Origin of the sequence: Amycolatopsis circi (assembly GCF_003385235.1) — a bacterium.
Taxonomy (GTDB): Bacteria; Actinomycetota; Actinomycetes; order Mycobacteriales; family Pseudonocardiaceae; genus Amycolatopsis; species Amycolatopsis circi.
On the sequence record NZ_PQIA01000028.1, the window covers coordinates 1 to 55,676 of the forward strand.

A 55,676-nucleotide genomic window follows, 5' to 3' on the forward strand; every position below is an offset into this window, starting at 1 on the left:
TCCCCGCCTCGCCCAACCCCTGAGCCAAGGCGCGAAGCCGAGCTACCCGCCGTCCCTGAGCCCACCCGTCCACCTCACCCCGAAGGGAGTCCCGACACGAACCCACACCATCCGCGCCTCGCCTGACCCATGAGTCAAGATGCGAAGCATGGAGACCTTGACGCTGGTCGGCGTGCTCGCCGGGTCGCTCGGGCTGACCGCGGTCGCCCGGCGGTTCAATCTTTCCGCGCCGCTGCTCATCGTGGTGGTCGCGCTGGGAATCGCGCTGATTCCCGGCGTTCCGCGGGTCGAGTTGGAGCCCGAACTGATCCTGACCGTCGTGCTGCCGCCGTTGCTGTACTCGACGTCGCTGGAGAGTTCGATCTCCCACTTTCGTGCGAATCTGCGGCCGATCATCACGCTCGGCGTGCTGCTCGTCGTGGCCACCGCGTTCGTGATCGCCTTCGTCGTGCATCTGCTGCTGCCCGACCTGCCGTGGGCGTCGGCGCTGGTGCTCGGGGCGGTCGTGTCTCCGCCGGACGCCGTGACGGCCGTCGCGATCGGGCGGCGGCTCGGGCTGCCTCGGGGCGTGATGACTGTGCTCACCGGCGAGAGCCTGGTCAACGACGCGGCCGCGCTGACGCTGTACAAGGTCGCGCTCGCCGCAGTGGCCGGGACGGCGGGGTCGCTCGGGCACGGGTTCGCGGTCTTCGCCGTCGCGACGGTGGTCGGCATTCTCGTCGGGCTGGTCGCGGGCGGGGTCGTCGAGCTGATCCGCACGAGGCTGGACGATCCGCTGCTGGAATCGGCGTTCGGGATCGTGGTGCCGTTCGCGGCGTACGTCACCGCGGAGCATCTGCATCCGTTCGGGGCAGAGTTCAGCGGGTCCGGCGTGCTGGCGGTCGTCACGGCGGGGCTGTTCCTCGGGCACCGGTCGTTGCGGGCGTCACCGGCGACGCGGGTGCAGGACCGGTCTGTCTGGGCATCGATCGACGTCATGCTCGAAGCGCTGGTGTTCGCGTTGATGGCGCTGCAGCTGCCGTTCGTGCTCGACGGGGCGCAGCACGCCGCACGGGACAACGGGACGCTCGCGTTGTCCGCGGTCGTCGTGTTGCTCGCCACGATGTTCGTGCGGATCCCGGCCGTGTTCCTGTCCAGCTACCTGCCGCGGTCGCTGCAACTTCTCAGACGCACCAAGCACGATCCGCCGGCCTGGCGTTCGCTGGCGGTGATCTCCTGGACGGGCATGCGCGGCGTCGTCACCATCGCCGCCGCGTCCGGTGTTCCCGCGGATACTCCTGGCCGCGCCGAGATCCAGCTGTTCGCGTTCGCCGTCGCGGTCGGGACCGTGCTGATCCAAGGTCTCACCCTGCCGCCGTTGATCCGGTTGCTCAAGGTCCAAGACCCGGACGAGGATGCCCGCGACCAGGCCGAGGAGCTGGCCGCGCGCAAGGTCGCCCAAAAAGCCGCGCACGAACGGCTGCGTGAGCTTGCTCGAGATCAACTGTCCACATTGGACATCGAACCGGAGAAGATGAAGCGGCTCGAGCAACGGCTGGAACGCGTGGTGGACACCCGTTACCGGTTCGCGCAGGCCGCGATCACCCTGTCCGGCGAGGAGCGTCGCGACAGTCCGCAGGCACAGTTCGCCAAGGCGCGGCGGGAACTCCTCATCACCCAGCGTGCGGCGATGATCGAGGAGAACCGCGCCGGACGCCTTGACGACGACGTCCTGCAGAAGGTGCTGCGCGAACTCGACCTGGAAGAAATGTCAGTGACGACAACCCTTACGAACCGGATGAGTTGAGCGCGCCCGCCAACCGCCAGGTGCGCCGCCGGTCCTCGTCGGTGTGCAGGGCGGTCTGGGTGAGCAACACGTCGGTCGCGCCGGCGTCGAAGTAGCGCGGCACGCCGGCGGCGACCGTCTCCTCGTCGCCGATCAGCACCAGCTCAGCCGCGTTTTCGATGCCGCCTGCCTCCAGAACGCGCCGGTACGACGGGATCGAGCCGTAGAAACCGAGTTGCTGCGCCGCGATCTCGCGCACCGCGTCGACGTCGCTGGTCACCACGGCCGGAACGGCGGCGATCACTCGCTTGCCAGGACCGATCCCGGGCACGATGAGGTCCGAAAGAGCCCGCGGGCTGGCCAGGTACGGCAGCGTGCCGTCTGCCAGTTCCCCGGTGACGCGCAACGCCTGCGGACCCATCGCGGCGACGACCACCGAAATCGGTGCCGCCGGCGCGGGCTCCGACAGGTGCGCTTCCACCGTCGAGCCGGTGAAGTCGACCTGTTCCCCGGCGAACACCGAGCGCAACACAGTCAGGTACTCCCGTAGGTGCCGCACCGGCGGCGGATACGGCGTGCCGTAGACGGGTGCGAGAAAGTTCTTCGCCCCCAGACCGATGCCGAGAGTGAACCGCCCGCCGGACGCCTCGCTCGCCGTGCGCGCGGCGGAGGCCAGCACCAGCGGATGCCGCGGATAAATCGGCACCACGGACGTGCCGATCTCGACCCGGGAGGTCACCTGCCCGGCCAGCGCGGCCGCCGCCAGCGCGTCATGGCTCGAGGGCAGTTGGGCGAACCAGATCGATGCGGCGCCAGCCTCCTCGGCCTCGCGTGCCTGGTCCAGCAATTCGGTCACCGTGATGTTCGCCTGCGGAAGGGCGGGCAAGGTCAGTCCGACGCTCATACCTTCAAACTATTCAGCAACACCACCGGTTTCTCACCAGCCGGAACAAGCGCGCGGCTTTGTGCCAGCCGCGGTCTCAGCCGACGAGAGCCCCTGCCCGACCGTCCGGCGCACCCGCACCCTGGACGCCCGACGACCGCAGGAGGAACTGATGTCCCTGACCGACGTCATCGACGGCACCCGCCAAGCCGTGCAAACGGACCGGCACAACGCGGCGGTGTCGTTCAGCGTCGACCACGCACTGGCCGCGAACACGAAGACAGTGGTGGACGTCCGGGTGCGCGACCACGCGTTTACCGTCGACGAGCCGCCCGCCCTCGGCGGCACCGACCAGGCGGCGAATCCGGTCGAGTACGCGCTGGCCGCGCTCGGCTCCTGCCAGGTGATCACGTACCAGTTCTGGGCGGCCCGCCTCGGCATCCCGCTGGACGCGGTCCGGGTGAAGGTGGACGGAGACCTGGACCTGCACGGCTTCTTCGGCTTCGACGAATCGACCCGGCCCGGTTTCAGCGACGTGCGGGTGTCCGTGGAACTCGACGGCCCGGCCGCGCCCGAGGTCTACGAACAACTCCGCCGCGCGGTGGACGAGCACTGCCCCGTGCTCGACCTTTTCCGCAACGAAACCCCAGTCACCACAACGGTTCGCTGACGAAAACGGCCAGGCCGGTACGAAACCAGCCTGGCCGCTCAACCGAAAGAATCAGGCGAACTCGTGCCGCACGATCGTCTGCTCGCGCCCCGGACCGACGCCGATCGCCGAAACCCGGGCCCCCGACAGCTCCTCGATCCGCTCCACGTAAGCGCGCGCGTTGGCCGGCAGCTCGTCATACGTGCGGCAGGCCGAGATGTCCTCGAACCAGCCCGGCAGCTCTTCGTAGATCGGGACCGCATGGTGCACGTCGGTCTGGGTCATCGGCATGTCCGAGGTCCGGAAGCCGTCCACCTCGTAGCCGACGCACACCGGGACCTTCTCCAGGCCGGACAGCACGTCCAGCTTGGTCAGGAAGTAGTCGGTGATGCCGTTGACCCGCACCGCGTAGCGGGCGATCACCGCGTCGAACCAGCCGGTGCGCCGCGAGCGGCCGGTGGTGACGCCGAATTCGCCGCCCTGCTTGCGCAGGTACTCGCCGGACTCGTCGTCCAGTTCGGTCGGGAAGGGGCCGGAACCGACGCGGGTCGTGTAGGCCTTCAGGATGCCCAGCACGGTCGTGATGCGGCCCGGGCCGATGCCCGAACCCGCGCTCGCGCCGCCGGACGTCGGGTTCGACGACGTGACGAACGGGTACGTGCCGTGGTCCACGTCGAGCAGCGTGCCCTGCGAGCCTTCCAGCAGCACCGTCTCGCCGCGCTCCAGCGCCTGGTTCAGCTGCAGCCGGGTGTCGGCGATGCGGTGCGCGAACTTCTCGCCCGCCGCGAGCACCTCGTCGGCGACCTGGTCGGCGTCGAGCGCCTTGCGGTTGTAGACCTTGACCAGCACCTGGTTCTTGAACTCCAGTGCCGCCTCGACCTTCTGGCGGAAGATCTTCTCGTCGAGCAGGTCCTGCACGCGGACGCCGACGCGGGCGATCTTGTCCTGGTAGCACGGGCCAATGCCGCGGCCGGTGGTGCCGATCTTGCGGCTGCCCAGGTAGCGCTCGGTGACTTTGTCGATCGCCACGTGGTAGGGCATGATCAAGTGCGCGTCGGCCGAGATCAGCAGCTTGCTGGTGTCGACGTCGCGCTCCTCGAGACCCGCCAGCTCGTCCAGCAGCACGCCCGGGTCGATGACCACGCCGTTGCCGATGACGTTCGTCACGCCCGGCGTCAGGATCCCCGACGGGATGAGGTGCAGCGCGAAGTTCTCGCCGTTCGGCAGCACGACCGTGTGGCCCGCGTTGTTGCCGCCCTGGTAGCGGACGACCCACTGGACGCGGTCGCCGAGCAGGTCGGTGGCCTTGCCCTTGCCCTCGTCCCCCCACTGGGCACCGATCAGCACGATGGCCGGCATGTGACACTCCAGGTGTTCGGCAATAGGAATAGTGCTCCCGGACGGGGGCACGGGTGGCGCTGGTAAATGCCGGTGCATGACTTTAACGGAGGACGCCGGGGTGCGCGGAATAGTGGTGGCCTGCGGGGCCGCGGCGGATCTGCCCGCGCGGCTCGGCGACGTCCCGCTGGTGCACGCCAGCCCCCTTCCCGGCAAGGCGGAAATCGACCCCTTGCTGGGGGAACACGAGCGGCTCGTCGTGCTGGGCACCGACGCGGACCTCGCCGCCGTGGTGGTGCGTCTCATGCGCCGCGAACTCCTCCCGGGCGTGTCAGTCGGTTTCGTGGCCACTGAGACCGGCTCTCGCGTCGCGGCGCACTGGCGGTTGCCGTCGGACCCGGACGAGGCGTTCGCGCTCGCCTGGAAGGGCGAGGACGCCGAGATCTCCCTCGTGCGCGACGACACCGGCGGCGTGCTCCTCGGGCACGCGACCCTGCGCGATGTCAAGGGCCAGGCGTATTGCGACGAACAGGTGGCTTTCGACGGATTGGTTTCCGGCATCGAGGTCGCACCGGACGAGTCCGGAGTCACCGCCCGAATCACCCGCGGCAAGCTCCTCAAACGGTCCTCGACGTATCGCGGGCGCGCCTTCCAGCTCGGCTGCGTGCCGACGTCTTCGCTGGTCATCGACGGTGTCCCGCAGGAACGCGAGATCACCCGGCGGACCTGGTACCGGCACACAGCCGATCTTCGAGCGGTCTGCGGCTGACCCGATAGCGCCGGACGAGTTCAAGCCAACTTGGACTCTCGGTGACTTTCTGTTTACTGAAGGTCGGTTTCCTGTCACCTGACGGTGTTGCGCACGCCACTTTCGTGGTCAAAGGTGAATCAGTCCCGCATCTGACCAGGAAGGCAGCAATATGCCGACCACTCGTACAGTTCGCAACTCTTTGACCGTCCTGGCCGGCGTCGCACTGCTCGGCTCGGTCACGGTCGGCGTCGCCGACGCCACCCCGCCCGGCATCCCGTCGGCGGCGACCGCGAAGAGCCAGCTCGCCGGTCTCGCGGTGAAGCCGGACGGCTCGCAGACCGGCTACAGCCGCGACAAGTTCCCGCACTGGATCGACCAGGGCAACAGCTGCAACACGCGCGAGATGGTGCTCAAGCGCGACGGCGCCAACGTCAAGGTCGGCTCCGACTGCGCTCCGACCTCGGGCACCTGGACCTCGCCGTACGACGGGGCGACCTGGAGTTCTCCGTCCGATGTGGACATTGACCACGTGGTTCCGCTCGCCGACGCGTGGCGCACCGGCGCGTCGTCGTGGACCACCGCGCAGCGCCAGGCCTACGCCAACGACCTGACCGACCCGCAGCTGATCGCGGTGACCGACAACGTGAACCAGGAAAAGGGCGACAAGTCGCCGGACCAGTGGAAGCCACCGTCCACCGGATACTGGTGCACCTACGCCAAAATGTGGGTGACGGTCAAGGCCAAGTTCAAGCTCACCGTGAATTCGGCGGAGAAGTCTGCGCTGACGGACATGCTGGGGCGCTGCTGACCCGATCAGCCCTACCGCGGGCACCGCCGCCGTCCTATGGTCCGAACCCATGAGGAAGATCACGGCGGCGGTGCTGGCGGTGTTCCTGGTGCTCTGCGGAGCGGTCCCGGCGACGGCGGCGACCGGGCGCAGAGTCGTTGTCTACTACCAAACTACGCACCAAAACGGGTCGTACATCTCCCCGTTGGGGCTCACCGACCACGACGTCGGCGTCACCGACGTGATCGTCGGAGCCGTGCACCTCAACGACGGCGGAACCATGACGCTCAACGACGATCCGCCGTCGGACGGCAAATTCACGCAGATGTGGGCCGATCTCGCCACGATGCAAAGCAAAGGCGTGCACGCGCTCGCTTTCGTCGGCGGCGCGGCCAAGGGCAGCTTCCAGCGTCTGGAACAGGACTTCGACACTTACTATCCGTTGCTGCGCAACCTGATCCGCGACCATTCGCTGTCCGGCATCGATCTCGACGTCGAGGAGCAAATGTCGAACGACGCGCTGAACCGGGTGATCGACGCGCTGCGCAACGACTTCGGCCCGGACTTCCTGATCACGCTCGCGCCGGTCGCAACCGAACTGAGCGGCGGTGGCGGGCTTTCCGGTCTCGACTACGACCGGCTCTACCGCGAACGCGGCGACCAGATTTCCTGGTTCAACGCTCAGTTCTATTGCGGCTGGGGTTCACTGGCGGATACCTCGGGCTACGACCAGATCATCGGCCACGGCGTCGTTCCGGCGAGCAAGGTCGTCGCCGGAACGGTCACGAATCCCGCTAACTGCAACGGTTACGTCGATATGCCGACGCTGAAGAACACCGTCGGCAGTCTCGTGCAGAAGTATCCGGACTTCGGCGGCATCGACGGCTGGGAGTACTTCAACTCGCTGCCCGGCGACACCGCCGCGCCGTGGAAGTGGGCGCAGCAGATCGCGCCGACGGTCAAGGGTTAGCCAGCCGCAGGATTTCCCTTGCCAGCGCGTCATTCTGTCGGAAAGAGATCGCGTTCGTGCGCGGCCGCGTGAAGGCACCCGCCGAGCGGACGCTGGTGTGCGGACCCACCGCGAAGCGCCGCGAGTGCGTCGATCCGTCCACAGTGACCAGTCGGAAGTCGTTGAGCGTCGTGGCAATCCGGCCAGAAGGCAACGTCGCGCCGTCGACATCCGGCACGGTTTCCTCCGCCAGCGCACCGCTGTCCCGCAGGCTGCGCAAGAGCGGATCGGACACTCGCGGGACACTTGCGTCCGGCAGTCGTGCCTCGATCAACGTGCGTGCGGCGACCGTGTCCGGATGGCTGGCGCTCGACGCGACGAACGTTCCGGCAGTCTCGTCGGCGGCGATCGAGATGTCCGCGCCAAGGAACGACACGACGCCAGCGTCTTCGAGCGCGAGCAGTTCGTCGAGTCGACGTGGCGGCGGACCGCTTGCGTAGTAGGAGAAAAATCCGTGGAACCAGCCGTCCATATCGGACACTTGCGACGCGGCGGTCAGCCGTCCGGTCGCGAGCAACGCGGGCAGCTGGCCGATCACCGACAGCAGCGCCAGGAACGCGCCGAGATCCGCGCTGTGGTGTACATCCGCCCGGCGCGCAAGATCGGACTCGACGTATTTCCGCACCGCTTTCCCGAATTCCTCGCCGGAATCGAAGCGACGGCCCGCGAACGGACGATCCAACCGCTCAAGGTCAAGCCGATCTTCCAACGCAGGCACCGCAGCCGTAATCAGAGCGTCCATTTCGGACGTTCCCCACGGCAGATCGGCGAATTTGTCCGCGAAGACCGCGAAATCGGTACGGACGCGGTCCGGATGCCCAGTGAACAGCTCGGTGTAATACGCCCAGGCGAGTTCCTTCGCGATGAGCGGCCAGACGTCCGCACGAAAGTCGAGTGGACCGGTCAGGCCGTCAATGGCGCGTTTGTCGAAGAACCTCGGCAGCTGCAACGGTTTCCCGCGCAACCGATAGCCGGTCTTCGCGTGATACGGCACCCCACGCCGGGACCCGACGTGCAGCACCGGCTCAGCGCCGCTCGGGTGGTAGCGCAGGCCGCCACACGGCAACTCCTCGAACCGGCCGCCGCGCCCCTCCGTGAGCAACAACATCAGGTCCACGAAGGCCAGCCCGAAACCGCGCACTAGCACCGGTTCTCCGGCGGGCACAGCGGAATAGTCGACGTCCGCGGTGTAGCCAGCGGGGTAGTAGGCCAGCTCGTGGTGCTCAGCGAACGACTCCAGCTCGCATTCGCGAGAGTCGGGGACCGCGTCGAGGTGGCCGACCGTCAGCACCACAGCGTCGGCAGTCACGGTCGTGCCATCGGAAAGCCGCACGGTCTCGTCATCGTCGATGCTCTCGGCCGTGGCGAGGTGCTCGACCACCGTGATGCCGGGCGGCAATTCGGCCACCACCTTGCGGTAGAACCACTCCAGGTATCGACTTTGCAACCGCCGGGTCGGGAAGTCCGTGGAGGCAAGCGTCTCGAACTCGGCGCGGACGTCGTCCGGCACCGGATACGCGAGGGTGCCCGCGCGCACCTGCCGCACCCACTCGATCAGCGACGGACCCGGCCGCACCGGTCCGTCGATCCGGACGGTGTCGTCGGTGAACACGGTGACGTCCTCGGGCATCGAGTTCATCCGCAGCAGCGGCGACTGCTCGTACCGCCACACGCGGCCGGGGCCGGGCGGGAACGGGTCGATGAGGTGGACTTCGACGCGCCGGTCGCCGAGCAGGCCGGCTGCGTTCGCGGACAGCCGTTCGAGGACGCCGACCCCGCGAGGTCCGGCGCCCACGATGGCGAGCGTGAACGTCGGGAGAGCGGTCACCCGGGCGAAGCTACGCGGCTGAGTGGCCGGGCGGCGGCGGTTCCACTCTGCGGACGGCCCACCCGAACGGATGTGTCACAAACCACAAAGATCGAACCGTCCCCGGCGGGGAGTGCGGAGCGCTATCGTCTGGACACGTGGCGAACTGACCGTGACCTGTCGGATACCGGCGAAAGAACCTAGAGAATCACCAACAGTCACGAGACACTGAGCTTGGCAACTCACTTCGTGTGACCGGCCCGTGACCAGGAGGATCTAGGGTCACCCGTTGGTCACTAGTGCGGCACAGTCCGCACACAGCAGCGGGGAGAACACGCATGACGACAGCACCGCACCGGGTCACGTTCCGCGAGGTGTTCGGAGTCGCCGAGTTCCGCGCGATGTGGTTCGGCGAACTGCTGTCGATCGCCGGTGACCAGCTTGCCCGCGTCGCGTTGTCCGTTCTCGTCTACGCCAACACCGGTTCCGCGACGCTGACCGGCCTCACCTACGCGCTCACGTTCTTCCCGTCGCTGCTGGGCGGCATCTTCCTCACCGGCCTCGCCGACCGCTTCCCGCGCCGGGCGGTCATGGTCACCGTCGACGCCACGCGTGCGGCGCTGATTCTGTGCGTTGCCATTCCCGGGCTGCCGTTCTGGGCGCTCTGCGTGCTCGTCGGCTGTGTTTCACTGCTGAATCCGCCGTTCAAGGCGTCTCAGCTGGCTTTGCTGCCGCAGGTGCTCGAAGGCGACCGCTTCGTGGTCGGCATGGGCGTCCGGAGCATGACGGTCCAGTCCGCGCAACTGCTCGGTTTCGCCGGCGGTGGCGCGCTGCTGCTCACGATGGACGCCCGCCTCGCCCTGGTGCTCGACGCGGGCACGTTCGTGCTCTCCGCGCTCTTCCTCCGCTTCGGACTGAAGGCCCGCCCCGCGGCGGCCAGCGGGGAAAAGCGCAAGCCGTTCCTGTCCACGCTGAGCGCGGGCGGCAAGGTCGCCTTCGCGACCAGTGCGTTGCGGTCCTTGATGGTCTTCACGTGGCTCGCCGGCCTGATGCCGGTGTACGAGGGCATTGCCGCGCCGTACGTCGCTTCCTCGGGCGGCGGGTCCGAAATGATCGGCTTCCTGCTCGCCGCCGACCCGGTGGGCAGCGTGATCTTCACGTTCATCTATACGCGGTGGGTGCCCGCCGGGATCCGGCCGAAGCTGATCGGCCCGATGACCGCGCTCGCCGCGATCCCGCTGCTGCTCTGCTTCCTGCAGCCGGGCCCGATCGTCTCGGTGATCCTGTTCGTGATCTCCGGCGGCTTCGGCACGATCGCGCTGCTGCAGGCGACGGCGTCGCTGACGGTCGCGGTTCCGGACGAGAGCCGGGCGCAGACGATGGGACTGTCGAACACCGGATTGACCACGACGATGGGCGTGACGCCGTTGATCGGCGGGGTCATCGCGGACCACGTGAGCGCGCAGACGACGGTCGGGATCTTCGGATTGGCCGGGCTGCTCATCACGATTCCGATCGCGATCGCGTGGCAGCGGACCGTTTCCGGGCAGGCCAAAGAGGGGTCTGCGAAGGAAGCCACACGCGCCGAACATGCCTAGTTACCCCGGCATGCCCCGCGCGTGAGGCTCTGACCTGCGCGACCTTGCGGTGCTGCTACGCGGTCACTGTTCCTTGCTGCGCATCGCTGGTCACCCTTCATCCGGCGTGTTCGGGAAAAATGTACACACCTAAGGCCCTTGTGGACAGGCGGCAAACGGTCTGAAACTGTGAGTAAGGCGAGTGTCACTGGAGATCCGCGCAAGACCCGGGGGGAAGAATGGTCACATTGGGGGAATTTTCTGGTCTGGGGCTGCGCGATGCGGTTTCCCGGTGGTCGCTCTGGTCCCGGCCGCGGCAGTGGGTCGCGGTCACGCTGACGAGCATGGCCGTCACGGTGGTGCTCACCGTGGTGAGCGCGCTGGTGTTCCCGGTCAGCCTCCGGCAGCTCGGCATCCTCGGCATGCTCGCCGGACTGGCGATCGCGCAGACCGAGGTCACGCGGCAGATCGAGCGGCAGCGCCGGATGTTGAGCCAGGGCCCGCACATCACCGTGACCTCGGTGTGGCTGCTTCCGGCGGCGCTGCTGGTGCCGCCGCAGCTGGTGGCCGCGCTGGGCGTGATCATCTACGTCTACCTGGCGTTCCGCAGCTGGAACGGCACGCGCCCCGGTGAGGCGCACCGCGTCGCGGCCAACGCGACCACGATGATCCTGTCCGGCTTCGGTGCCGCGCTAGCCGGACATCTGGCGACCGGCCACAGCGTCACCGTCGTAGTGGCGGGCGCGCTCGGTTATTTCCTGGTCAACACCGCGCTGACCGGCCTTGGTCTGTACCTGACCGACCCGGCGAAGGCGACGGCCGAGTCGTGCCTCGGCACGATGGACGACAACCTGATCGAGCTGGCGACCCTGTGCGTCGGCGGCCTGCTCGTGATGGTGCTGAGCCAGGAACCGCTGCTGTCGGTGCTGGTGATCCTGCCGCTGTACGTGCTGCAGCGCTCGATGCTGATCAAGCGGCTCGAGGAACTCGCGACCACGGACCAGAAGACGCAGCTGCTCAACGCCACCACCTGGCAGGAGGGCGCGCAGCGCGAGATTTCCCGTGCCGAGCGCGAGAACGGCAGCTTCGGCGCGCTGATGATCGACCTCGACCACTTCAAGCGGATCAACGACACGTTCGGCCACCTCGCGGGCGATGACGTGCTCAAAGCCGTTGCCGCCGTGGTGAAACAGGAGACCCGGGCGCACGATCTGGTCGGCCGTTTCGGCGGCGAGGAGTTCGTCGCGCTGCTGCCGTCGACGTCGAAGGAAGACGCGATCGTGACGGCGGAACGGATCCGGCAGCGGATCAGCGAGCTGGTGATTCCGACGCAGACGAACGAAGGCCAGTCCGTCGCGATCGAAAACCGCACCGCGTCGATCGGGGTAGCGGCGTTCCCGCTGGACGGGACGAGCATCGAGGAAGTGATGGCGGCGGCCGACGCCGCGGTCTATGCGGCGAAGAACAGCGGCCGCAACCGGGTCGTCGGCTCGGTCAACCCAGCCCGGGAACTCGCGGCGGTCGCTTAAGGACCTCGGACCCGGCCGGCACCCTCCCCCGGCCGGCCGGGTCCATTCCTTCGCGACAGCCGGGAATTCGGAAGTGACCCCTGTGCCGCTCACCGGGATCCGCCTCGCTCGCGACGACGAATTCGCCGCCGTCGCCGCGTTGCGCTGGCGGTGGGTCGCTGACCAAGGCGGTCCGCTGCAACGCGATCGGGCCGAATTCGTGCGCGAGTTCGCCGACTGGGCTCGCGCGCACGCCGAGACGCATCGCTGTCTCGTGGCGGTGCGGGACGAGCAAGTGCTCGGGATGGCGTTTCTCGCGCTCACCCCCAGAGTGCCGACGCCGCACGACTTTTCGCGGGTCTGCGGCGATGTGCAATGCGTGTACGTCATTCCGGAAGCTCGGGACAGCGGCGTCGGCGGCCTCCTGATCGAGGAAACCCTGCGGCTGGCCGCGGAATTCGGGCTGGAGCGGGTGACCGTGCACTCCTCGGATCGCGCGATACCTGCCTACGCGCGGCACGGATTCGCGGTGTCGAAGAACCTGCTCCAAAGCGAACTGCGGATCGCGACCGACGTCCCGGCTAACCGAACGTATTCCTAGGCCCCTCCGCGGTTTTCCCCTTCGCCAGCTCCCGGAACTGCTGTGCGGTGTGCTGCACGAACGCCGCCGATTGGCGGGAGTCCAGGGAGAACTCGCGGATCCGGTCCGCGACCTCGCAGTAGGTGTCGTTCCCCTCGTCGAGGAGGAAGGCCCCGGAGTGCTGGTGCTCGAAGTAGACGATCGGATCGCCGACCTCCACGTAGTACACGCAAAACCGCCCGGCCAGTCCCGAATGCCCGCCGCTGCTGGCGGGCACGACGCGGACCGACAGCTTCGCCGACGTCGCCATCAGGTCGGCGAGGAACCGCAGCTGCCGGGCCATCGTCCCGGGTCCGCCGATCGGATTGCGCAACGCCGCCTCGCCCAGCAGCACCTCGCACGGGATCGCGCCGGGGCCGACCACCAGCGGGCGGCGCATCATCCGGATCTCCGCCTGGCGTTCCGCGTCCTTCACCGGCAGTCCGTCGGCGAGGAACAACGCCCGCGCGTAGTCCGGGATCTGCAGCAGCCCGGGCAGCAGGAGCGGCTGCCATTCGACGACCGACGTGGCGGCGCGTTCGCAGGCGAGCAGCCCGCCGAGGTGGTCCGGGTCGGACTGTTTGCCGCGGGCGACCCAGCCCGGTTCGGCGGTGCCGCGCGCCAGTTGCAGGATCCGCTGTTTCTCCGCGCCCACGACGCCGAGCGCGCCGAGGATGCCCGCGACGTCCTCCAGTGCGGGAACCCGTTGTCCCAGCTCCCAGTTCGACACCAGCGCGGGGTTGGTGCCGACTCGCCGGGCGAGTTCGCGCAGTCCGAAACGGGCGTCGACCCTGGCCTCGCGCAGTGCGGTGCCGAGGGTGCGGATCCTGGGGGTGAGCATGGCCGTGCCTCGCATGGCCGTCTTTGTAGGTGTCACCAAATGCGAACACCTCTAGCTGTCACCCGAAGGTGGGCAACGGGCCGGTCGCGCCCCGGTTTTTCGGGGCGCGACCGGCGGTGTGCGTCACTTCAGACCGGTCGCCTCGGCCGCGGCGGGGTCGGAGTCGGCGAGGAACGTCTTGCAGCGCTCGTACTCCTCGGCCTCGCCGATGCGCTCAGCGGCCAGGCCGAGCACGGCGAGCGCGCGCAGGAAACCCTGGTTCGGCCGGTGCTCCCACGGCACCGGGCCGAAGCCCTTCCAGCCGGCGCGGCGGAGCTGGTCGAGGCCGCGGTGGTAGCCGGTGCGGGCGTAGGCGTACGCGGCGACGGTCTCGCCGCCGGCGAGCGCGCGTTCGGCGAGCGCGGCCCAGGCCTCGCTGTAGTCGGGGTGTTCGGCGGCCACGGAGGTCGGGTCCGTACCGGAGTCGAGCGCGGCCTGCGCGTCGGTGTGCTCGGGCAGCAGCGTGGGCTCGGGGCCCAGCAGGTTGTGCGTCATGCCGCCATTGTGCCCACGATGCCCCCGGGTCAGAGGAACAGGCTGGTCAGCACGCCCCCGCCGGCCAGCACGAGGGCTGCGATCAGCACGGCGGCGACAGCTCGTTTCGGCATCATGGGCCGACACCCTGCCGTGCCGCGCCGGGCGCGGGCAAGTCCGCCACCCGTAGGGGTGAACCCCGGTTTTTGCCCCTTCTCCCGCCGCGTGCTCTTGCGGCAGGGAATGATGGCGCCTATGACGAAGGCGGTTGAAGACGTCGCCCGCCCCGCGGTCCCTCGCGGACCAGTGGGCAAGACCAGGCTTTTCTTCGCGACGCACTGGCACCGCGGCGCGCCGGGACAGCCGGCTCCGGCGTGGGTGCTGCGGTTCTGTTACGGCATGTGGCTGACCGCGTTCGCGTTCAAGCTGGTCGGGTCGTCGTGGGACATGTCGTGGCACTTCAAGTGGCTGCGCGACGACCTCGCCCCGCCGCACCTGATCAACACCGTCGGCACGGTGATCATCGTCGTGCTGGTCGCGATCCACAGCTACACCGGTCTCGGCTGCGACCGGCGCTCATTGCGGCTCATGCAGGCCGGGCTGATCGTGTTCCTGGTCGCCGCGCCGCTCGACGTGATCAACCACCGCGTCAACGGCCTCGACCTGACCGCGTGGAGCCCGTCGCACATGATGCTGTACCTCGGCACCGGCATCATGCAGGCGGGCGTTCTGCTCGGCTGGCTGCGGCTGTCCCCGCCGGGCCGCTTCCGCACCGGCGTGCTGCTCGCGCTGTGGGCGTTCTTCCTGGAGAACACCTTCTTCCCGAACGGACAGCAGGAGTACGGCATCCTCGGCCTGCGGGCCTGGGAACGCGGCACGCCCGAGGCGGAGCCGACGCTGCTTTCCTTCGCCGCCAACCAGATCGGCCACCCGGTCGACCGGGCCGCGGTGCTGCACTTCACGATGCCGATCCCGGAGTGGGTGTATCCGCTGTGGGGGATCGGCGTTTCGGCACTCATCCTGGTGCTGGCCCGCAAGACCGTCGGACGTCGCTGGGCCGGGCTGACCGTGGCCGGCGCGTATGTCGCGTACCGGAGTTTGATGTGGGCGCTGCTGCTGGCGCTGGGCTTCCCGGTGTCGACGGTGCCGTTCTATCTGCTGGCTGTCGGGCTCGCGGTGGATCTGGCCTTCCTGCTGCCGCGACCCGCGGCGGCCGGGGCGGTTTTGGTGACGGTGCTCGGGTACGGCGCGTTCTGGGTGCAGTCGCAGTTGCGGCCTTGGCTGCTCGGGGAGTCGCAGACGGAATCGGCGCCGCCGGTGGCGTATTGGACGGCTTTGGTCGCCGTGGTGGCGGTGTTCGCGTTGTGGGCCGGGGCTGGTCCGGCGAAGGAGCGGTGGGCTTCTCGGCGCGCGCTGGCGGCGTAGCTCGGCGCTGCCATTCGAGTGATTCGCGATCGTCGTCGTCCCAGCTTGATCCCTTTCCGGAATACTGCGGACACCTGCAGTAACCTCGGGGAGGGGGTTCCGTGGCGCTCAGTTCGCACGCCCGAAAGCGGCAGCGGGCCGCAAACCTGGTCTCGGAGCGGTATCCCGGGCTGAACTCCTTGCAGCGCAACGTTTTCGCCGAGCTGGTGGCGCGCACCGCCGAGGGCTGGCAGCTCGCGGTGCGGACCGGATCTGCCTCGGCCGCGGATGCTTACCTGATCGGCCGGGTCGGGGTGTTCGCCATTGTTGTCGCAGATCCAGCCCCGGATACCGGGACGATGCAGGCGGTGCTGCGGCAGGTCGACGAACTGTTCGCCGCGTTGTCGCTTCCCGGCGATCGGCGCATCGCCGCGAGCGCGGTCACCCCGGTCGTGATCGGAGCCCCGGATTCCCCGGCCGGTCCGCGCAATGCCGGGCCGTTCTGGTCGCTGCCCGCCTCCCGGCTGGATCTGCTTTTCCGGCGCGACACAGTGCATCTGACCACGAAGCAAGTCGCGCGGATCGCCGGCGAGCTGCGACCGCGTCTGGACGGGTACGACTGGCCGAGCATCGAGGCGTCGGCCGCGGAAGAGGAACCTATCGAGTTGCTCTCGGCGGAGAGCGTCGCCGAGAATCAGCTGGCGGCAGCAGTGGAGCGGCCGTTCGACACGTGGATGACGTTCCTGCACCCGGACCAGGCGGCGCTGGCGACGCGAAACTACGGCGGTCCGGCCCGGATCAGCGGACCGGCCGGCACGGGCAAGACCGTGGTGGCACTGCATCGGCTTCGGCATGCCGGAAGGCGGAGCACGGGCCCGTTGTTGTTCACGGCGTTCGTGCGGAACTTGCCGCCGGTGAGCGAAACCGCGTTCCGACGGCTGGCGCCGGAGATGGCGGACCGGGCGGAGTTCGTCAGCCTGCACTCGTGGGCGAGCGCCTTCCTCGCCAGCCGGGAAATCCATCTGAACATCGCGTTCGAGACCGCGTTCAGCCTTGCCTGGAGAACACACAGCAGCGCGCTTCAAGACGCCGGGCCGCAGTACTGGGCGGACGAGGTGCACCGGGTGATCAAGGGCAGGGGCATCAAAACCCTTGCGGAGTATCAGCGGGTGATCCGGCGCGGACGGCGACGACGTCTCGACAATCGCCAGCGCGCCACGGTCTGGCAGGTGTATCTGGACTACCAGAAGAACCTCGCGGAGCGAAACGCCCACGACTTTGACGATCTCCTGGCACGAGCGCTGCGGGAGCTTGAACGGCAGCCGCTCGAAGAGCCGTACGCCGCGGTGGTCGTCGACGAAGTGCAGGACATGACGCTGACCGGCCTGCGGCTGCTTCGCATGATCGCCGGCGACGGACCGAACCAGCTGCTGCTCGTCGGGGACGGCCAGCAACAGGTCTACCCGGGCGGCTGGCGGCTTTCCGACGCGGGAATCCCCGTTCAGGGCCGTGGCGAGGTGCTGAAAGTCAACTACCGCAACCGCGTCGGCATCCTGGATTTCGCCCGGCGGATCACCGCCCTCAACGAGGTCGACGACCTGGACGGAGCGGCCGGGGTCGCACTGCGCGACGCGGCCGCGGTCAACGACGGCGGGATCGCCAAGTCTTGGGAGGGCACCGAATCCGAGCTGCCGAACGCACTGGTCGCCGCGGTGCGAGGCCTCGACATTCCGCTCGGCGAGACCGCGCTGATCACCTTCAGCAACCGGGATGCCCTGCTGTGCCGGAAGCTGCTGGACTCGGCTGGTGTCGCCACCCAGCCGATCGACCAGCACACCGGCGAAACCGGCGACCGGCTGTACGCGGGGACCGTGCACAAGGCGAAAGGACTGGACTTCCGCGCGGTGCTGGTTGTCGACTTCGTGCGTCCGGAGCCGGAAGACCCCGCCACCGAGCAGGAGAAACGCGAGCTGCGGAACCGGCAGCGGCTCGTCGCCGCCACTCGCGCGCGGGATTTCCTCTGGTGGGCCACCGTGAAGTCCTAATTGGACAGAAGGCGGCGGTAGTAGTCGGTGGCCGGTTTGATGCCGTGGTCTGGATCGGCGTTGTACAACCCGTCCGCGCCCTTCGGGCCGAAACTGTACGGCTGATACAGCGTCGCACAGGATGGTTCGGTCTTGGCAAGTCGTTGCCAGCCTTGCCATTCCGCGTCGTAGCGGGCCAGGTGGTAGCGCATGACGGCGTTGTCGTACCCGCCAGCGTAGCCGCGCAGCATCACTTCCCAGCCGTGGTGCACGACTCGGTGCCAGGCTTGGCCGTAGCGCGCGGACACTCGCAGGTACGTCCGGTCGGCGCGATCGCGCAGCGGGATCGTGCCGGACAGCGCGACGATTTCGTCCCACATCCGGGCAGCGTTGGCTTTCTCGGCGAGGACCGACTCGACCCGGCCCTTTGCGATTATTGCGTCATAATCGCTGGTCAGATCCTTGTCGGAGCCGCCGAGGAACTGGTCGCGGGTCCACATCAGCCTAGTCATTGGGTGGACCACACTGTAGTGCCCGCGCAGCACGGCGGCCGCCGAAAGCAGCGCCAGACGACGGAACCGGCGGACCTGATCGCCGTGCAAACCGAGCCTCGTGGTCGCGTATTCGGTGAACGCGCCTTCCTCGCCGCAGCCGGTGTCGCGGGTCCAGCGGGCGATCACCCAGGTGTTGAGGTCGCACCAGAGTTCGTTGTGCAGATACGGTCCGCGCCAACCGCCGCCGCGGGACCAGGTCCAGATTCCGGCGATGATCGGATTGCTGGCTACCTCGGCGAGTCCGATCGGCCCGGTGCGCGGCTGGGTGCGGAATTCTTCGAAACCGTTTACTACGCCGTCGATCACGTAATTCGGGAACGCGCCCTTGCCCTCGTACTCGCGCTGGCATTCCACCTCGATGATCTGCCGATGCTTGCCGACGCCGATGGTGCGGTTGAACGGAATGGTCCGCCAGAAGTCTTTCTCGGTATGCTTGATCGAGAAGACCAGGTTCTCGTGCGTTTCGACCTGGCCGGTCACCTGCCGGTAGAAGTCCGGGTCACTGGTCAGCTTGTCGCTGCCGGTGGACCAGGTGCGGTAGAAGACCCGCTTGCCGCGCAGGCACATCTCGTCGCGCAGGATGCCGAGCAGCGTGAGGTGGCTTGTGGCGCCGTTGGTGATCGGGTTGTTTCCGGTGTGGAACGGGACGTTCTGCACGTACGTCTCTCCGGTACGCACGACAATTCCGTCCAGGCCAGGGAAACGGGTGCAGATCTCGCGCAGCATCAGGCGGTGGATTTGCTGAGTGAGCGGGCGGTCGAAGCTGATTCTGCCTTGACCGTCGAGGATTTGGTCGCCGTACAGTTCGACCAGGCGTTTCGGCAGTACGATGATGTCGGTGAAGAAATACGCCGCGATGCCCGCCGCGTGTGCTCGCGCGATGTGTGCGTCGATCTTCTTCGCGGTAGCTTCAACCCAGGCGCGGCCCGGTGAGTTCTCCGGGAAAATGCGCTCGTCGAAGGTTTCGAAGGTGATCGCGGTCTGCGGCGGGGTGAACTCGTTGATCACCTGACCGTCATAGCCGTAGCTCTTCAAGGTCACGGGATCGTTGAAGCGGCTGGAAAACAGTGGTTCGCCAGGGTTGTTCTGGACCATGTCGAGCAGGAAGGGCAGCCGTCGGCCAGCGGGTTTCGCGAAGGCTGTCCCGGTGGTGGCCGCGAGAGCCGCGAGGGCGACCCCGCCGCGCAACGCCGTCCGCCGACTGGTTTCCCACGCTGCGCCCATGCCCGCGCCTCCATAGTGATCAGAATAGATCTGATGTATTGACTGTGAGCGTAAGAACAGCCTTGAGCCTCGTCAACCGTCACGCTGTCGCATTCATGCTTGTGAACAAGTGTCTCGGCAAGACAGAATCCTTGCCTTTGCCTTCTGCGAACTGGTACGCCTGGAAGTCAAGACATCTGATGACCGCCGCCGCGACGGGAGTGGATGCGTCATGGACCAAGCAAGCATCAGCCGCCGCAGCGTGCTCGCCGCGGCGGGCGCCGTCGGACTGCTCGGACTCACCGCGACCCAGGCGCAAGCCGCCCCCACCCCGTGGTACCCCTCCGCCAAATTCGGCATTTTCATTCACTGGGGCGCTTATTCAGCCGCGGCCTGGGGCGACGCGAAGCACGCCGCGGAGTGGTACCTGTACGCCATGAACGTCACGGACCCCGCGCGCGGCACCGGAACCCGTGACCACCACTTGAAAACTACGGTGCGGACTTCGCGTACGACCAGTTCATCCCGCGCTTCACCGCCCGCCGCTACCATCCGCAGTCCTGGGTGCGCCTGTTCGAACAAGCCGGAGCCCGGTATTTCGTGCTGACCTCCAAGCACCACGACGGTTTCCAGCTGTTCCGCAACACCGCGTCCGACCGCAATTCCGTGCGCTTAGGCCCAGGCCGCGACCTGGTCGGCGAACTCTTCTCGGCCGCCTCCCACTCCCGTCTCAAACGCGGCCTCTACTACTCACTGGGCGAGTTCTACAACCCCGCACTCGGCACCCCGCCGAGAAACCCATACACCGGCACAGAAATCCCGTACACCGGCTACCGCCCAGTCGCCGACTACGTGACGCAATACGAGCACGCACACCTGAAAACCCTGATCGACCACTACGATCCGGATATTCTATGGGCAGACGGCCAGGGCTACCACGAATTCGGCGGCGGACCGATCTTCCGGCCGAAGACGTGGGACTGGCGCAGCGACGAAATCCTGTCCTACTACTACCGGCACGCCGCCGACCGTCCGCACCCGAAGAGCGTCCTGGCAAACGACCGCTTCGAGGCATCGCACGCGGATTTCGCGACCGTAGAAGGAGATAACAAGAAGTACGTCCTGCGGCCGGACCCGTGGGAGGCTTGCCTGAACATCGGAAAGTCGTGGGGTTACAACGAAAACGAGGATCCGGCGAAGATCAAATCCTCGGTACAGCTGATCCGCCTGCTCGCCGAAGTCGTCAGCAAGAACGGAAACCTGCTGCTCAACATCGGCCCGCGCGAGGACGGCACGATCGCGGACTGGATGAGTTCGCGCCTGCTGGACATGGGCCGCTGGCTGCGCCTCAACAGCCGCGCGATCTACGATTCGACACCCTGGATTCGAGCGATGGACGGCGATCTCTGCTACACCCGCACGCGCGGCGCGTTCAACCTGATCCCACTCCATTGGCCCGGCTCTCGACTTCTCGTGCCGGGAGATGTCCCGATCACGGGCCGCTCGCGAATCCGCTTGCTGGGCGGGAATTCCCGGCCGCTGCCGTGGACGCGCACTGCGGACGGGATCGTGCTCGACCTGCCGAGGCACCGGACGGATGACTTCACGGAGGAGTACCCGGCGGTGCTCACGGTGACGGAGTGGTAGTTGACCAGACAGCCAGCTGTAGCTCAATGAGCTACAGCTGGCTACACTGGCACCGTGAAGGTGATTACCCAGCGAGAGTTCCGCAACAACTCTGCTGCCGTCATGGACGCCGTCGAGGCAGGCGAGATCTACTACGTCACTCGCAACGGCGTCGAGGTGGCCGAGTTGCGACCCATATCGCGCAGGCGTCGCCTTACCGCAGAGGAGTTGGTGGAGCGGCATCGGAAGTTGCCCACGGTTGAGGCTGTCCAGCTACGGCGGGAAGCTGATGAGTTCTTCGGCGCCGAGGACCGCGTGGGTGCCGACGACGCGTGGGAGCAGTCTCGTGGCTGAGCGCTACGAGGCCGGCGTGCTCGACACGTGCACTTACCTCGACCTCAGTCTACTCGATCCGGTGGCATTGCCGAAGATCCCAGAATTGACCGCGATCACCATGGCCGAGCTACACCAGGGCGTGGCGATGGCGAAAGACGCCGCCGTCCGTGCAGCGCGCACCGAGAAGCTCGGTGCCGCCCTCGTCGACTTCGCGTCACTGCCGTTTGACGGCGAGGCAGCGGCCCGATACGGCACGCTGGTCGCGCTGGTTCTCGCGGCGAAGCGAGACCCTCGACCTCGCCGAATGGACCTGATGATCGCCGCCATCGCGTCTTCGCGGGACCTGCCGCTCTACACCCGCAACGCAGACGACTTCAAAGGCCTGGGAAACATGGTCGAGGTTATTGCTGTTTGAACAACTGCGTTTCCAGTTGCTATCGCTGAATACAACTCACTGGATCCGTCGTTTGAATAGCGTTTCAGGCCGCTTCAACTGGGTCGGTGAATTTAGCTTGCGCTTCCATACTTTTTTGGGACGAGGTCGCGCGCTCAACACACCGGTGATGGTCGTACTCCTGCAGTTCCGGTTGCGCTGGGCTAGCTCTTGAGCTGATCCTACGTCTCAGGGATGGGAGTCCCGTTCGGCCGCACGCACGGCGATGTTGTTGTCGGCGTCCCGCGACACGGGCCTGCGTCGAGTAATCCTCGACTTGCCGGTTGGCCTGGCCAGCGGTGATCGTGGGCTGCGTGCCGCTTCCGCAAACGGACGCGAGCCGCATAAACCTGCCTAAACAAAGACAGGAAGGCCGCCTCCACAAAGAAGACGGCCTTCCCCTTAGAAAACCCAATCAGCCCAGCTTCTGGCCAGCCGAACCCAGCGCCTGCGTAGCCTCGACCACCCGGTTCGCCATGCCCGTTTCAGCGGCCTTCAGGTAGCTGCGCGGGTCGTAAACCTTCTTGTTCCCGACCTCGCCGTCGATCTTCAGCACGCCGTCGTAGTTCTTGAAGAAGTGGTCCGCGATCGGGCGGGTGAACGCGTACTGCGTGTCCGTGTCCACGTTCATCTTCACCACGCCATACGACACCGCCTCGCGGATTTCTTCCGGGAGGGAGCCCGAGCCGCCGTGGAAGACCAGTTCGAAGGGCTTCGAGCCGGGGTCAAGGCCGAGCTTCTTCGAGGCCGCTTCCTGGCCGCCCTTGAGGACGTCCGGGCGCAGCTTCACGTTGCCCGGCTTGTACACGCCGTGCACGTTGCCGAACGTCGCGGCCAGCAGGTAGCGGCCCTTCTCACCGGCGCCGAGCGCGTCGATCGTCTTCAGGAAGTCGCCCTCGGCGGTGTACAGCTTTTCGTTGATCTCCGCCTCGACGCCGTCTTCCTCGCCGCCGACCACGCCGATTTCGACCTCGAGGATGATCTTCGCCGCCGCGGCCTTGGCGAGCAGTTCCTGGGCGATCTCCAGGTTCTCGTCCAGGTCGATGGCCGAACCGTCCCACATGTGGGACTGGAACAGCGGCAGGCCGCCGCCGCGGACGCGTTCGGCGGAGATCTCGATCAGCGGGCGGACGAAGCCGTCCAGCTTGTCCTTCGGGCAGTGGTCGGTGTGCAGCGCGACGTTGACGTCGTACTTCGCCGCGACCACCTGAGCGAACTCGGCCAGCGCGGTCGCGCCGACAACCATGTCCTTCACCTTCTGCCCGGACGCGAACTCCGCGCCGCCGGTGGAGAACTGGATGATCCCGTCGCTCTCCGCCTCGGCGAACCCGCGGATCGCGGCGTTCACGGTTTCCGACGAGGTCACGTTGATGGCCGGGTAGGCGAACTCGTTCGCCTTCGCCCGGTCGAGCATCTCCGCGTACACCTCGGGGGTGGCGATGGGCATCGGTTCCTCCTCGAGACGACTGGCTTCTACAGCGGCATCGTACGAGGTGGACCGGCCGCGCCGACCGGTCCTACCTCACACGAGACGAAACCGACTGGAGCGATTCAGAGCAGCTCCGCCGCGATTGCCCGGTAGGCAGGGAACGGATCGTCGTCCAGCGACTGCACACTGACGTGCTCCGCCCCCGCGTCGAGGTGCGCCTGCAGGCCCTTGGCCAGGGCTTTCCCGTCCCCGTGGACTGCGAGCGCGTCGATCAGGCGGTCGCTGCCCTTCCCGGCGATGTCCTCCTCGGAGAAGCCGTGCTTGCGCAGGTTCGCGGTGTAGTTGGACAGGCCGAGATAGAACTGCACGGTCTTGCGGCCGGTCTCGCGCGCCCGCTCCGGATCGGTGTCGAAGACGACCTTCTGCTCCGGCGCGAGCAGCGCCCCGGTGCCGACAATCTCGCGTGCGGCCCGGGTGTGTTCCGGGGTGGTCAAGTACGGGTGCGCGGCGGCGGTGCGGTCGCGGGCGAGTTCGAGCACCTTCGGGCCGAGCGCGGCCAGCGCGCGCGACTCCTTGGGCACCCCGGCCGCGTCGAGCGCGTCCAGGTATTCGACCAGCGCCGCGTACGGCTTCTTGTACTCCTGCGTGTGCTCGCGGTGGCCCGCGCCGACGCCGAGCAGGAACCGTCCCGGGTGTTTGCCCTCGATCCGGTGAAACGCCCGCGCGATGTCCTCGGGCGCGTCGGCCCAGATGTTGACGATCCCGGTGGCGACCTTGATCCGCTCGGTCGCGGCCAGCAGGTCGTCGACGATCGCCAGGTCGCCGCCGGGAGAACCGCCGAGCCAGATCGTGCCGTAGCCCAGTTTCTCCACCTCGGCGGCGAACTTGCCGTCCACCGCGGTCGACGTCCGCCAAACGCCTAGCTTGCCCAATTCGATAGCCATGTCCCGCCCAACGCGCGAGAACCCGGTTTTCCTCCCGCCCCGGCCGGATTAGGTTCGAAAGCATGACCAAGCTCGGTACTACGGAATTGGACATCCACGGCCTCAACCTCGGCTGCAACGTCTTCGGCAACACCGTGGACGAATCCGCGTCCTTCACTGTTCTCGACGCGTACACCGCGGCCGGCGGCAACTTCCTGGACACCGCCAACACCTATGGCGGCGGAGGCGGCTCCGAAACGATCATCGGCAACTGGTTCGCCAAGCGCGGCCGCCGCGACGACATCGTCCTCGCCACCAAGGTCGGCGGGGGAGACCAGCGCCCCGGCCTCGGCGCCGCGAACATCGCCGCAGCGGCCGAGGAATCGTTGCGCCGCCTGCGAACCGACCATATCGATCTGTACTACGCACACGTGGACGATCTCGACACTCCGCAGGAAGAAACCCTCGCCGCGTTCGACCAGCTCGTGCGCGCGGGCAAGGTCCGCTACATCGCGGCGTCCAACTACGAACCGGACCGGCTCGCCTCCGCACTGTCCATTTCGGACCAGAACGGCCTCGCCCGATACGTGGCCCTGCAACCGCACTACAACCTGGTCGAGCGGGATTACGAGCGAGAGCTGGCCCCGCTCGTCGCCCGCGAAAACCTGGTGACGCTGCCGTATTTCGGACTGGCCAAGGGGTTCCTCACCGGCAAGTACCGTTCGAAGGACGAGCCGGGCGACTCGCCGCGTGCTCCGCGGGCGCTGGCATACCTCGACGCCCGGGGCGAACGAGTGCTCGCCGCGCTGGACGAGGTGGCCGCCGCGCGCCAAGCTTCGGTCGCCGCTGTCGCGCTCGCGTGGCTGCGTCAGCAGCCGACCGTCGCCGCGCCGATCGCCAGTGCGCGCACCACGGAACAGCTGGCCGACCTGCTCGCTTCGGTCGAGCTGAACCTGACCGACGCCGAACTCACCGCTTTGGGCGAAGCGTCGAACTGATACTTACCGAGGAGTAGCTTACTGCGGGTAGGTTGTTGTACGGTGCCCTCCGGACAGGCAAAACCGGCTCAGGAGGGCACCGTGGCTCATAAGCAGGTCGACGGCAAGGTCGTGCTCATCACCGGAGCCGCTCGCGGGATCGGAGCCGGCCTGGCCGAGCGGCTCGCCGCGCGCGGAGCCAAGGTCGCGCTCGTCGGGCTCGAAGCCGCCGAGCAGGAAGCGGTCGCCAAGCGGATCGGGCCGAGCGCGAAGTCCTGGGAAGCCGACGTGACCAGCTGGGACGACCTCGAACGCGTCACCGAGGGCGTGGTCGAGCACTTCGGCGGCATCGACATCGTCATCGCCAACGCGGGCATCGCGACCGCCGGATTCGTGCGCTCGGTGGACCGCGCCGCGTTCGAGCGGGTGATCGAGGTCGATCTGCTCGGCGTGTGGCGCACGTTCCGCGTCACGCTCCCGCACGTGATCGAACGCCGCGGCTACCTGCTCGGCATCTCCTCGCTCGCCGCGATCACCCACGCGCCCGGCATGGCGAACTACGCCGCTGCGAAGGCCGGCGTCGAAGCGTTCTGCAACAGCCTCCGCGCGGAGGTCGCGCACCTCGGTGTGAAGGTCGGCGTCGCGCACCCGACCTGGATCCGCACCGACCTGGTCGAAAGCGCCGACGCGCACCCGGTGTTCGGCAAGCTGCGCTCCGGGATGCCAGGCCTGCTCGGCAAGACCTACCCGCTGGACGTCGCGCTCGACGACCTGGAGGCCGGGATTCTGCGCCGCGCCAGGACGATCCACGTGCCACGCTGGGTCGGCGGGCTGAAGCTGCTGCGCTCGTTCCTGCCGCCGATCGTCGAACTCGGCGCGCGGACCCGGGTGCCGGCAGCGGACCGGGCCGCGCTGAAGGACGTCGAGGAGCGCGGCGCGTTCGAGTCGTCGGTCAACGGCCACGGCGGGCGCGCGGCCACGAAGCGCAACTGAGGAGCGCCATGTCCCGTCGCGACCAGATCCGGATGGCCCCGGACGAGGTGCAGGCCTACCTGGCCGAGCAGAAGGTCATCAACGTGGCCTCCGTCGGCCCGAACGGCAGGCCGCACCTCACCGCCCTCTGGTACTACCCGCACGAGGGCGGGGTCGCGACGTGGACGTATGGCACCTCGCAGAAAGCGAAGAACCTGCGACGACTGCCCGAGGCGACCGTGCTGATCGAAAGCGGCGACGCCTACGACCAGCTGCGCGGGCTTTCCTTCGAGGCCGACGTCGAGTTCGTCGAGGACACCGACCAGGTCACCGCGATGGGGATCGCGCTGATGATGCGCTACTCCGGAGCCGAGCCGGGCGCGCCGGTGCCCGACGAGCTGCGAACGTTCATCGAACGGCAGGCGCCGAAACGGGTCGGGCTGATCCTGCGTCCGACGAGGATCGCGAGCTGGGATCACTCGAAACTCGGCGGCACCTACTAAGGCACTAGGGCCACGAAGCTGAGTCCCGAAGTACGTTCCGCCAGGTCGAGAGCGGTTTCCGGGTCGTCGAGGCCCACCTTCAGCAGCTCCACCGCGGAGAGGTCCAGCACACCCGAGCGGACCAGGTTCCATACCCTCGTCACCGTCTCGCCGTCGCTCATCCAGGAGCCGCGCAGGGTGAGCCTGCGGTGCATGAAGTCGCCGTACGGAATGGTGAGGTCCTGGCGTACGCCGCCGACAAGCACCAGCGTGCCGCGCACCCGCAGGCTGTCGTAGGCGGCCATCGTCGCGTCGGCCGTGGGCGTGGCACCGAGAGTGTCGAGGGCTATGTCGACGGGGCCGATGGCCGCCGCGTCCGTCGCGCGATCGCCGGTCAGCTGGTGCGTACGCACGCGGGAACTGAGTTCGGCCAGCCGGTCGAGCGACACCTTGTTGCGGCCCACCGCCGTCACCGTCGCCGCGCCTTCCGCCAGCGCCAGCATCACCGCCGCACCGCCCATTTGACCGGTCGCGCCGATGATCGCGACGTCGCGTCCGGCCAGCGGACTTGCCGTGCGCAGTCCAGCAGCGGCAACACAAAGCCACGGCAGAAACGCCAGCCGCGCCGGGTCCGGGCAATTCTCGGCACCGGGCAGTTTGACCATGGTTTCCTTGGCGCACAACGCTTTCTCCGCGAAGGCACCGTCACGCCACACCTCGCGCATGCGGTCCGTGCGCTCGCTGCCACCAGAACCGCCCAGGCCGACCCAGCCGACCAGGATTTCGTCGCCATCACCCGCGTTGAGCAGCGCCGTGTCCAACACGACGTCGCCCGGTGCGACATGGAAGACGTCTGGCGCGACGTCGGTCACGCGCCCGATGCACGAGGGGCCAAGGATCAGCGGGGTCAGCAGGCCACCGCGTCCGCCCGTCACGACCGCTTTCGCGTAAGCCGGGAGGTGCGCCGCGAGCACCTCCACGACTACGCCACCGCCTTGGAGAGCGGGTTCCGAAACCTCGGAGAGGCGCAGGTCGTCGTCTTGTGAAGCAACAGTCCAAGCTCGCATACGACAAGCCTCGCGCGGCGTTAAGCTGGTATCCAGAATCGCTTTATTCTGGTACTGGAGGTTCTAGGGTGAGCGTCGAACTGGGCACTTTCCTGCGCAGCCGCCGCGAGCGGATCGCCCCGGCCGACGCGGGCCTGCCGCTCACCGGACGCCGCCGCACGCCTGGGTTGCGCCGCGAAGAGCTGGCCCTACTGGCCGGAATCAGCGCCACCTGGCTCACCTACCTCGAACAGGGCCGCGACGTCCGCCCGTCCGACCAGGTGCTCGACGCCCTGGCCCGCGCACTCCGGCTGACCAGCGCCGAGCAGGAACACCTCCGCCGCCTCGCCGATGGCGGAGAAGCCCCCGAGGACGCCCCCGAAGAGGCTGCGCCCGAGGTCGCGGGCGTCCCGGCGATGCTGGGCGACAACCCCGCGTACGTCACCGGGATTTGTTACGACCTGCTCGCGTACAACGACGCCGCCGCGGAGCTGTTCCGGAACATCGAACCGGGCGCGAACGTCGTGCGCTGGATGTTCACCGAGCCCGCGGCCCGCGAGGTCCTGATCGACTGGGAGCAGGAGGCGCGCAACATCCTGGCCCGGCTGCGGGCGATCGCCGGACGGCACCCCGACCACCCGCGCGTGACCCGGCTCGTGGCCGAACTGACCGAGGCCAGCCCCGAGGTGCGCGAATGGTGGCCGCACTACGAAATCCAGTTCAGCCACGCAGGTCACAAGCGTTTTCGGCATCCCCGGCTTGGGGTGGTCACCGCGACGCACGCCGCGTTCCACGTCGCCGAGCGTCCGGAGCAGACGCTGGTGGTCTATCGGCTGCCGAGCGGTACTGGCGAGTAGGAAGTACTTTCGAGTAACTGTTACCTGAGGTAACATCAACGCTGCCAGACCCCCAGCGCAGCGGAGGCCGACAAGATGACCGAGCGGTTCAAGGTCGTGATCGTGGGCACCGGGTTTTCCGGGCTCGGCCAGGCGATCCAGCTCGAAAAAGCGGGCATCCGGGACTACGTGATCCTGGAAAAGGCCGACGAGGTCGGCGGCACCTGGCGGGACAACTCGTACCCGGGCTGCGCGTGCGACGTGCAGTCGCACATGTACTCGTTCTCCTACGCGCAGAACCCGGACTGGAGCCGGTCGTTCTCGCCGCAGCCGGAGATCTTCGACTACCTCAAGGGCGTCGCCGACAAGTACCGCCTTCGCGAGAAGATCCGGTTCGGCGTCGAGATCACCGGTGCGCACTGGGACGAGGGCGAACGCCGCTGGACGGTGGAGACCAAGGGCGGCACCGAGTTCTCCGCGCAGTTCCTCGTCGCCGGAGTCGGCGGGCTGCACATCCCGCAAATCCCGAAACTGCCGGGGATCGCCAAGTTCAAGGGCCAGACCTGGCATTCGGCGCAGTGGAACCACGAGTTCGACCTGGCGGGCAAGCGGGTCGCGGTGATCGGCACCGGCGCGAGCGCGGTGCAGTTCGTGCCGAAGATCGCGCCCGAGGTCGGCGAACTGACGCTGTTCCAGCGCACGCCGCCGTGGATCATGCCGAAGCCGGACCACGCGATGCCGGGCTGGGCCAGGCAGTTGTTCAAGCGCGTGCCGGGCACGCAGCGGCTGTACCGCAACGCCTTGTACTGGATGCTCGAATCCCGCGCGATCGGGTTCAACGGGCATCCGAAACTCATGCAGGCCGCCGAGGTTCTCGCGCGCAGGCACATCGCGAAGGGCATCAAAAACCCCGCGCTGCGCCGGAAAGTCACGCCCGACTACACGATGGGCTGCAAACGCGTCCTGCTGTCGAATGACTATTTCCCGGCGCTGGACCGGCCGAACGTCGACGTGGTCACCGACGGCGTCGCCGAGGTCCGCGCGCACAGCATCGTCGACACCGCCGGAGTCGAGCACGAGGTCGACGCGATCATCTACGGCACCGGTTTCAAGGTGACCGACGCGCTGGAGTACCTCGACATCACCGGCGTCGGCGGCCGCAATCTCGCGAAAACCTGGTCCACCGAAGGAATCCAGACGCACAAGGGCATCACCGTGTCCGGCTTCCCGAACCTGTTCTTCCTGCTCGGCCCGAACACCGCGCTCGGCCACAACTCCGTGGTGTTCATGATCGAATCGCAGTCCCGCTACGTGGTCGACGCGATCCGGCTCGCCGATTCGCGCGGCGCGGCGGCGCTCGACGTGCGGCCGTCGGTGCAGGACGAATTCCAGGAGCAGATCCAGGCCAAGCTCGTCAAGGGCGTGTGGACCCAGGGCGGCTGCAAGAGCTGGTACCTCGACGCGAAGGGCGTCAACCGGACGATCTGGCCGGGCTTCACCTGGCGGTACTGGCTGGAGACGCGGCGCGTCGAGCCGAGCGACTACGAGCTGAGCGGCCGGTCATGAGTGCCGACCACGAGCAGATCGTGCTCCACGCGCGAGACGTGGAGTTCGACTTCTCCAAGCTGCCGATGCACTGGATTCCCGGGCAGCCGCAGGCCACGCACAGCATCAACGTGCTGCATCTGGCGCTGCCCGAGGGCGAACGCTGGTTCGTCGAGGTGTTCAAGCAGGCCGTCCCGCTGATCCGCGACGAGCGGCTCAAGGAGGACGTGCTCGGGTTCATCGGCCAGGAGGCGATGCACGCCCAGGCGCACGACGGCGCGGCCGAACATCTGGAGTCCGCCGGGGTTTCCGTGCGGCCGTACATCGCGCAGATGGAGTGGATGTTCCGGCGGCTGCTCGGCGACCGGCCCCGATCGAGCCGGGAATGGCTGATCGAACGGCTCGCGATGGTCGCGGCGATCGAGCACTACACCGCGTTTCTCGGCCAATGGATCCTCGACGCGAAGGAACTCGACGCGGCCGGTGCGGACGAGACGATGCTGGATCTCCTTCGCTGGCACGGTGCGGAGGAGGTCGAGCACCGATCGGTGGCCTACGACCTGTTCTGCCACCTCGACGGCCGTTACGGTCGGCGAGTGCGGTCGATGATCGTGGTGACGCCGGTGCTGGCGTGGGTTTTCTTGCGTGGCACGCGATTCCTGATGAAGAACGACCCGACGCGACCCGGCCGCGCGAACTTGCGGGCCTACCGCCGCGCCGCCCGCCGCGGGCTGCTGCCGGGACCGGGCGAACTGCTGCGCGAGATCCGGCCGTACTTCCGGAAGTCCTATCACCCCACGGAAACCGGCAACACCGATCAGGCGGTGGCGTACCTGGCGAGTTCGCCCGCGGCCAAGGCCGCCGACGCTCCGCGATGACCGCACCGCAGTTCCCGCCCCGGCTCGACGGCAGCGGCAGGCGCGACCGGCTGATGTCCACTTTGGTCGCCGTCGGCGCGGCTTACCGGCGGCTGGCCGAGATTTCCGGCCGACGGCGTCCTCCGGTGCAAGAAGTCGACCGTCGATTGCCGTTGGTCGTCGATGCCGTCCGCACCGAAGCCGACGGCGTGGTGAGTCTCCGGCTCGTACGTCCGGACGGAAACCCGTTGCCAGCTTGGCGTCCCGGCGCGCACATCGACCTGCTGCTGCCTTCGGGAATGGTGCGGCAGTACTCGCTGTGCGGCTCGCCTTCGGACCTGTCGCATTACCGGATTGCCGTGCGGCGCATTGGTTCCGCGTCCACCGAGGCACACACGCTCACTGCCGGAACTCGCGTCACAGTGCGCGGTCCGCGCAACGCTTTCCCATTCGTCACCGCGCCCGCATACCACTTCATCGCGGGCGGAATCGGGATCACGCCGATCCTCCCGATGGTGCATCGCGCGGAGGCGAGCGGCGCGGACTGGCGGCTGGTCTACACCGGCCGCGACCGGGAGTCGATGCCGTTCCTCGACGAACTCCCGGCCGAGCGAGTGCGGATCCGGCCGGACACAGAATTCGGCATCCCGGCGTCCGGCGCGGAACTGCTGGAGGAAATGCCCGCCGGAGCTTCGGTGTACTGCTGCGGCCCGGTGCCGATGATCACCGGCGTCCGCGTCGACCTGGCCCGCACGGGTGCCGCCGCAGTGTACTTCGAGAGATTCTCGCCGCCGCCGATCGTGGACGGCGAGCCGTTCCGCGTGATCCTGCGGCGCAGCGGCCATACGCTCGACGTGCCCGCCGACCGCTCCACGCTCGACGTCGTGCGCGAGGTGCTGCCCGACGTGCCGTACTCGTGTCGTCAGGGCTTCTGCGGCACCTGCGAGGTAGCGGCCGAAGACGGCGGGCGCGTGCGGATTTGCGTCGAGCGTGGGGCGGCGGTGCTGGAGTTGTGAGTGTTTACGCCGGTTAGAACCGGTTTTAACACTCACGAGCCTTACTGGACCCAGGTCCCCAACACCGGCTTGAACTCGCGGACGGTGCGCTCGGCCACCACGCCCTCGATCGCGTACGGGTCGTTGTCGATCAGCTCGGTCAGCGCCGCCTCGTCCTCGGCCTGCCAGAGCACCAGCCCGCCGGAGTTGTCCGCGAGCGGACCCGCGACGGCGACGCGACCTGCCTCGACGTGCTCTTTCAGGTAGTCCCGGTGCCGCGGCCGGACGTCGGCCAGCTTCTCCTGGACGTAGCGGATTTCGACGAGGTACCAGGCCATGCGCTTACTCCCGGGGTGAACACGACGGTGACGCCGCAGACGCTACCGGTGACCTCCGGGCAGACGCACCATGCGAGCGGTGGCAGCGGAAGGCCAACCCGATAGGCTGGGCGCGGGCGGAACCTGTGTGCACGCTGAGCCCATCGCGCGCCAACGGGCCTGCTGAGCGGACACGTCGAGGACAGGCGGGGATACATGCTGGAGGGGAACGCGGAACGCAGCGTCGAGGCGACCCTCGGCCACCTGCGGACCATGGACGGGCCGGTCCCGGCGCAGCCGCCGACCGCCCCGTTGAACCTGGAAGACCTCTACCGGCAGCACCGGATGCGGCTCGTGCGGCTCGCCATCCTGCTGGTCGACGAGCCGGCCACGGCCGAGGACGTCGTGCAGGAGGCCTTCACCGGGCTGCACCGCAACTGGGGCAGGCTGCGCGACGCCGCGGCAGCGGTCGGCTACCTGCGCACCGCGGTGGTCAACGGGTCGCGCAGCGTGCTGCGGCGGCGCAAGACCGCGCGCGAGTACGTGCCCCCGCACGCGGTGAACGCCCGGTCCGCGGAAAGCCTCGCGATGCTCTCGAGCGAGCACCAGGCCGTGGTCAACGCCCTGTCGAAGCTTCCGCCGCGCCAGCGCGAGGTGCTCGTGCTGCGCTACTACGGCGGGCTGAGCGAAGCGGAGATTTCCGAAGCCGCGGGCATTTCGAAGGGCACTGTGAAGTCAACCGCCAGCCGAGCGCTGGAGGCGCTGCAGAAGGCAATGCAGCCGCCCCAGTGACCTGGCCGGACCAATCTCGCGCTGGTCGGCCCTCTCTGGTCCAGACCAATATATGCTGGACCGCGTGAAGCACCCCGGAGACTTCGTCATCACGGGCGGCCGCGTCGTGGCCCCGGACCGCGTACTCGACGACGGCTGGCTCGCCGTGTCCGGCGGACAGATCGCCGCGGTAGGCACCGGCACACCCCCGAGCAGCGCGGATGCCGCGACGGTGGACGTCGCAGGAGCGCTGGTCGTGCCGGGTTTCGTGGACACCCATTGCCACGGCGGCGGCGGTGCCTCGTTCTCGACGCTCGACCCGGACGAGATCCGCACCGCGGTCCGCGCGCACCGGCGGCACGGCACCACGACCATGCTCGCGAGCCTGGTCTCCGACCCGATCGACCTGCTCACCGAGCAGATCGCCGCGCTGCGCGAACTCGTGCAGGAGGGCGACCTCGCGGGCATCCACCTGGAGGGCCCGTTCATCTCGCGTGCCCGCTGCGGCGCGCACGACCCCGACACGCTGCGCGAGCCGGATACCGGCACCGTCGAGAAGCTGCTGCGCGCCGGCCACGGCGCCATCCGGATGGTCACGCTCGCGCCGGAGCTGAACGGCGGCGTCAAGGCGGTCCGGCAGCTCGCGGAGTCGGGCGTGATCGCCGCGATCGGCCACACCGACGGGGTCGCTGACCAGCTGGTTCCGGCCATCGACGCCGGCGCGACGGTCGCCACCCACCTGTTCAACGGCATGCGTCCGCTGCACCACCGCGAGCCGGGCCCGGTCGGCGTGCTGCTCGACGACGAGCGCGTGACCGTCGAGTTGATCTGCGACCTGGTGCACCTGCACCCGACGGTCGTGCGGCTGGCCGCGCAGCACGCGGGCCGCGGCCGGACGGTGCTGATCACCGACGCCATGTCGGCCACCGACGCCGCCGACGGCCGCTACACCCTCGGCAGGCTGGAGGTCGACGTCCACGACGGCGTCGCCACGCTGGACAACGGTTCACTCGCCGGAAGCACGCTGACCATGGACAACGCCTTCCGCAACCTGGTGAAGGGTGCGAAACTCGACGTACTGGACGCCGTCCGGGCGACGTCGGCGCGACCGGCCGAACTGCTCGGCATCGCCGACCGCACCGGCGCACTGCGCCCCGGCCTCGCCGCGGACGCCGTGATCCTGGACGACGACCTGCGCCCGTCCCGGGTACTGCACCGGGGCGAGTGGGTCGCCGAGGCGGGCCGGGCTACCTTGAGTACGTGACGAGCTAGCACTTCGACAGGCGGACGGAGCGGATGAGCGAGCCGAAAGACCCGGAACGGTTACTGGCCGACGCGCTGCGTGCACAAGCCGTCTTCGCCCCGCATGTCGTGGCGAACCCGGTCGAAGAGCCCGCCGGTGCCGCTGACTCCGGTTCCGGGACCGGCTCGCAAGGCGCGGTCCAGCCCGGCCCTTCCGGCACCGGATCGTTCAGCGCCGCCGGCGGTCCCGGAATTTCCGGCCCCGGTACTGCCGGGACCGGCTCCTTCGCCGCCGCTCCGGCTTCCGGCACCGGCTCGTTCGGCGCTTCGGCTCAGACGGGCGCGCCGTCGCAGACCGGCCCGACCACCGAACTGCCGCCCAACTACGGCCTGTTGTCCGGGGCGGGCGCCGACTCGCTCGCCCGAGAACGCGCCGCCCTCGATGCGGCCGACTACACCTCGCCCGGCACGACCGGCTCGATCCCGCCGGTCGGGGCCAACGACGCGACCGTCCGCCGTCCCGTTCAGGCGGCGCAGAGCGGCCCCCTGCCCGCGCACTGGGTCCTGCTGCTGGCCGTGCTGCTGGGGCTGGCCGCCGGGTCCGTCATCGGCCTCCTGACGCTGATCTGAGGCCGGGATCCGCCCCGGCTTGCCCGGACGGTCACTCCGGCAGGCACTCCCGGGCCGAGTTCTTACTGTGCCGATCGTTGCTAATCCGACCACAGCCACGGCCGAATGACTTCGCCGCAACGGTTACGTGCCGCTGCGGGGTCGGCCTGCTTTTGGCCGGATTAGCAACGGCGATCTTACACCGATGACCTGCGATTTCCTTGCCCGATGAGGCCACCGTGAGTCACCCTGTACCGTTTTCGGTGTGATTCTCGCCCAGAACACAGTGACCACCATGTCCCTGCTGCCGTCGTGGCTGGACCCGCAGCATCTGCTGAACGGGCTGACGGCGCCCGTGATCGCCGTGCTGTGCTTGATCATCTTCATCGAGAGCAGCATCTTCCCGGTGCTGCCCGGCGACTCGCTGCTCTTCACCGCGGGCCTGTTCATCGCGAACGGGACGCTGAAGGCGCCGCTGTGGCTGGTGTGCGTGCTGGTCACGGTCGCCGCGCTGCTGGGCAACGTCGTGGGGTACTACCTCGGCTACTTCGCCGGGCCGAAGCTGTTCAGCAGGCCGGATTCGAAGTTCTTCAAGCAGGAGTACGTCGACAAGACGCACAGCTTCCTGGAGAAGCACGGTCCGAAGGCCGTCGTGCTGGCCCGGTTCGTGCCGTTCGTGCGGACGTTCATCACCTGGATCGCCGGCATCGGCCGGATGGACCCGAAGCGCTACTTCACGTACACGATCCTCGGCGGCATCCTCTGGGCCGCGGGCATCACCGTGCTGGGGTCGCTGCTGGGCAACATCGGCTTCATCCGGGACAACGTCGACGCGATCTTCGTCCTCATCGTGCTGGTGTCGGTGGTCCCGATCGCCATCGAGTACCTGAAGAGCCGCCGCGAGAAGAAGGCTCGTCCGGCCGACGATTCGGCCGACGTCACGCAGCAGATCCCGCGCGTGCGCGACTGAGGTTTTCTCGGCTGGCCGAAGCGGCGTCCGGACTTTTCCGGACGCCGCTTCGTCGTTGCTGGGTGGTGCTGGGGTCAGTCGGCCATCGAGAACATCGAGCCCGGGTTGAAGAGGTTCTCCGGGTCGAGGGCCTGTTTGATCTGCCGGTGCACGCGGATCCCGACCGGGCCGATCTCGCGGGCGAGCCATTCGCGCTTGATCTTGCCGACGCCGTGCTCGCCGGTCACCGTTCCGCCGAGGGACAGGCCGACCTCAAGGATCTCGTCGAACGCCTGCTGGGCGCGCGCGAACTCGTCCTCGGAATCGGGCGCGTACACGATGGTCGGGTGCATGTTCCCGTCCCCGGCGTGGCCGACGACGGCGATCTTGAGCCCGACCTTCTCGCTGATCCGTTCGCAGCCGCGGATCAGCTCGGCGATCCGGGTGCGGGGCACGCTGACGTCGTCGGTGAGCCACACGCCGTAGGTCTCCAGCGCGGTCAGCACGACGCGGCGGGCCTGCAGCAGCATCTTGCCCTCTTCGAGGTCGTCCGTGGCGTAGACGAGGTCCGCGCCGCAGTCGGTGCAGATCTGTTCCAGCAGCGCCAGTTCGCGCCGGGCGGCCTCGCCACCGGCGTCGGACTGGCCCAGCAGCAGGGCCTGACAGTCCGAGCCCGCGCCGAGGTCGGTGTTGAGGTAGGTCTCGGACGCCTTGATCGACGCCGCGTCCATGATCTCCAGCAGCGACGGCACGAGCCCCTCGCGCACCGCCCGTGCGACCGCTTCGCCGGCCGCCTCGGTGGTATTGAATCCGGCGACAAAAGTGGCCGGGGCCTGCGGAAGCGGCCGCAGCGAGACGGTCGCCTGGGTGATGACGCCGAGCGTGCCCTCGCTGCCGATGAACAGCTTGGTGAGGTCGTACCCCGCGACCCCCTTCACCGTGCGGCGGCCGGTTTTCAGCAGCGATCCGTCCGCGAGGACGACTTCGAGGCCGAGCACCGAATCGGTGGTCACGCCGTATTTCACGCAGCAGAGGCCGCCGGCGTTGGTGGAGAGGTTGCCGCCGATGGTGCACCAGTCGTAGCTGGACGGGTCCGGCGGATAGAACAGGCCGTGCTTCTCGACGGCGGTCCGGAAGTCGAGATTGACGACGCCCGGTTGCACGACGGCGAGCCGGTTGCCCGCGTCGACCTCGACGATCTCGTTCAGCTTCGTCAGAGAGAGCACGACGCAGCCGTCGATCGCGTTGGCCGCGCCGGAAAGCCCGCTGCCCGCCCCGCGCGGCACGATGGGGACTCTCGCTTCGGCACAGGCACGGACAGTCGCCTGCACTCCCGCGGTATCCGCCGGAAGCACGACCGCCAGCGGTTTCCCCGAGGGAGCGAGCGGCATCATGTCGCGCGCGTAGGCGTCGGTGACGTCAGCGTCGGTGAGCACCGCGGCCGGGCCGAGGTCGTCCCGAAGCCGCTGGAGGAGGGCGTCGTTGCTCATTCCCGCATGGTAAACCGGGATGTTCGCAGTGCGGAATATTAATTCCGATATTAGCTGGTCCGGAGGGCGCGCAGCACGGTGTCGCGAGTGTGCCCCGTACCCGGCGGGGCCGGAGATACCCTCGGCCGAGTCTCGTTGACGAGGACGGTCCACTCCTCGCCGAGAAGCCGCACGATGTCGTCGGGCTGGCAGTAGCCGGAGTGCTCCGGTCCCAGGTCGTGCGGATCATGACTGCCGAAGAGGAAAGTCCCGCCGGGCGCGACTGCGTCGAGCAGCTTCCGCGGCACGCCGTCGTCGTGCCGGAGCGGGAAATACTGCACGTTGACCAGGTCGAACGCCCTCGCCGGAACCGGGCTCGCGGCCAGATCCGAACACACCCAAGCGATCCCGGCGTTAGCGGCAGCCGCCCGCTGCAACGCGGTGCGCGAGATGTCGAGCGCTGTCACCTGCCAGCCGCGCGCGGCCAACCACCGCGCGTCGCCGCCTTCGCCACACCCGACGTCCAACGCCTGTCCCGGCGGCAACCCCTCGGCCTCGGTGACGAGCACGCCGTTGGGCTCGCCGCTGAAGACCTGCTCGCGACTGCGGTAGAGGTCTTCCCAGAACTGTGCGTCGTGTGGTGCTTCGGATTTCCCGGACGGAGCCATTTTCGTTGCCACCTCCGCCGTTCACGATTCCGCTGACCGCGCCGGACGGCAAGGTTCTTTGCCGGAACCGCAAAATCAGTTCCGGAGGTTCTCCAGGTCTGCCAGCAGACCGGGGTGTTTCGGCTCCCAGCCGAGCGCTTGCCGGGTGTGCGCGCTGGAGGAGGGCTGATCGGTCGCGAAGATCGGACCGAGCGGACCGTAAGTCTCCTCCGGCACCGATTCGACCGGGAGCCCCAGCCGCCGTCCGATCACTGCCGCGATGTCAGCGACCGGAACGCCTTCGTCGGCGACCGCGTGCCAGGACGTACCGGGCTGCGCGTTTTCCAAAGCGAGCCGGAAGAGCACTGCCGCGTCGAGCGCGTGCACCGCCGGCCACCGCTGCGTGCCGTCGCCCGGATAACCGGACACTCCCGTTTGCCGGGCGATGTTGGTCAACAGACCGGCAAACCCGCCCTCGCCGTTGTTGTGCACGGTGCGCGGCAGGCGTACCGCGGACGCACCAAGCTCCAGAACCTCGGCGACCGTGCGCCCCCTCCCGCCGACAGGCCCGTCGATCGAAACCGGATCAGCCTCGGTCGACGCGCGACCCGGTGCATACGGCGTCCCCGAGACCGTCACCAACGGCCGACCGCTTCCGACTAGCGCCTCAGCCTGCGCCTTGAGCGCCGCCGTTTCCTCGGCGACCGCGTTCGCAAGAGCTTCGTCGCTGCTGAACGCATTGGCGAAGGCGAGGTGAATCACCCCGTCGGCCTTGGCCGCCGCCGCACGGATGACGTCCAAGTCCGCCAGCGCACCCCGCACCGGCTCGGCACCAGCCTTTTCGGCCGCCGCGGCGGAGGCGTCGGACCGCGCGAGCGCGAGGACGGAATGGCCGTTGCCCAGCAGTTCGGCGACGACAGCGGAGCCGACCAAACCAGTGGCTCCAGTGACGAACACGCGCATGGATCTCTCCCGCAAAGTGATGGGACTCTTGTCCCGTCATACGGTACCAGAGTGACGGGACAAAGGTCTCGTCACATAGGATGGTTCCATGGCCCGATGGGAACCCGGAGCGCGCGAACGGCTGGTCGTAGCGGCCGTCGACCTGTTCGCCGAACAGGGCTACGACGCCACGACGGTCGCGCAGATCGCTGAGCGCGCAGGCGTCACCAAGAGCACGTTCTTCCGGCATTTCCCGGACAAGCGAGAGTTGCTGGTGGCCGGGCAGGAAACGCTGAGCAGACTGCTCGCGGAGGGAATCGCCGACGCCCCCGCCGGTGCCAGCCCGTTGACAGCAGTCGCCGCCGGTCTCCGCCGCGCCGCGACCGCGATGGGCCCGATGAACCGGGAACTCGCCCCTCGGTTGAAGGCCGCCGTCGCGGCCAGCACGGAACTCCAGGAGCGGGACGCGTTGAAGAGCGTCGGCCTGGCTGCCGCGATGACCGCCGCCCTGACCGCCCGAGGCCTGCCCGACGCGACTGCGGCGCTCGCCAGCGAGCTGGGCGTGCTGGCTTTTAAGCGGGGGTATTTCGAGTGGTCCGAAAGCGATCGCGGGGCTGATGCCGATCCGGCGGAGTATTTGGTGGCCGCACTGGATGAGTTGCGGGCGGCGAGTGCTTCGCTGGGCTGACCAGGCAATAGCTGAACCCCGCCCGGCAGCCGTCCCCGCATGCTTTGCACTGGACTGGCTCCGCGCCGGACAGCGACCGCAGGTCTCGCCAGCGAACCGGGAGCGCTGACCGTCAAGCGCGGCTGTCCCCGGGTCGTCGGAGAGCGGCCACGGAGACGATGCCGAGCCAGCTGAGCATCTCGAAGGCTCGCGCGGTGAGCGCTTCGCTGGACTGAGCGAGCGGGGTCCGAGCAGTGCCAAAGGACTCCGCTCGCGTCAGGGCCGTTCCGGACATCTTCGATCGGACGGATCCGCGCTGGACTAGCAGCGTCGGACAGCCGCCCGCTTTGAAGGACTTTCCTTGCCCAGCAACCGAAACTTCCCGCGCGGCAGGCGCGGCACCGCCCGTCAGGCAGGCGAGTCACGCGGACATCGCGGACTCCTCCGATTGCGCGGCCTGCGGGCGGTTTCGGCGGCGTCCCAACCGACAGATGGATCGGATGACACTGGATCCGCACTGGCCCAGTGCCAGCGGAAGCCACTTGAAGCATTCCCTTGCCCAGCAAACGAAACTTCCCGTGCCTCCGGCTGATCAGCTTGCGGGTGGTTTCCGCGGCGTCCCAACAGACAGGCGGATCGGAACGGCACTGGCCCTGTGCCAGCATGAGCAACCCGAAGCATTTCCCTTGCCCAACAAGCGAAATACCCAACCCCACACGCACGCTGGCTAGCCGAACCCGCACCGTCCGTCAGGCAGGCGACACCTGTTCACCTGCCTGACGGGACCGAATCACGCCGACATCGCGGGCTCCTCCAGTCGCGCACCCTGCGGGCGGTTTCGGCGGCGTCCCAACAGGAAGTACGCCTGCAGTGCCGTGTACACGAGGATCGCGGCACCGACCCACGCGCTCGTGTGCAACGCCGTCACGAAGGACTCGCGGGCGGTACTCAGCAGTGCCGCGCCTTCGGCGGCGGGCATGCTGTGCGCGGTGGCTACTGCGCCGCCCAGGGTGTCGTGGGCTGCGGCGGGTGTGGTGGCTGGCAGGCCTGACTGGTAGACCGCCGTGGCGAGGCTGCCCAGCAGGGCCGTGCCTAGTGCGCCGCCCAGTTCGTAGCCCGTTTCCGAGATCGCCGACGCGGCACCGGCTCGGTTGACCGGGGCGGCGGAGATCACGAGGTCGTTCGTGAGGGTTTCGGACAGGGCCACGCCGCCACCGACCAGGACGAAGGCCACTACGACCGCGGCCAGTCCGGCGTCGGCGCCGATGGTCGTCAGGATCAGGAAGCCGGCCGCACCGAGCAACAGGCCGACGCTGACCAGGACCGGCACCCGGACTCGGCGGGCGAGCCAGGCGGCTGCCAGGGCGCCGACGACGCCGGCGACCGTCGCGGGCAGCATCCACAGTGCGGCGACCAGCGGCGTCAGGCCGAGCACCAGCTGCAGGTACTGCGGCAGCAGGAACAGCAGCCCGACCAGGGCGAACACGCCCAGCAGGTTCGTGATCACCGAGCCCGCGAACTTGCGGTTGGCGAACAGCCCGAGGTCCAGCATCGGCTGCTCAAGCCGCCGCTGCCGGCGCACGAACGCCGCGCCCAGCGCCAGCCCGAGCACCATCGCGGCACCGGCGGACCAGGTGATCCCCGACGTCGCGGCGATCTTCACGCCGTAGACGACCGGCAGCATCGTGCCCAGCGACAGCAGCGCCGACCACGGGTCGAAGCGGCCCGGGTTCGGGTCGCGGAATTCCGGCAGCAGCAACGGGCCCGCGACGAGCAGCAGCACCATCACCGGCACGTTGATCAGGAAGACCGAACCCCACCAGAAGTGCTCGAGCAGCCAGCCGCCGACGACCGGGCCGACCGCCATGCCGCCGGAGAACGCCGCGCTCCAGATCGCGACCGCGGTGCGCCGCGTGCGGTCCTCGGTGAAGATGCTGCGGATCAGCGACAGCGTGGACGGCATCAGCGTCGCGCCGCCGACGCCCAGCAGCGCCCGCGCGACGATCAGCATCAGCGGCGACGTGGCGAACGCCGCCAGCACCGAGGCCGCGCCGAACGCCGCACCGCCGATGAGCAGCAGCCTCCGCCTGCCGATCCGGTCGCCCAGCGTGCCCATGAAGACCAGCAACCCGGCCAGGACGAACGAGTAGACGTCGACGATCCACAGCTGTTCCGCGCCCGTAGGCGCGAGATCCTCGCTGAGATAGGGCAGGGCGAAGCCCAGGACTGTCGTATCCACGCTGATCAAGAGGACCGGCAGTACGAGAACTGCCAACGCCCACCACTGGCCTCCGCGCCGCACCATGGCGCACTCTTCCTTCCTTGTACCGTCCAGACGGTACAGTTTCGTTCCTGAGGTAGAAGGTAAACCGTCTGGACGGTATAGTCAAGGTGATGGCTAAACCTTCAGCACGTGAACGCATCCTCGGTTCGTACGAGGTCATCCTCGCCGACCGCGGCCCGGCCGAGATCACTCTCGACGCCGTCGCGGCGCACGCCGGGGTGTCCAAGGGCGGCCTGCTCTACCACTTCGGCTCGAAGGACGCCCTGCGCGACGGCCTGCTCGAACGCCTGGAGCGGCTGACCGACGACGACCTCGAACGCGCGCGCAACGCGCCGGAGGGCGCGGTCCGGTACTACCTGCGCTCGGCGATCACCGACGTCACGAGCGACCTGGCGCTGCATCGCACGACGATGGCCGCGATCCGGTTGGTGCTCAACGACCCGATCGCGGCGGAGGTGTCGCGGCGCTGCACCGCGCGCACCCGCGAGCTGATGCTGGAGCACGTCGAGGACCCGTTGACCGCGGAACTGGTGATGCTGGTCGGCGAGGGCCTCTACATGCGCGCGGCGCTGGGCGAAGACGCGACAGGAAGCCTGCTGGAGCAGATCGAGGAGATCGCGGACCGGATCGAGGCCGGGGCACCGGCCAAGGCGACGGTCGCGGCGGGACCTCGAAAGAGCTGAGCCGCAGAGATCACCAACGCACGCGGGCACCCGACTTCACGTCCGTGAGGGGAACCCTGAGGGAATCAGAGTCCCTCAGGGTTCCCCTCACGGACTGCGAACTCAGCCGCGAACCTCAGCGAGCCAGCCCGTAAACCCGCTCGATCTCCACCGTCAGCACCAGCCGCCGATCCGCCACCATCGCCGCGCGGTACTCCGCCCAGTCCGGATGCTCGCCCGCCACCTTGCGATACAGCGCGATCAACGCCTCCACCGCCTCGTCGTCCGGCGCCGAAGCGACCGGCGAAAGCACCGCCCGCCCCTCGGCCACCGCGTACGACCACCCATTCGACGACGCCACGTGGTAGCTCACCCGCGGATCCCGCCGCATGTTCTTCGTCTTCGCCCGCGTGTCCGTGATCGACACTTGCAACTGGCGAGCGTCGCGATCGAAGTAGTGCGTCACCGTCGACAGCTGGGGACGGCCGTCTCGCTTCAGGGTCGCCAAGACCCCCTGCTTGCCCGCCGCGATGAGGTCGTAGAGCGCTGTGTCGTCAGTCATACCCCTACAACGGCCCGGCGAGAAGGATCTGTTCCCGCTCCGAGACCCCGAGTGACCAGCGGCGTCCGCATATCGGGAGAAACCGGACGATACCCCTCCGGTTTAAATCTGCTTGCATGCGGCAACTAAAGTGTCATGTGACACAACCATAGGCCGGCCGCTTGCGAAATACGCCGTACGGGCACACTCTTGCTTGAGGCAACTAGTTGCAGTCGCCAACCAATGGTTTGCTCCACCCCAAGGAAGACCCACATGGCACCTCAGAACTCCGCCGTCAGGCCCGAGGCCGACCTCGACCTTGCCGACCAGCTCGGACACGAGCTGGTCCGGTTCATGCGCTTGATCACCAAGGCGAAGTCCCAGGTCGCCAAGCACGGTCCGGACGGGATCGAAAGGGCCGCGTACGCGATCCTCTTCTGCCTCGTCCACGAAGGTCCGCAACGCACCAGCAAGCTGGCCGAGTTCCTGCACTCGGAGATCTCCACGATCAGCAGGCAGTCCAGCTCGCTCGTGCAGCACGGACTCGTCGAACGGCAGGCCGACCCCGAGGACGGCCGCGCCTGCTTGCTCGCCCCGACCGCCGAAGGCCTGCGCGTCTTCGACGAAAACCGCAAGCACCGCGCCCGGTGGCTGGCCGACGTACTCGGCGACTGGAGCCAGGAGGAGCGCGAGACGCTCAACGAGCTTCTCGCGCGGCTCAACACAGGTATCGAAAAGAACAATCCGTCGCTGTCCGAAATCACGGCGGCGGGACAGGCCAAGGGGGCCTCGAACGCATGACGTCCACCGTTGAAAAACAACCTCAGTCGCGAGGGGGAGCGCCCGCTGAAGACAGCGAGAGCGGTCCGCGGCTGACTCACCGCCAAATCGTCACGATCATCAGCGGCCTGATGTGCGGCATGTTCCTCGCCGCGCTCGACCAGACGATCGTGGGCACCTCGATCGTCCGCATCGCCAACGACCTGCACGGCTTCGACCTGCAGGCGTGGGCGACCACGGCGTACCTGATCACGTCGACGATCGCCACGCCGATCTACGGCAAGCTTTCCGACATCTACGGCCGCAAGCCGTTCTACCTCGCCGCGATCGCGATCTTCGTCGTCGGTTCGGCGGCAGCGTCGTTCTCGACGTCGATGTACGAACTGGCCGCGTTCCGCGCGGTGCAGGGTCTCGGTGCCGGCGGTCTGATGTCGCTGGCCATGACGATCATCGGCGACGTGGTGCCGCCGCGGGAACGCGCGCGGTACCAGGGTTACTTCCTCGCCGTGTTCGGCACTTCGACCGTGCTCGGGCCGGTGCTCGGCGGCTTCTTCGCCGGCTTCGACACCCTCGGCGGCCTGCACGGCTGGCGCTGGGTCTTCCTGATCAACGTGCCGATCGGCGTCGTCGCGATGTTCGTCGTCGCGAAGGTGCTGAACGTCCCGCACAACCGCCACGACCACAAGATCGACTGGTGGGGCGCGCTCACCATGGTCGTCGCCGTGGTGCCGTTCCTCGTCGTCGCCGAACAGGGCCAGAAGTGGGGCTGGGGCGATCAGAAGTCGATCTGGATGTACATCATCGGCGGCGTCGGCGTCGTGCTGTTCATCGTCGTCGAAAAACTCATGAAGGACGCCGCGCTGATCCCGTTGCGGCTGTTCAAGAACTCGACCTTCAGCGTGGCCATCATCGGCGGCGTGATCGTCGGTGTGGCGATGTTCGGCGCGATCACGATGATCCCGCAGTACCTGCAGGTCGTGCAGGGTTACACGCCGACCGAATCGGGTCTGCTGATGCTGCCGCTGATGGTCGGCATCATGTCCGCCTCGATCATCTCCGGCCGGATCACCTCGAAGACCGGGCGCTACAAGATCTTCCCGGTCATCGGCACGATCCTGATCGCGGCGGGCGCGTTCTTCTTCGCGCTGGTCAAATACGACACCCCGATCTGGCACCCGCTGGTGGCCGCGCTGATCATCGGTCTCGGCCTCGGCCAGTGCATGCAGACGCTGATCATCGCGGTGCAGAACGCGGGCCCGCGCAAGGACATGGGCGTGTCGACGGCGTCGGCTACGTTCTTCCGCCAGATCGGCGGTACCGCCGGGGTCGCGGTGTTCCTGACGATTCTGTTCAACGTGCTGCCGGGCAACATCACCAAGGCGTTCGGCGGGCACATGCCGCAAGGCGCGGGCGGTCAGCTGAACGACCTGTCGAGCAACACGAGCGTCATCCAGACGCTGCCGGAAGCGGTGCGCACGCCGATCCTGATCGGCTTCACCGAGTCCATCACCACGGTGTTCTGGGTCGCGGGCGGCGTCGCGCTGCTGGCCACGCTGGTGCTGCTGTTCATGAAGGAGATCCCGCTGGCTGGCATGAACCCGGCGGCGGCCGCGGTCGAAGGCGGCGAAGCGCTGCTGGACCTCGACGAGCCGGCCCCTGCCCCGGTCGCGGACGACACCGCCGAGATCAAGACGGGTTCGCTGTTCGAGGAGGCCCCGCGCGAGCCGGTGCTCGTCGGAGCCGGGGGCAAGCATGCCCTGACCAACGGCCACGGCGACGCTCAGGCGATCGCTGACGCCCGGCCGATGCCGATCACCAACTCGCTGGCCGACGCCGAATTCGGCACGACCACCAGCTCGGGAGGTGTCCCGGTCACCGGCCACGTGCGCCGCCAGGACGGCAGCCACGTGAGCGCGGCCGCGCTGACCCTGATCGACCAGCAGGGCCGTCAGGTGGCGCGGGCGACCGGCAACGGCGACGGCAGCTACTCGATCCCGACCCAGGGACCGGGAACGTACGTGCTGATCGTGTCCGCTCCCGGGCATCAGCCGCAGGCCTCCAGCGTGGTGGTCGGCGGGCACCCGGCGAATCTGGACGTCACGCTCACCGGTTCCGGCGAGCTGACCGGCGTGGTCCGTTCGATCGGCACCGCGACCCCGCTGGCCAACGCGACGGTCACGCTGACCGACTCGCGCGGCGAGGTCAACGGCGCGTTCATCACCACCGAGGACGGCGTCTACACCTTCAGCGGCGTCGGCGCCGGGCAGTACACGCTGGTCGCGAGCGGCCCGCACTACCGCCCGGTCGCGGTCACGCTGACGGTGCCGGACAGCGGCGTGCTTCGCCACGACGTCGAACTCGCCGGCGCGGTGCTGCTCCAGGGCGTCGCGCGCACCGAGGGCGACCGGATCGTGCCGGACGCGCGGATCACCGTGCTCGACGCGAACGGCAACGTCGCGGCGGTGGCCCGCACCGACAGCGAGGGCCGGTATGTCGTCAGCGACCTGCCGATCGGCTCCTACACGGTCGTGGCGAGCGGCTACCCGCCCGCCACCAGCCAGGTGACGCTGAACGACGGCGAGGCCCAGCACGACGTGCGGCTGAGCTACGACCAGGCGCTCGACGAGCTGGTCGACCGGTCATGAGCGGGGGCCTGCGCGCACAGCTGCGCTCGAACGGCGGATGGCCGGTCGAGAACGCGGTGCTCACGGTCACCGATCTGAACGGTCGCCAGGTCGCGCGGCAGGTCACGGACGCGAAGGGGGCAGTGGTCACCGATCCGCTGCCCCCGGGCGTCTACACCGCCGTGATCACCGCGCCGGGATACACGCCGATGGCCCGCACCGTGCAGATCGGCTCCGACGGGGCCGGACTGCTCGGCGACATCGCGCTGGTGCCGGTTTCCGGCGCGGTCGAGCTGCCGCCCGAGGGCCCCTGGACGATCGACCCGATGCACTCGTCGGTGGTCGCCACCGCGCGGCACATGGGCATCGCAAGCATCAAGGTGCGGTTCCCGGACGTGGCCGGGCGGATCGACGTCGCCCGGCCGGTCGAGCGGTCGACGGTGCACGCCGAGATCAAGGCGGGCAGCATCGAAAGCGGCATCAAGATGCGGGACGACCACCTGCGTTCGGCCGAATTCCTCGACGTCGACGCGTATCCGCTCATCACGTTCGAAAGCACCGGGCTTTCCCAGCTCGGCACGGACAACTGGGCGCTGCGCGGCGTGCTGACGCTGCACGGCGAACGCCGCGACGTCACGCTCGACCTGCGCTACACCGGGCACGGCCCGGACCCGTGGGGCGGCGTGCGTGCCGCGTTCCACGCCGAAACGCAATTGCACCGCAACGATTTCGCGATCAACTACAGCGCGATGGTGCGGGCGGGCGTGGCCGCGATCGGCACGACCGTCAAGGTGGAGCTGGACATCGAGGCGGTGCAGGGCGAGTCCCTGCCGCAGTTCTAGAGAAAGCCGCGACAGGCCGCCCGGGAACTGTTCCGGGCGGCCTGTTCGTTGTCCTGGGCGAAAAGGGTGAACAGTCTGGTTACCCCAGCAATACCCAAAGTCACCGAATGCGGAGGATTCGATGGTTGCGTACTGCAGCCGGTTCCGGCCACGTAGGCTCTTCGCGTGAACCTCGACGCCGCCCAGCCCGCGCACGCCGCGGGGATCGGCCTGAGCTGGCTGGACACCGCCGGCCCGGTGCTCGTCTGGGTCATCGTGCTGTCGTTCGTGCTCATCGAATGCGCGCTCATCATCGGGCTCTTCCTGCCCGGCGATTCCCTGCTGTTCGGCGCGGGCGTGGTGCTCGCGCAGCACGGCTCGGACCTCAACGCGTGGCTGCTGTCCGCGGCCGCGTTGCTCACCGCCGTGGTCGGCAACCAGATCGGCTACTACATCGGCCGCGGCGCGGGCACCACGCTGATCGCCCGGCGCGGCGGGCGGATGCTCAACCGGCACAACCTCGAACGCGCGCAGGAGTTCCTGGACCGCAAGGGATTCTTCGCGATCGTCGCGGCCAGGTGGATCCCGTGGATCCGCACGCTGGCCCCGCTCATCGCCGGCGCCGCGCGGATGGATTCGCGGCGGTTCCTGCTCGCCACCACCGTCGGCGGGCTGCTGTGGGTGCCCACGCTGGTGCTGGTCGGCTACTACGGGGCCGGGCTGCTCGACGTCATCCCGTGGGTCAAAACCGCGGCGTTGTGGGCGAGCATCGCGTTCTTCGTGTTCGGCACCGCGTACGGCGTGCTGCGCTACCGCCAGGAAATGCGGCGTCCGGTCGAAGAACCCGACGACGCGCACGCCTGAGCTTTCAGGCCGGGTCGGACCAGACTTCCAGCTGGATGCCGTCCGGATCGCGGAACACGATCACCGCCGAACCTTCGAAGGTCTGCGACTGCGTGGCGGGCAGGTAGGACACGCCGTACTCCCGCAGGCGGTCCTCCCATTCGGCCACCTCGGCGCGGGACGACACCGAGAACGCGACGTGGTCCAGACCAGTGCGTCTTTCGTCGAACACGGGTCTTCCGGTGTCCGGATGCTGGACCAGCACCACGGAGAAACCGTCTCCCGCCGAACGCAGAACTACTTTGCGCACCCCGGTTTCCGGGTCTTCGCGCCGATGGCTTTCCTCGAGGTCGAGCACCCGGACGTACCAGGGAACACTTCGGTCCACATCGGTCACGGTGAGCGCCAGATGGTGCACAGACGTGAGCTTGGGCATGACTTTCGCGGCCGTCCTTTCAACCCCTTCGTTCCAGAGTCGCACACCGGCACAACCGCTTTGGGCGAGTTCACCGAGTTCCGGGGGCAATCGTGATCTGCCCGTCTCCGGGCGTCTCACAGTCCGAGATCGATCAGCGACCGCCGCCGACCTCAAGCACGGCGCCGACAGTGAAAGACGCCTCCGGGGACAACAGCCACAGCACGGCCGCGGCGATCTCGTTCGGCTGTCCCGCGCGCCGGAGCGGGATCACGGCACTGAACCGCTCGGGCCGGTCCGGCATCCCCGCGGCGGCGTGCAGGCCGGTCTCGACCAGACCGGGAGACACGGCGTTGACCCGGATTCCCTCGTCGGCGACTTCCTGCGCGAGGCCGAAGCTGAGCGTGTTGACCGCCGCCTTGGACGCCGCGTAGTGCACCCATTCGCCCGCCGACCCGGTCCGCGAGGCCGTGGAAGACACGTTCACAATCGCTCCGCCAGACCCGCCGTAGCGCGTCGACATCCGCCGCACCGCCTCGCGGCAGCACAGGAAGACTCCCGTGACGTTGATGTCCAGCACGCGCCGCACGGTCTCGACGCTCTGCTCGTCGAGCCGTCCCGGGGTGTTGCCGGTGATGCCCGCGTTGTTCACCACGCCGACGAGCGGGCCCAGCTCGGCCGCCGCCGAAAAAAGGTCGCTGACCTGCTGTTCGTCAGACACGTCGGCTCGGTGCGCAAGCGCTTGCGCGCCATGGGAACGCACCCGCACGGCGACCTCCTCGGCCGGAGCCGGATCGCCGGAGTAGTTCACCACCACGTCGTAACCACGGGTCGCGGCCAGTTCACAGATCGCCGCCCCGATGCCCCGGCTGCCGCCGGTGACGACCAAAACCCCCACAGGTCACTCCTCAAAACTCAGCCAGGTTTGAGCGGCTCGACGAACTGCGCGTCGAGCCACCGCATCTGCGCCATCCACATCCACCACGTCGCGTCGTCCGGACAATGCTGCCCGTCGACACGCTTCGCCGCGCAGCCATGCTCCCAGCAGCGCGGTGATCGCCGTGCACACGTCGAGCAGCGCGCGTCCCCACCACCATTGGTGCATCGGCGTGTGCAGTTCGAGGACACCGCCGTGCTCCGGCAGCACCGACAACGCCCAGTCCAGCCGGGTCCGCACGTCGGCGAGCACGTCGGGCTCCAGCTGCGGCTCGGTGGTGGTCTCGCGCATCCGCTCCACCAGCAGCGCCAGCCTCGGATCCGCGGCGGGTGTCGCGGGCTCGGTCAGCTGCCGCTCGACCAGCGCCCGCAGCCCGTTCAGGTGCGTGCGCACGAGCGGGAAGTACGGCGGGTACAGCACGGCGATCCGGGCGTCGCCGGCCCGGTCCCAGGTGACCGCGCCGGCGTAGGGATCCGTCGTCGCCGGATCGTCGAACATCACCGCTCAGAGCCTGCTCAGAGGGCGAAATTCGTCAGCGGCAGGTTCTCGAGCACCAGGTCCGCGCGGTCGCGGGTGTTCGCGATCAGGTCCGCGTTGCGCTGGTCGGAGCCGAGCGCGCGCTGCCGGGCCTCCACCAGCGAACGGCCGTAGCGCCGGTGCCGCGACACCAGCCGCTCGATCCGCTCCGGCTCGTCCGGTGCGAGGAACCAGGCCTCGGTGAGGTACTGCCGCACGCCGCTCCACGGGTCGTCCGGCAGCAGCAGGTAGTTGCCCTCGGTGATGACCAGCTGCACCTCGGGCGCGACCGGCACCGCGCCCGCGATCGGCTCCTCGATCTCGCGGCGGAACTCCGGCGCGTACACCGTCTCGCGGCCCTCGGCGAGCCGGCGGATCAGCTGCACGTAGCCGGCCGCGTCGAAGGTGTCCGGCGCGCCCTTGCGATCGGTGCGGCCGAGCCGCTGCAGTTCGACCTGGGCCAGGTGGAAGCCGTCCATCCCGACGACCGCGGCCCGCGAGCCGAGCGCGTTGGCGATCGCCCAGGCCAGCGTGGTCTTGCCGGAGGCGGGCGCGCCGATGATGCCGAGCACGTGCCGTTCCCGCGGTTTGGCCAGCTTTTCGGCCCGCGCCAGGAGGTCCTCGAACGCCGTCATCGCACTCCCTCTTCTCTGCTCTTCGCCAGTTCTCCGACCGGCCCGGTCCACGAACGCGGACCCACGTGCCGGACGCGTTCCGCGGCCACCGCGTTCGCGTATCCGATCCAGTCGGGGACGGCGCTGTCCCGGTTCGCCACGGCGTACGCGAGCGCACCGTGCCACACGTCTCCGGCCCCCAGGGTGTCCCGCGCTTCGACGAGCGGCACGGGGACCTGCCCAGAGTCTTCCGTAGTGCTCCAGGCGACCGGCTCCGGGCCCGCCGTCGTGATCGTCACTGACACTCCGCGTTCGGCCAAACTCGGTGCGGGAGCACGGAACCGCGCCGAACAGGCTGCCACGCGGACCAGTGGCAGCAACTGGTCCAGTACCGGTTTCCAGCTGCCCGCGTCGAGGATCACCGGTATCTCGCGGGTGCGGGCTTCCCGGGCGACAGCAAGCGCTAGCTCGGGATGGTGCCCGTCGACGAGGACGGCTTTTACGCCGTCGAAAATCGGGGCGAGGTCAGGCAGTTCGAGCGGTTCGTCGGCGGCGGCGTTGCGGGAGACGACGGTTCGTTCGCCGTCGCCGTCCCGCACCACGACCGCGCTGACCGGCGGTGCCTGCGTGCGTTCTGGAGCGAGGTCGACCAGGTCGACGCCGCAGGCTTCGAGGTCAGCGCGCGCGAGTGCGGCCAGCGGGTGTGTACCGAGAGCCGTCACGAGAGTCGCTTCGCCACCGAGCGCCGCGACGGTCACCGCGGCGTTCGTCGCGGGCCCACCGGCCGCGACATCCACCTGCAGCGACTGCACTTTCTCGCTCGGCTCCGGAAATTCCGCGACCCGTTGTACGACATCGACGGTGCACAAGCCCGCCAGCAGCACTCGCACGTCAGGTCAACCCGGCGTGCGTGGTGGACGCGACCTCGACGACTTCGCCGTTGTCGTCGAGCTTCAACGCACCGGTGAGCAGGCCGACGACCTGGTTCATGCTGTGCGACTTCGGCGTCACCACGGCGACGCGCTTGCCGAGCCGGTGCACGTGGATGCGGTCGGCGATTTCGAAGACGTGCGGCATGTTGTGGCTGATCAGCACCACCGGCAGGCCGCGGTCGCGGATCCGGCCGATCAGCTCCAACACCTTCGCGGATTCGGCGACGCCCAGCGCGGCCGTCGGCTCGTCCATGATCACCGCTTTGGTGCCGAACGCCGCCGCGCGCGCCACCGCGACACCTTGCCGCTGGCCACCGGACAGCGTTTCCACCAGCTGCGAAATGGATTTGACCTTGATGCCGAGGTCGTCCAGGATCCGCTGCGCGTCGGTGCGCATGGCCGCGGTGTCGAGCTTGCGCAACCCGATGCCGAACGGGCCCTTCAGCCGCTTTTCCCTGCCGAGGAACATGTTCGACGCGATGTCCAGCGCCGGCGCGACCGCCAGATCCTGATACACCGTCTCGATTCCGTAATGCCGGGCGTCCAACGGGGACTTGAAGTGGACCGTCTTGCCGTCCACTTTGATCTCTCCGGCGTCCGGCACCACCGCACCGGACAATGCCTTGATGAGACTGGACTTTCCGGCCCCGTTGTCGCCGACCACGGCGAGCACTTCGCCGGGGTAGAGGTCGAAATCGGCGCCGTCGATGGCGGTGACCCGGCCGTAGCGCTTCACCAGGCCGCGCGCGGAAAGGGTCGGCTGCTGCTGCGTGGTAGTCATGACTGCTGCTGCCTCCGTGCGATCCGGTCCACGACCACCGCGGCGATCAGCAACGCGCCGGTCGCCAGGTCCTGGTAGTTGCCGTCCACGCCCATCTGCGTCAGGCCCGAGCGCAGCACCGCGACGACCAGCGCGCCGAACAGCGTGCCCAGCACCGAACCGCGGCCGCCGAACAGGCTCGTGCCGCCCAGCACCACGGCGGTGATCGAGTCGAGGTTGCCGAGCTGGAACTGGTTCGGGTCGGCGTTCGGCGTGCGGCCGAGCGCCTGCCACGCGGCGATGCCGAAGCACAGACCGGCGACCAGGTAGACCGACAGCACGGTGCGGTTGACCTTGATCCCGGACAGCCGCGCGGACTCCGGCGCGTTGCCGACGGCGTAAACGTGCTTGCCCCACGCGGTTTTCGTGAGTGCGTACCAGACGACGAGGAACATGAGCAGCGCGAGCGTCATGCCGTAGGTGATCGGGATGCCGCCGAAGAGGTACCGCTTCGTGCCGAGCCAGGTGAGCAGCCCGTCGGACACCGGAACCGCCTGGCCGCCTGCGAGCAGCTTCGCCACCGCGGTCAGGCCGGTGAACGTGCCGAGCGTGATGATGAAGGCGGGCAACTTGATCCGCGTCGCCAGGGTGCCGATGAACAGGCCGACGATGACAGTCAGCACGACCCCGGCCAGCAGGGCGAAGAAAACGTTCGTGACGGACGCCAGTTTCGCCATCACCAGCGTCGCCACGACCATCGACGACGCGTTGGAAAGGTCGATGCCCGCGATCAGGATGATCAGCGTCTGGCCGAGCGCGAGCGTGCCGACCACCAGCGACTGCTGGACCACTGTGGACAGATTGTCCAGGTCGAAAAAGGTGTCCGTGGCAAAGGAAAACACCACGATCGCCACGATCAGCGCCAGCGCCGGGCCGACCGCCGGGGCACGCAGGAAGAACTCGCCGAGCGTCTCGCGCTCGCGGTTGTTGACCGTCGCGCTCGTCATTTCCCGCCTCCCCAGCAGTTCTGCAGACCCCAGGCGGTGTCCTTGCTCGGAACACCCGGCATCGGGTGGTCGGTGATCGCCGTCGAACCGGTGTTGACGAACCCGCTCGGCTTCTTCCCGGTCTTCGCGTACTCGACCGCCGCGAGCACGCCCTGTTCGGCCATCTTCCGCGGGAACTGCATCACGGTGACGGCGAACTGGCCGGCCTTGACGTTCTGCACGCCTTCGCAGCCGCCGTCGATCGAGCCGACGGTGAGCTGTCCGTTGAGCCCACGCGCCTTCAGCGCCGCGTACGCGCCGCGGCCCATCGGCTCGTTCATCGTGTAGACCGCGTTGAGGTCGGTGGTGCGCTGCAGGAGGTTTTCCATGCCCTGCTGGGCGAGGCTCTGGTCGCCGTTGGCGGCGGTGTGGCCCTTGATCTCCGGCGCACCGTCCTTGAGCCCGATGCCCTTGAGGAACCCGCCGTGCCGCTGGGTGTCGACCGAACTGCCCGCGGTGCCGTCGACCATCAGCAGCTTCGGGTCCGCGCCCTTCAGCGCCGCCTTGACGTACGCGCCCTGCTGCTCGCCTGCCGCGAAGTTGTCGGTGGCGAAGGTGGCGTCGACCGCGTCCGGCGGTTCGGTGGCGGTGTCGAGGGCGATCACCAGGATGCCGGCGTCACGGGCGTCCTTGATGGCCTTGAGCACGCCGGTGGACGAACTCGGCGTGATCAGGATGGTGTTGACGCCCTGCTGCATCAGGTTCTCGATGGCGCGCACCTGACCGTCGTTGTCGCCGTCGAACTGCCCGGCGAGCGCACTGAAGTCAGCGCCGTTGGCCTTCGCCGCGGCAGCCGCGGCGTTGCGCAGTTCGACGAAGTACGGGTTGGTGTCGGTCTTCGTGACGAGGCCGACCTTGGCCTTGCCGCTGCCGCCGGTCTTGGAGCTGCCGCCCCAGTGGCGTTCGACGGTGCACCCGGCGGAGGAGACCGCGACAGCGGCCGCCAAGGCGAGTGCGGTGAGACTCCGGTGTCTCATGGAGATGCCCTCCGAATCGAGGTGCGAGCTTGCCGATGGACGGGAAGGTAGACAGACTCATGCCATGACGCAAGCGTTTGCGCAAACGCTTGCCAACGCTCCTGGTTTCGCTCTCTTGGTGAAGGACAGACATGCCGCGACCCCGCTCCGCCCGCCCGACCCAGCGCGACATCGCCGAAATGGCGGGCGTGTCGATCACGACGGTGTCCCACGTCGTCAACGGCACGCGGGCGGTGGCCGAGGAGACGAAAGCCGCGGTGCTGCGGGCGATCGAGACCACCGGGTACACCGGCGACGCGATCGCGCGCTCGCTGGTCACCGGGGGTACGCGGTCCATCGGGATGGCGATCTCGCTGGTCGCGAATCCGTACTTCGCGGCGCTGATGCACGCGATCGAGCGAGAGGCGTCGGCAAACGGATACACCGTGCTGCTGGCGGACACGCACGACACCGCGGGGACCGAACGGGACGTGGTGCGCGCGCTGCGGTCGCGGCGGGTCGACGGCCTGCTGATCACGCCCGCACCCGGCGACGGGTCGGTGCTCGGCGAACTGGTGTCGCTGGACGTGCCGACCGTGCTGATGGACCGGCTCACCACCCGGACCGACATTGACCAGGTCGGCGCGGAGAACATCCAGGCGACCTCGGCGTTGACCGCGCATCTGGCGTCGCTGGGCCATCGCCGGATCGGGATGATCTCCGGCGCGCCCGGCCTCACGACAAGCGACGAACGCGTGCTGGGCTACCGACTCGGCCTCGGCCGGTCGGGACTGAGCTGGTCGCCCGACCTGGTGGCGTGCGGACAGTCCTCTCGCGACGGTGGCGGCCTTGCGTTGAGCACGCTGCTGGCGCTGCCGGATCCGCCGACCGCGCTGGTGGTCGCCAACGACAGCATGATGGTCGGCGTCCTGCACGCGGCGCGGCGACGAGGTCTGCGGATCGGCCAGGACCTGCCCGTGGTGGTTTACGACGACGTCGAATGGGCTGATCTCGTCGACCCGCCGCTGACGACCATGGCCCAGCCGATCGACGAAATCGGCCGCCGGGCGGTCCAGTTGCTGCTGGCTCGACTGGCGGATCCCGGACGCCCCGCCGAGACTGTGCGGTTGCCGCCGACTTTGCGGCACCGGGCTTCGTGCGGGTGCGCGTAGCCGCCGGTCTTGACTGCCCGGCGTAACCAAGCATGCGCTTCGTTCACTCACCTCAGTGATTCTCGGGACCCGATCGTCGCGGACCCTCTCTTAGCCGGCCCGAAGGTGGCTACTGTTGGGTAGGTATCTACGACGAGGGCCATGAGAAATGACCGTTCTGGCACCGGAGGTCCCCCGCTGGGACCTGCCGGTCACCCATCGGTTCGGGGTGGCATTGGGGAGGCACGCCAGCCCGTACCACGACCAGCTGCTGCGCGCCATCCGCGGCGCTGCCGCGCGGGCGGGCTGCGACCTGCTGCTGGCCGACACCAGCGACTCGGCGCGCGAGGAAGCCGAGGTGCTGCGCGCGCTGCAGGCGGACCGCGTCGACGGCGTGCTGCTGGTGCCCGCCCCTGGTGACGAGGCGGTCGTGAACGGGCTCGTGCGCACCGGCGTGCCGACCGTGCTGGTCGACCGGATCGCCGGCCGCAA

General features: G+C 68.2%; 55 protein-coding genes and 1 pseudogene (1 of these 56 running past the window's edge). 33 read left to right on the forward strand and 23 right to left on the reverse strand.

Annotated elements, in window-relative coordinates; genetic code table 11:
* The first annotated feature begins 148 nt into the window (after positions 1–148).
* Entirely contained in the window at positions 149–1,786 is a 1,638-nt protein-coding gene (locus D0D37_RS14980; RefSeq protein ID WP_116201141.1) for a Na+/H+ antiporter, read from the forward strand.
* Here the strand turns inward: D0D37_RS14980 and D0D37_RS14985 are convergent.
* A complete protein-coding gene (locus tag D0D37_RS14985; protein ID WP_116201142.1) occupies positions 1,767–2,669 on the reverse strand; it encodes a TIGR03564 family F420-dependent LLM class oxidoreductase in 903 nt (300 codons plus the stop codon). The two genes, D0D37_RS14980 and D0D37_RS14985, sit on opposite strands and share 20 nt — an antisense overlap.
* Positions 2,670–2,820: 151 nt before the next feature.
* Here D0D37_RS14985 and D0D37_RS14990 point away from each other — a divergent pair, with 151 nt between their 5' ends.
* Complete coding sequence (locus tag D0D37_RS14990; protein ID WP_116201143.1) at positions 2,821–3,318, forward strand: OsmC family protein; 498 nt, start codon at positions 2,821–2,823, stop codon at positions 3,316–3,318.
* A gap of 51 nt (positions 3,319–3,369) precedes the next feature.
* Here D0D37_RS14990 and D0D37_RS14995 read toward each other — a convergent pair whose 3' ends face one another.
* Positions 3,370–4,656 carry an adenylosuccinate synthase gene (locus D0D37_RS14995; protein ID WP_116201144.1) on the reverse strand — a complete coding sequence of 429 codons (1,287 nt, stop codon included), beginning with the start codon at positions 4,654–4,656 and terminating at the stop codon, positions 3,370–3,372.
* Positions 4,657–4,732: 76 nt separating this feature from the next.
* Here D0D37_RS14995 and D0D37_RS15000 point away from each other — a divergent pair, with 76 nt between their 5' ends.
* From D0D37_RS15000 to D0D37_RS15010, 3 genes are all read left to right on the forward strand, one after another.
* Positions 4,733–5,404, forward strand: coding sequence for a hypothetical protein (locus D0D37_RS15000; protein ID WP_244223518.1), 672 nt, complete (start codon positions 4,733–4,735; stop codon positions 5,402–5,404).
* A 151-nt stretch (positions 5,405–5,555) separates the two neighbouring features.
* Positions 5,556–6,194 (forward strand): HNH endonuclease family protein, encoded by a 639-nt coding sequence (locus tag D0D37_RS15005; protein ID WP_167493533.1) that lies wholly within the window; start codon positions 5,556–5,558, stop codon positions 6,192–6,194.
* A gap of 49 nt (positions 6,195–6,243) precedes the next feature.
* Positions 6,244–7,143, forward strand: a complete 900-nt coding sequence (locus D0D37_RS15010; protein ID WP_116201146.1) for a glycosyl hydrolase family 18 protein — start codon at positions 6,244–6,246, stop codon at positions 7,141–7,143.
* Here D0D37_RS15010 and D0D37_RS15015 read toward each other — a convergent pair.
* Positions 7,133–9,010, reverse strand: a complete 1,878-nt coding sequence (locus D0D37_RS15015; protein WP_116201147.1) for an FAD/NAD(P)-binding protein — start codon at positions 9,008–9,010, stop codon at positions 7,133–7,135. The genes D0D37_RS15010 and D0D37_RS15015 overlap by 11 nt on opposite strands.
* Positions 9,011–9,327: 317 nt before the next feature.
* On the opposite strand from D0D37_RS15015, the gene D0D37_RS15020 reads away from it, so the two are divergent.
* The 3 genes from D0D37_RS15020 (at position 9,328) to D0D37_RS15030 (ending at position 12,675) form a co-directional block, all read left to right on the forward strand.
* Complete coding sequence (locus tag D0D37_RS15020) at positions 9,328–10,587, forward strand: MFS transporter (RefSeq protein ID WP_116201148.1); 1,260 nt, start codon at positions 9,328–9,330, stop codon at positions 10,585–10,587.
* A 323-nt stretch (positions 10,588–10,910) separates the two neighbouring features.
* Positions 10,911–12,095 (forward strand): GGDEF domain-containing protein, encoded by a 1,185-nt coding sequence (locus tag D0D37_RS15025; RefSeq protein ID WP_116201209.1) that lies wholly within the window; start codon positions 10,911–10,913, stop codon positions 12,093–12,095.
* A 73-nt stretch (positions 12,096–12,168) separates the two neighbouring features.
* Positions 12,169–12,675 carry a GNAT family N-acetyltransferase gene (locus D0D37_RS15030; protein WP_116201149.1) on the forward strand — a complete coding sequence of 169 codons (507 nt, stop codon included), beginning with the start codon at positions 12,169–12,171 and terminating at the stop codon, positions 12,673–12,675.
* Here the strand turns inward: D0D37_RS15030 and D0D37_RS15035 are convergent.
* Complete coding sequence (locus tag D0D37_RS15035) at positions 12,656–13,549, reverse strand: helix-turn-helix domain-containing protein (protein ID WP_167493534.1); 894 nt, start codon at positions 13,547–13,549, stop codon at positions 12,656–12,658. The genes D0D37_RS15030 and D0D37_RS15035 overlap by 20 nt on opposite strands.
* Before the next feature lie 108 nt (positions 13,550–13,657).
* Positions 13,658–14,068, reverse strand: a complete 411-nt coding sequence (locus D0D37_RS15040) for a DUF3151 domain-containing protein (RefSeq protein ID WP_116201151.1) — start codon at positions 14,066–14,068, stop codon at positions 13,658–13,660.
* Positions 14,069–14,302: 234 nt separating this feature from the next.
* Between D0D37_RS15040 and D0D37_RS15045 the strand changes: the two genes are divergently transcribed.
* Entirely contained in the window at positions 14,303–15,472 is a 1,170-nt protein-coding gene (locus D0D37_RS15045; protein ID WP_208719958.1) for a hypothetical protein, read from the forward strand.
* 101 nt (positions 15,473–15,573) lie between these two features.
* Positions 15,574–17,496, forward strand: coding sequence for a UvrD-helicase domain-containing protein (locus tag D0D37_RS15050; RefSeq protein ID WP_116201152.1), 1,923 nt, complete (start codon positions 15,574–15,576; stop codon positions 17,494–17,496).
* Here D0D37_RS15050 and D0D37_RS15055 read toward each other — a convergent pair.
* Positions 17,493–19,253 (reverse strand): hypothetical protein, encoded by a 1,761-nt coding sequence (locus D0D37_RS15055; protein WP_208719959.1) that lies wholly within the window; start codon positions 19,251–19,253, stop codon positions 17,493–17,495. The genes D0D37_RS15050 and D0D37_RS15055 overlap by 4 nt on opposite strands.
* A 211-nt stretch (positions 19,254–19,464) precedes the next feature.
* Here D0D37_RS15055 and D0D37_RS48815 point away from each other — a divergent pair, with 211 nt between their 5' ends.
* The 4 genes and pseudogenes from D0D37_RS48815 (at position 19,465) to D0D37_RS15075 (ending at position 21,609) form a co-directional block, all read left to right on the forward strand.
* A complete protein-coding gene (locus D0D37_RS48815) occupies positions 19,465–19,839 on the forward strand; it encodes an alpha-L-fucosidase (RefSeq protein ID WP_116201153.1) in 375 nt (124 codons plus the stop codon).
* A pseudogene (locus D0D37_RS15065) lies at positions 19,731–20,879 on the forward strand (alpha-L-fucosidase); the annotation flags it as partial. The gene D0D37_RS48815 and the pseudogene D0D37_RS15065, both read left to right, overlap by 109 nt.
* Positions 20,880–20,933: 54 nt before the next feature.
* Entirely contained in the window at positions 20,934–21,212 is a 279-nt protein-coding gene (locus D0D37_RS15070) for a type II toxin-antitoxin system Phd/YefM family antitoxin (RefSeq protein ID WP_116201155.1), read from the forward strand.
* 16 nt (positions 21,213–21,228) lie between these two features.
* Positions 21,229–21,609: a type II toxin-antitoxin system VapC family toxin gene (locus D0D37_RS15075; RefSeq protein ID WP_208719962.1), complete on the forward strand. Its 381-nt coding sequence runs from the start codon at positions 21,229–21,231 to the stop codon at positions 21,607–21,609.
* A 433-nt stretch (positions 21,610–22,042) separates the two neighbouring features.
* Here D0D37_RS15075 and fbaA read toward each other — a convergent pair whose 3' ends face one another.
* Together fbaA and D0D37_RS15085 are read right to left on the reverse strand one after the other, a co-directional pair.
* The gene (gene fbaA / locus D0D37_RS15080; protein WP_116201157.1) at positions 22,043–23,074 is read right to left on the reverse strand and encodes a class II fructose-bisphosphate aldolase; all 1,032 of its coding nucleotides are present in this window, start codon (positions 23,072–23,074) and stop codon (positions 22,043–22,045) included.
* 104 nt (positions 23,075–23,178) lie between these two features.
* Positions 23,179–24,000 carry an LLM class F420-dependent oxidoreductase gene (locus D0D37_RS15085; protein ID WP_116201158.1) on the reverse strand — a complete coding sequence of 274 codons (822 nt, stop codon included), beginning with the start codon at positions 23,998–24,000 and terminating at the stop codon, positions 23,179–23,181.
* A gap of 62 nt (positions 24,001–24,062) precedes the next feature.
* Between D0D37_RS15085 and D0D37_RS15090 the strand changes: the two genes are divergently transcribed.
* The 3 genes from D0D37_RS15090 (at position 24,063) to D0D37_RS15100 (ending at position 26,431) form a co-directional block, all read left to right on the forward strand.
* Positions 24,063–24,977: an aldo/keto reductase gene (locus tag D0D37_RS15090; protein WP_116201159.1), complete on the forward strand. Its 915-nt coding sequence runs from the start codon at positions 24,063–24,065 to the stop codon at positions 24,975–24,977.
* An 81-nt stretch (positions 24,978–25,058) separates the two neighbouring features.
* Positions 25,059–25,949 carry an SDR family oxidoreductase gene (locus tag D0D37_RS15095; RefSeq protein ID WP_116201160.1) on the forward strand — a complete coding sequence of 297 codons (891 nt, stop codon included), beginning with the start codon at positions 25,059–25,061 and terminating at the stop codon, positions 25,947–25,949.
* Positions 25,950–25,957: 8 nt separating this feature from the next.
* Positions 25,958–26,431 carry a pyridoxamine 5'-phosphate oxidase family protein gene (locus D0D37_RS15100; protein ID WP_116201161.1) on the forward strand — a complete coding sequence of 158 codons (474 nt, stop codon included), beginning with the start codon at positions 25,958–25,960 and terminating at the stop codon, positions 26,429–26,431.
* On the opposite strand, the gene D0D37_RS15105 is transcribed toward D0D37_RS15100, so the two are convergent.
* Positions 26,428–27,477 carry a zinc-binding dehydrogenase gene (locus D0D37_RS15105; protein WP_116201162.1) on the reverse strand — a complete coding sequence of 350 codons (1,050 nt, stop codon included), beginning with the start codon at positions 27,475–27,477 and terminating at the stop codon, positions 26,428–26,430. The two genes, D0D37_RS15100 and D0D37_RS15105, sit on opposite strands and share 4 nt — an antisense overlap.
* Positions 27,478–27,545: 68 nt before the next feature.
* Between D0D37_RS15105 and D0D37_RS15110 the strand changes: the two genes are divergently transcribed.
* The 4 genes from D0D37_RS15110 (at position 27,546) to D0D37_RS15125 (ending at position 31,710) form a co-directional block, all read left to right on the forward strand.
* Positions 27,546–28,313, forward strand: coding sequence for a helix-turn-helix transcriptional regulator (locus tag D0D37_RS15110; protein WP_116201163.1), 768 nt, complete (start codon positions 27,546–27,548; stop codon positions 28,311–28,313).
* A 75-nt stretch (positions 28,314–28,388) separates the two neighbouring features.
* Positions 28,389–29,858, forward strand: a complete 1,470-nt coding sequence (locus tag D0D37_RS15115; protein ID WP_116201164.1) for a flavin-containing monooxygenase — start codon at positions 28,389–28,391, stop codon at positions 29,856–29,858.
* Entirely contained in the window at positions 29,855–30,715 is an 861-nt protein-coding gene (locus D0D37_RS15120; protein ID WP_116201165.1) for a metal-dependent hydrolase, read from the forward strand. The genes D0D37_RS15115 and D0D37_RS15120 overlap by 4 nt, the downstream gene beginning before the upstream one ends.
* Positions 30,712–31,710 carry a PDR/VanB family oxidoreductase gene (locus D0D37_RS15125; protein WP_116201166.1) on the forward strand — a complete coding sequence of 333 codons (999 nt, stop codon included), beginning with the start codon at positions 30,712–30,714 and terminating at the stop codon, positions 31,708–31,710. Before D0D37_RS15120 ends, D0D37_RS15125 begins: the two co-directional genes overlap by 4 nt.
* A gap of 41 nt (positions 31,711–31,751) precedes the next feature.
* Here D0D37_RS15125 and D0D37_RS15130 read toward each other — a convergent pair whose 3' ends face one another.
* Positions 31,752–32,027, reverse strand: coding sequence for a YciI family protein (locus D0D37_RS15130; RefSeq protein ID WP_116201167.1), 276 nt, complete (start codon positions 32,025–32,027; stop codon positions 31,752–31,754).
* A 195-nt stretch (positions 32,028–32,222) separates the two neighbouring features.
* On the opposite strand from D0D37_RS15130, the gene D0D37_RS15135 reads away from it, so the two are divergent.
* The 4 genes from D0D37_RS15135 (at position 32,223) to D0D37_RS15150 (ending at position 35,598) form a co-directional block, all read left to right on the forward strand.
* On the forward strand, positions 32,223–32,798 hold the full coding sequence (locus D0D37_RS15135; RefSeq protein ID WP_051172562.1) for a SigE family RNA polymerase sigma factor: 576 nt from the start codon (positions 32,223–32,225) through the stop codon (positions 32,796–32,798).
* Between the two features lie 52 nt (positions 32,799–32,850).
* Positions 32,851–34,041, forward strand: coding sequence for an N-acetylglucosamine-6-phosphate deacetylase (gene nagA / locus D0D37_RS15140; protein ID WP_116201168.1), 1,191 nt, complete (start codon positions 32,851–32,853; stop codon positions 34,039–34,041).
* Positions 34,042–34,073: 32 nt separating this feature from the next.
* The gene (locus tag D0D37_RS15145; RefSeq protein WP_116201169.1) at positions 34,074–34,649 is read left to right on the forward strand and encodes a hypothetical protein; all 576 of its coding nucleotides are present in this window, start codon (positions 34,074–34,076) and stop codon (positions 34,647–34,649) included.
* 244 nt (positions 34,650–34,893) lie between these two features.
* Positions 34,894–35,598: a DedA family protein gene (locus D0D37_RS15150; protein WP_116201170.1), complete on the forward strand. Its 705-nt coding sequence runs from the start codon at positions 34,894–34,896 to the stop codon at positions 35,596–35,598.
* 74 nt (positions 35,599–35,672) lie between these two features.
* Here D0D37_RS15150 and D0D37_RS15155 read toward each other — a convergent pair whose 3' ends face one another.
* From D0D37_RS15155 to D0D37_RS15165, 3 genes are all read right to left on the reverse strand, one after another.
* Positions 35,673–37,067: an FAD-binding oxidoreductase gene (locus D0D37_RS15155; RefSeq protein WP_116201171.1), complete on the reverse strand. Its 1,395-nt coding sequence runs from the start codon at positions 37,065–37,067 to the stop codon at positions 35,673–35,675.
* Positions 37,068–37,117: 50 nt separating this feature from the next.
* Positions 37,118–37,714, reverse strand: a complete 597-nt coding sequence (locus D0D37_RS15160) for a class I SAM-dependent methyltransferase (protein ID WP_116201172.1) — start codon at positions 37,712–37,714, stop codon at positions 37,118–37,120.
* 75 nt (positions 37,715–37,789) lie between these two features.
* Positions 37,790–38,656, reverse strand: coding sequence for an SDR family oxidoreductase (locus D0D37_RS15165; protein ID WP_116201173.1), 867 nt, complete (start codon positions 38,654–38,656; stop codon positions 37,790–37,792).
* A gap of 88 nt (positions 38,657–38,744) precedes the next feature.
* Here D0D37_RS15165 and D0D37_RS15170 point away from each other — a divergent pair, with 88 nt between their 5' ends.
* Positions 38,745–39,323, forward strand: coding sequence for a TetR/AcrR family transcriptional regulator (locus D0D37_RS15170; RefSeq protein WP_116201174.1), 579 nt, complete (start codon positions 38,745–38,747; stop codon positions 39,321–39,323).
* Positions 39,324–40,092: 769 nt separating this feature from the next.
* On the opposite strand, the gene D0D37_RS15175 is transcribed toward D0D37_RS15170, so the two are convergent.
* Positions 40,093–41,607, reverse strand: a complete 1,515-nt coding sequence (locus D0D37_RS15175) for an MFS transporter (protein ID WP_116201175.1) — start codon at positions 41,605–41,607, stop codon at positions 40,093–40,095.
* Between the two features lie 89 nt (positions 41,608–41,696).
* On the opposite strand from D0D37_RS15175, the gene D0D37_RS15180 reads away from it, so the two are divergent.
* A complete protein-coding gene (locus tag D0D37_RS15180) occupies positions 41,697–42,269 on the forward strand; it encodes a TetR/AcrR family transcriptional regulator (RefSeq protein WP_116201176.1) in 573 nt (190 codons plus the stop codon).
* Positions 42,270–42,384: 115 nt separating this feature from the next.
* Here the strand turns inward: D0D37_RS15180 and D0D37_RS15185 are convergent, their stop codons facing one another.
* Positions 42,385–42,810 carry a PPOX class F420-dependent oxidoreductase gene (locus D0D37_RS15185; protein ID WP_116201177.1) on the reverse strand — a complete coding sequence of 142 codons (426 nt, stop codon included), beginning with the start codon at positions 42,808–42,810 and terminating at the stop codon, positions 42,385–42,387.
* Between the two features lie 252 nt (positions 42,811–43,062).
* Between D0D37_RS15185 and D0D37_RS15190 the strand changes: the two genes are divergently transcribed.
* From D0D37_RS15190 to D0D37_RS15205, 4 genes are all read left to right on the forward strand, one after another.
* A complete protein-coding gene (locus tag D0D37_RS15190) occupies positions 43,063–43,590 on the forward strand; it encodes a MarR family winged helix-turn-helix transcriptional regulator (protein WP_116201178.1) in 528 nt (175 codons plus the stop codon).
* Positions 43,587–46,214: an MFS transporter gene (locus D0D37_RS15195; RefSeq protein ID WP_116201179.1), complete on the forward strand. Its 2,628-nt coding sequence runs from the start codon at positions 43,587–43,589 to the stop codon at positions 46,212–46,214. The genes D0D37_RS15190 and D0D37_RS15195 overlap by 4 nt, the downstream gene beginning before the upstream one ends.
* Positions 46,211–47,035, forward strand: a complete 825-nt coding sequence (locus D0D37_RS15200) for a YceI family protein (RefSeq protein ID WP_116201180.1) — start codon at positions 46,211–46,213, stop codon at positions 47,033–47,035. The genes D0D37_RS15195 and D0D37_RS15200 overlap by 4 nt, the downstream gene beginning before the upstream one ends.
* A gap of 165 nt (positions 47,036–47,200) precedes the next feature.
* Positions 47,201–47,878: a DedA family protein gene (locus D0D37_RS15205; RefSeq protein ID WP_116201181.1), complete on the forward strand. Its 678-nt coding sequence runs from the start codon at positions 47,201–47,203 to the stop codon at positions 47,876–47,878.
* A gap of 4 nt (positions 47,879–47,882) precedes the next feature.
* On the opposite strand, the gene D0D37_RS15210 is transcribed toward D0D37_RS15205, so the two are convergent.
* From D0D37_RS15210 to D0D37_RS15245, 8 genes are all read right to left on the reverse strand, one after another.
* Positions 47,883–48,293, reverse strand: a complete 411-nt coding sequence (locus D0D37_RS15210; RefSeq protein WP_116201182.1) for a VOC family protein — start codon at positions 48,291–48,293, stop codon at positions 47,883–47,885.
* A gap of 133 nt (positions 48,294–48,426) precedes the next feature.
* Positions 48,427–49,170 (reverse strand): SDR family oxidoreductase, encoded by a 744-nt coding sequence (locus tag D0D37_RS15215; protein ID WP_116201183.1) that lies wholly within the window; start codon positions 49,168–49,170, stop codon positions 48,427–48,429.
* A 3-nt stretch (positions 49,171–49,173) separates the two neighbouring features.
* The gene (locus D0D37_RS15220) at positions 49,174–49,710 is read right to left on the reverse strand and encodes a hypothetical protein (protein ID WP_208719960.1); all 537 of its coding nucleotides are present in this window, start codon (positions 49,708–49,710) and stop codon (positions 49,174–49,176) included.
* A gap of 14 nt (positions 49,711–49,724) precedes the next feature.
* On the reverse strand, positions 49,725–50,360 hold the full coding sequence (locus D0D37_RS15225) for a nucleoside/nucleotide kinase family protein (protein WP_116201184.1): 636 nt from the start codon (positions 50,358–50,360) through the stop codon (positions 49,725–49,727).
* A complete protein-coding gene (locus tag D0D37_RS15230) occupies positions 50,357–51,223 on the reverse strand; it encodes a PfkB family carbohydrate kinase (RefSeq protein WP_116201212.1) in 867 nt (288 codons plus the stop codon). The genes D0D37_RS15225 and D0D37_RS15230 overlap by 4 nt, the downstream gene beginning before the upstream one ends.
* A 7-nt stretch (positions 51,224–51,230) precedes the next feature.
* The gene (locus D0D37_RS15235) at positions 51,231–52,052 is read right to left on the reverse strand and encodes an ATP-binding cassette domain-containing protein (RefSeq protein WP_116201185.1); all 822 of its coding nucleotides are present in this window, start codon (positions 52,050–52,052) and stop codon (positions 51,231–51,233) included.
* The gene (locus tag D0D37_RS15240) at positions 52,049–53,038 is read right to left on the reverse strand and encodes an ABC transporter permease (protein WP_116201186.1); all 990 of its coding nucleotides are present in this window, start codon (positions 53,036–53,038) and stop codon (positions 52,049–52,051) included. Before D0D37_RS15240 ends, D0D37_RS15235 begins: the two co-directional genes overlap by 4 nt.
* On the reverse strand, positions 53,035–54,054 hold the full coding sequence (locus D0D37_RS15245) for a substrate-binding domain-containing protein (protein WP_116201187.1): 1,020 nt from the start codon (positions 54,052–54,054) through the stop codon (positions 53,035–53,037). The genes D0D37_RS15240 and D0D37_RS15245 overlap by 4 nt, the downstream gene beginning before the upstream one ends.
* Positions 54,055–54,185: 131 nt before the next feature.
* Between D0D37_RS15245 and D0D37_RS15250 the strand changes: the two genes are divergently transcribed.
* Both D0D37_RS15250 and D0D37_RS15255 read left to right on the forward strand, forming a co-directional pair.
* A complete protein-coding gene (locus D0D37_RS15250) occupies positions 54,186–55,205 on the forward strand; it encodes a LacI family DNA-binding transcriptional regulator (protein ID WP_116201188.1) in 1,020 nt (339 codons plus the stop codon).
* A 148-nt stretch (positions 55,206–55,353) separates the two neighbouring features.
* On the forward strand, positions 55,354–55,676 hold the start of the coding sequence (locus D0D37_RS15255) for a LacI family DNA-binding transcriptional regulator (protein ID WP_116201189.1). 544 nt of this gene lie beyond the right edge of the window; 323 of the gene's 867 nt are visible here — the first part of the coding sequence; it begins with the start codon at positions 55,354–55,356; the stop codon falls past the right edge of the window.

Excerpts from the sequence above, each read along its gene's own strand:
- D0D37_RS15250 (WP_116201188.1), top strand. The coding sequence starts at position 54,186 with ATGCCGCGACCCCGCTCCGCCCGCCCGACCCAGCGCGACATCGCCGAA.
- D0D37_RS48815 (WP_116201153.1), top strand. The coding sequence starts at position 19,465 with ATGGACCAAGCAAGCATCAGCCGCCGCAGCGTGCTCGCCGCGGCGGGC.
- D0D37_RS15235 (WP_116201185.1), bottom strand. The coding sequence starts at position 52,052 with ATGACTACCACGCAGCAGCAGCCGACCCTTTCCGCGCGCGGCCTGGTG.
- D0D37_RS15130 (WP_116201167.1), bottom strand. The coding sequence starts at position 32,027 with ATGGCCTGGTACCTCGTCGAAATCCGCTACGTCCAGGAGAAGCTGGCC.
- D0D37_RS15190 (WP_116201178.1), top strand. The coding sequence starts at position 43,063 with ATGGCACCTCAGAACTCCGCCGTCAGGCCCGAGGCCGACCTCGACCTT.
- D0D37_RS14985 (WP_116201142.1), bottom strand. The coding sequence starts at position 2,669 with ATGAGCGTCGGACTGACCTTGCCCGCCCTTCCGCAGGCGAACATCACG.
- D0D37_RS15195 (WP_116201179.1), top strand. The coding sequence starts at position 43,587 with ATGACGTCCACCGTTGAAAAACAACCTCAGTCGCGAGGGGGAGCGCCC.
- D0D37_RS15240 (WP_116201186.1), bottom strand. The coding sequence starts at position 53,038 with ATGACGAGCGCGACGGTCAACAACCGCGAGCGCGAGACGCTCGGCGAG.
- D0D37_RS15090 (WP_116201159.1), top strand. The coding sequence starts at position 24,063 with ATGACCAAGCTCGGTACTACGGAATTGGACATCCACGGCCTCAACCTC.
- D0D37_RS15170 (WP_116201174.1), top strand. The coding sequence starts at position 38,745 with ATGGCCCGATGGGAACCCGGAGCGCGCGAACGGCTGGTCGTAGCGGCC.
- D0D37_RS15055 (WP_208719959.1), bottom strand. The coding sequence starts at position 19,253 with ATGGGCGCAGCGTGGGAAACCAGTCGGCGGACGGCGTTGCGCGGCGGG.
- D0D37_RS15135 (WP_051172562.1), top strand. The coding sequence starts at position 32,223 with ATGCTGGAGGGGAACGCGGAACGCAGCGTCGAGGCGACCCTCGGCCAC.
- D0D37_RS15025 (WP_116201209.1), top strand. The coding sequence starts at position 10,911 with ATGGCCGTCACGGTGGTGCTCACCGTGGTGAGCGCGCTGGTGTTCCCG.
- nagA (WP_116201168.1), top strand. The coding sequence starts at position 32,851 with ATGCTGGACCGCGTGAAGCACCCCGGAGACTTCGTCATCACGGGCGGC.
- D0D37_RS15115 (WP_116201164.1), top strand. The coding sequence starts at position 28,389 with ATGACCGAGCGGTTCAAGGTCGTGATCGTGGGCACCGGGTTTTCCGGG.
- D0D37_RS15035 (WP_167493534.1), bottom strand. The coding sequence starts at position 13,549 with ATGCGAGGCACGGCCATGCTCACCCCCAGGATCCGCACCCTCGGCACC.
- D0D37_RS15245 (WP_116201187.1), bottom strand. The coding sequence starts at position 54,054 with ATGAGACACCGGAGTCTCACCGCACTCGCCTTGGCGGCCGCTGTCGCG.
- D0D37_RS15125 (WP_116201166.1), top strand. The coding sequence starts at position 30,712 with ATGACCGCACCGCAGTTCCCGCCCCGGCTCGACGGCAGCGGCAGGCGC.
- D0D37_RS15085 (WP_116201158.1), bottom strand. The coding sequence starts at position 24,000 with ATGGCTATCGAATTGGGCAAGCTAGGCGTTTGGCGGACGTCGACCGCG.
- D0D37_RS15045 (WP_208719958.1), top strand. The coding sequence starts at position 14,303 with ATGACGAAGGCGGTTGAAGACGTCGCCCGCCCCGCGGTCCCTCGCGGA.
- D0D37_RS15005 (WP_167493533.1), top strand. The coding sequence starts at position 5,556 with ATGCCGACCACTCGTACAGTTCGCAACTCTTTGACCGTCCTGGCCGGC.
- D0D37_RS15010 (WP_116201146.1), top strand. The coding sequence starts at position 6,244 with ATGAGGAAGATCACGGCGGCGGTGCTGGCGGTGTTCCTGGTGCTCTGC.
- D0D37_RS15000 (WP_244223518.1), top strand. The coding sequence starts at position 4,733 with ATGACTTTAACGGAGGACGCCGGGGTGCGCGGAATAGTGGTGGCCTGC.
- D0D37_RS15120 (WP_116201165.1), top strand. The coding sequence starts at position 29,855 with ATGAGTGCCGACCACGAGCAGATCGTGCTCCACGCGCGAGACGTGGAG.
- D0D37_RS15210 (WP_116201182.1), bottom strand. The coding sequence starts at position 48,293 with ATGCCCAAGCTCACGTCTGTGCACCATCTGGCGCTCACCGTGACCGAT.
- D0D37_RS14980 (WP_116201141.1), top strand. The coding sequence starts at position 149 with ATGGAGACCTTGACGCTGGTCGGCGTGCTCGCCGGGTCGCTCGGGCTG.
- D0D37_RS15160 (WP_116201172.1), bottom strand. The coding sequence starts at position 37,714 with ATGGCTCCGTCCGGGAAATCCGAAGCACCACACGACGCACAGTTCTGG.
- D0D37_RS15180 (WP_116201176.1), top strand. The coding sequence starts at position 41,697 with ATGGCTAAACCTTCAGCACGTGAACGCATCCTCGGTTCGTACGAGGTC.
- D0D37_RS15165 (WP_116201173.1), bottom strand. The coding sequence starts at position 38,656 with ATGCGCGTGTTCGTCACTGGAGCCACTGGTTTGGTCGGCTCCGCTGTC.
- D0D37_RS15155 (WP_116201171.1), bottom strand. The coding sequence starts at position 37,067 with ATGAGCAACGACGCCCTCCTCCAGCGGCTTCGGGACGACCTCGGCCCG.
- D0D37_RS15145 (WP_116201169.1), top strand. The coding sequence starts at position 34,074 with ATGAGCGAGCCGAAAGACCCGGAACGGTTACTGGCCGACGCGCTGCGT.
- D0D37_RS15200 (WP_116201180.1), top strand. The coding sequence starts at position 46,211 with ATGAGCGGGGGCCTGCGCGCACAGCTGCGCTCGAACGGCGGATGGCCG.
- D0D37_RS15100 (WP_116201161.1), top strand. The coding sequence starts at position 25,958 with ATGTCCCGTCGCGACCAGATCCGGATGGCCCCGGACGAGGTGCAGGCC.
- D0D37_RS15105 (WP_116201162.1), bottom strand. The coding sequence starts at position 27,477 with ATGCGAGCTTGGACTGTTGCTTCACAAGACGACGACCTGCGCCTCTCC.
- fbaA (WP_116201157.1), bottom strand. The coding sequence starts at position 23,074 with ATGCCCATCGCCACCCCCGAGGTGTACGCGGAGATGCTCGACCGGGCG.
- D0D37_RS14990 (WP_116201143.1), top strand. The coding sequence starts at position 2,821 with ATGTCCCTGACCGACGTCATCGACGGCACCCGCCAAGCCGTGCAAACG.
- D0D37_RS15040 (WP_116201151.1), bottom strand. The coding sequence starts at position 14,068 with ATGACGCACAACCTGCTGGGCCCCGAGCCCACGCTGCTGCCCGAGCAC.
- D0D37_RS15225 (WP_116201184.1), bottom strand. The coding sequence starts at position 50,360 with ATGACGGCGTTCGAGGACCTCCTGGCGCGGGCCGAAAAGCTGGCCAAA.
- D0D37_RS15175 (WP_116201175.1), bottom strand. The coding sequence starts at position 41,607 with ATGGTGCGGCGCGGAGGCCAGTGGTGGGCGTTGGCAGTTCTCGTACTG.
- D0D37_RS15185 (WP_116201177.1), bottom strand. The coding sequence starts at position 42,810 with ATGACTGACGACACAGCGCTCTACGACCTCATCGCGGCGGGCAAGCAG.
- D0D37_RS15020 (WP_116201148.1), top strand. The coding sequence starts at position 9,328 with ATGACGACAGCACCGCACCGGGTCACGTTCCGCGAGGTGTTCGGAGTC.
- D0D37_RS14995 (WP_116201144.1), bottom strand. The coding sequence starts at position 4,656 with ATGCCGGCCATCGTGCTGATCGGTGCCCAGTGGGGGGACGAGGGCAAG.